Source organism: Paenibacillus sp. FSL R5-0766 (assembly GCF_037971845.1).
GTDB lineage: Bacteria > Bacillota > Bacilli > Paenibacillales > Paenibacillaceae > Paenibacillus.
The window spans coordinates 3286923-3344593 of record NZ_CP150227.1 but is presented as its reverse complement, the minus strand read 5'-3'; the positions used below and the strand labels follow the sequence as shown (position 1 = coordinate 3344593).

At 43.9% G+C, this 57671-nt stretch carries 51 protein-coding genes (2 of these 51 cut by a window edge); 16 read left to right on the top strand and 35 right to left on the bottom strand.

All coding sequences use genetic code 11. From position 1 onward, the window contains the following. Both MKY66_RS14595 and MKY66_RS14590 read right to left on the bottom strand, forming a co-directional pair. Positions 1-22 carry the 5' end (the start) of an amino acid ABC transporter substrate-binding protein/permease gene (locus MKY66_RS14595; protein ID WP_076212088.1) on the bottom strand. It extends 1427 nt beyond the left edge of the window, so 22 of the gene's 1449 nt are visible here — the first part of the coding sequence; the start codon lies at positions 20-22; its stop codon lies off the left edge, out of view. Between the two features lie 344 nt (positions 23-366). After that, on the bottom strand, positions 367-2472 hold the full coding sequence (locus MKY66_RS14590) for a serine hydrolase domain-containing protein (RefSeq protein WP_076212086.1): 2106 nt from the start codon (positions 2470-2472) through the stop codon (positions 367-369). 285 nt (positions 2473-2757) lie between these two features. Here MKY66_RS14590 and MKY66_RS14585 point away from each other — a divergent pair, with 285 nt between their 5' ends. Then, positions 2758-4188: a PLP-dependent aminotransferase family protein gene (locus MKY66_RS14585; protein WP_076212083.1), complete on the top strand. Its 1431-nt coding sequence runs from the start codon at positions 2758-2760 to the stop codon at positions 4186-4188. A gap of 45 nt (positions 4189-4233) precedes the next feature. Beyond that, positions 4234-4854 carry an SDR family oxidoreductase gene (locus MKY66_RS14580; protein ID WP_076212081.1) on the top strand — a complete coding sequence of 207 codons (621 nt, stop codon included), beginning with the start codon at positions 4234-4236 and terminating at the stop codon, positions 4852-4854. A gap of 138 nt (positions 4855-4992) precedes the next feature. Here the strand turns inward: MKY66_RS14580 and glyA are convergent, their stop codons facing one another. From glyA to MKY66_RS14535, 9 genes are all read right to left on the bottom strand, one after another. After that, positions 4993-6237, bottom strand: coding sequence for a serine hydroxymethyltransferase (gene glyA / locus MKY66_RS14575; protein ID WP_076212080.1), 1245 nt, complete (start codon positions 6235-6237; stop codon positions 4993-4995). A gap of 25 nt (positions 6238-6262) precedes the next feature. Further along, positions 6263-7468 (bottom strand): benzoate/H(+) symporter BenE family transporter, encoded by a 1206-nt coding sequence (locus MKY66_RS14570; RefSeq protein ID WP_076212078.1) that lies wholly within the window; start codon positions 7466-7468, stop codon positions 6263-6265. A gap of 19 nt (positions 7469-7487) precedes the next feature. Next, a complete protein-coding gene (locus tag MKY66_RS14565; RefSeq protein ID WP_076212076.1) occupies positions 7488-8231 on the bottom strand; it encodes a YggS family pyridoxal phosphate-dependent enzyme in 744 nt (247 codons plus the stop codon). A 320-nt stretch (positions 8232-8551) separates the two neighbouring features. Continuing rightward, positions 8552-9484, bottom strand: coding sequence for a ribose ABC transporter substrate-binding protein RbsB (gene rbsB, locus MKY66_RS14560; protein WP_036615972.1), 933 nt, complete (start codon positions 9482-9484; stop codon positions 8552-8554). 14 nt (positions 9485-9498) lie between these two features. Further along, complete coding sequence (gene rbsC, locus MKY66_RS14555; RefSeq protein WP_036615973.1) at positions 9499-10470, bottom strand: ribose ABC transporter permease; 972 nt, start codon at positions 10468-10470, stop codon at positions 9499-9501. Between the two features lies 1 nt (position 10471). Beyond that, on the bottom strand, positions 10472-11953 hold the full coding sequence (locus MKY66_RS14550) for a sugar ABC transporter ATP-binding protein (RefSeq protein ID WP_076212074.1): 1482 nt from the start codon (positions 11951-11953) through the stop codon (positions 10472-10474). Between the two features lie 14 nt (positions 11954-11967). Then, on the bottom strand, positions 11968-12369 hold the full coding sequence (gene rbsD, locus MKY66_RS14545) for a D-ribose pyranase (protein WP_017688515.1): 402 nt from the start codon (positions 12367-12369) through the stop codon (positions 11968-11970). Beyond that, entirely contained in the window at positions 12369-13247 is an 879-nt protein-coding gene (gene rbsK / locus MKY66_RS14540) for a ribokinase (RefSeq protein WP_076212072.1), read from the bottom strand. Before rbsK ends, rbsD begins: the two co-directional genes overlap by 1 nt. Beyond that, complete coding sequence (locus MKY66_RS14535) at positions 13240-14229, bottom strand: LacI family DNA-binding transcriptional regulator (RefSeq protein ID WP_076212070.1); 990 nt, start codon at positions 14227-14229, stop codon at positions 13240-13242. The genes rbsK and MKY66_RS14535 overlap by 8 nt, the downstream gene beginning before the upstream one ends. A gap of 605 nt (positions 14230-14834) precedes the next feature. Between MKY66_RS14535 and MKY66_RS14530 the strand changes: the two genes are divergently transcribed. Next, positions 14835-15803: a DMT family transporter gene (locus MKY66_RS14530; protein WP_143760328.1), complete on the top strand. Its 969-nt coding sequence runs from the start codon at positions 14835-14837 to the stop codon at positions 15801-15803. Positions 15804-15905: 102 nt separating this feature from the next. Here the strand turns inward: MKY66_RS14530 and MKY66_RS14525 are convergent, their stop codons facing one another. The 7 genes from MKY66_RS14525 to MKY66_RS14495 all read right to left on the bottom strand — a co-directional run bounded on the left by MKY66_RS14525 (position 15906) and on the right by MKY66_RS14495 (position 21252). Then, positions 15906-17048, bottom strand: a complete 1143-nt coding sequence (locus MKY66_RS14525; RefSeq protein WP_076212068.1) for a DUF4309 domain-containing protein — start codon at positions 17046-17048, stop codon at positions 15906-15908. 295 nt (positions 17049-17343) lie between these two features. Next, a complete protein-coding gene (locus MKY66_RS14520; protein WP_076212066.1) occupies positions 17344-18477 on the bottom strand; it encodes a serine hydrolase domain-containing protein in 1134 nt (377 codons plus the stop codon). A 216-nt stretch (positions 18478-18693) separates the two neighbouring features. Next, the gene (locus MKY66_RS14515; protein WP_237175415.1) at positions 18694-18888 is read right to left on the bottom strand and encodes a hypothetical protein; all 195 of its coding nucleotides are present in this window, start codon (positions 18886-18888) and stop codon (positions 18694-18696) included. Positions 18889-19021: 133 nt separating this feature from the next. Continuing rightward, the gene (locus MKY66_RS14510; protein ID WP_076212062.1) at positions 19022-19336 is read right to left on the bottom strand and encodes a multidrug efflux SMR transporter; all 315 of its coding nucleotides are present in this window, start codon (positions 19334-19336) and stop codon (positions 19022-19024) included. Between the two features lie 2 nt (positions 19337-19338). After that, positions 19339-19680 carry a multidrug efflux SMR transporter gene (locus tag MKY66_RS14505; RefSeq protein WP_076212060.1) on the bottom strand — a complete coding sequence of 114 codons (342 nt, stop codon included), beginning with the start codon at positions 19678-19680 and terminating at the stop codon, positions 19339-19341. A 252-nt stretch (positions 19681-19932) separates the two neighbouring features. Next, on the bottom strand, positions 19933-20805 hold the full coding sequence (locus MKY66_RS14500; RefSeq protein WP_076212058.1) for a YitT family protein: 873 nt from the start codon (positions 20803-20805) through the stop codon (positions 19933-19935). 90 nt (positions 20806-20895) lie between these two features. Continuing rightward, a complete protein-coding gene (locus MKY66_RS14495; RefSeq protein ID WP_076212055.1) occupies positions 20896-21252 on the bottom strand; it encodes a MerR family transcriptional regulator in 357 nt (118 codons plus the stop codon). Between the two features lie 111 nt (positions 21253-21363). Here MKY66_RS14495 and MKY66_RS14490 point away from each other — a divergent pair, with 111 nt between their 5' ends. Then, positions 21364-22137 carry an SDR family NAD(P)-dependent oxidoreductase gene (locus MKY66_RS14490; protein ID WP_076212053.1) on the top strand — a complete coding sequence of 258 codons (774 nt, stop codon included), beginning with the start codon at positions 21364-21366 and terminating at the stop codon, positions 22135-22137. 185 nt (positions 22138-22322) lie between these two features. Here the strand turns inward: MKY66_RS14490 and nspC are convergent, their stop codons facing one another. The 4 genes from nspC to MKY66_RS14470 form a co-directional block, all read right to left on the bottom strand. Next, positions 22323-23450, bottom strand: coding sequence for a carboxynorspermidine decarboxylase (gene nspC, locus MKY66_RS14485; protein WP_076212052.1), 1128 nt, complete (start codon positions 23448-23450; stop codon positions 22323-22325). A 1-nt stretch (position 23451) separates the two neighbouring features. Then, positions 23452-24690: a saccharopine dehydrogenase family protein gene (locus MKY66_RS14480; RefSeq protein WP_076212050.1), complete on the bottom strand. Its 1239-nt coding sequence runs from the start codon at positions 24688-24690 to the stop codon at positions 23452-23454. 899 nt (positions 24691-25589) lie between these two features. After that, entirely contained in the window at positions 25590-26849 is a 1260-nt protein-coding gene (locus MKY66_RS14475) for a cytochrome P450 (protein WP_076212047.1), read from the bottom strand. A 225-nt stretch (positions 26850-27074) separates the two neighbouring features. Then, entirely contained in the window at positions 27075-27959 is an 885-nt protein-coding gene (locus MKY66_RS14470; RefSeq protein WP_076212045.1) for a TetR/AcrR family transcriptional regulator, read from the bottom strand. Between the two features lie 261 nt (positions 27960-28220). Here MKY66_RS14470 and MKY66_RS14465 point away from each other — a divergent pair, with 261 nt between their 5' ends. Further along, entirely contained in the window at positions 28221-28844 is a 624-nt protein-coding gene (locus MKY66_RS14465) for a TetR/AcrR family transcriptional regulator (protein WP_339807168.1), read from the top strand. A 19-nt stretch (positions 28845-28863) separates the two neighbouring features. After that, entirely contained in the window at positions 28864-31188 is a 2325-nt protein-coding gene (locus MKY66_RS14460; protein WP_076212040.1) for an MMPL family transporter, read from the top strand. 107 nt (positions 31189-31295) lie between these two features. Here MKY66_RS14460 and MKY66_RS14455 read toward each other — a convergent pair whose 3' ends face one another. After that, complete coding sequence (locus tag MKY66_RS14455) at positions 31296-32051, bottom strand: gamma-glutamyl-gamma-aminobutyrate hydrolase family protein (protein ID WP_076212143.1); 756 nt, start codon at positions 32049-32051, stop codon at positions 31296-31298. 215 nt (positions 32052-32266) lie between these two features. Then, positions 32267-33466 (bottom strand): MFS transporter, encoded by a 1200-nt coding sequence (locus tag MKY66_RS14450; RefSeq protein ID WP_076212038.1) that lies wholly within the window; start codon positions 33464-33466, stop codon positions 32267-32269. Positions 33467-33711: 245 nt separating this feature from the next. Here MKY66_RS14450 and MKY66_RS14445 point away from each other — a divergent pair, with 245 nt between their 5' ends. After that, entirely contained in the window at positions 33712-34584 is an 873-nt protein-coding gene (locus MKY66_RS14445; RefSeq protein ID WP_076212036.1) for an AraC family transcriptional regulator, read from the top strand. A gap of 91 nt (positions 34585-34675) precedes the next feature. On the opposite strand, the gene MKY66_RS14440 is transcribed toward MKY66_RS14445, so the two are convergent. The 3 genes from MKY66_RS14440 to MKY66_RS14430 all read right to left on the bottom strand — a co-directional run bounded on the left by MKY66_RS14440 (position 34676) and on the right by MKY66_RS14430 (position 40210). After that, positions 34676-36661, bottom strand: a complete 1986-nt coding sequence (locus tag MKY66_RS14440; RefSeq protein ID WP_076212035.1) for a methyl-accepting chemotaxis protein — start codon at positions 36659-36661, stop codon at positions 34676-34678. Positions 36662-36903: 242 nt separating this feature from the next. Continuing rightward, positions 36904-38430 carry a response regulator gene (locus MKY66_RS14435; protein ID WP_076212033.1) on the bottom strand — a complete coding sequence of 509 codons (1527 nt, stop codon included), beginning with the start codon at positions 38428-38430 and terminating at the stop codon, positions 36904-36906. 16 nt (positions 38431-38446) lie between these two features. Next, positions 38447-40210, bottom strand: a complete 1764-nt coding sequence (locus tag MKY66_RS14430; RefSeq protein ID WP_076212031.1) for a sensor histidine kinase — start codon at positions 40208-40210, stop codon at positions 38447-38449. Between the two features lie 207 nt (positions 40211-40417). Here MKY66_RS14430 and MKY66_RS14425 point away from each other — a divergent pair, with 207 nt between their 5' ends. The 3 genes from MKY66_RS14425 to MKY66_RS14415 all read left to right on the top strand — a co-directional run bounded on the left by MKY66_RS14425 (position 40418) and on the right by MKY66_RS14415 (position 43504). Beyond that, positions 40418-41731 (top strand): ABC transporter substrate-binding protein, encoded by a 1314-nt coding sequence (locus MKY66_RS14425; RefSeq protein WP_076212029.1) that lies wholly within the window; start codon positions 40418-40420, stop codon positions 41729-41731. A gap of 68 nt (positions 41732-41799) precedes the next feature. Then, on the top strand, positions 41800-42672 hold the full coding sequence (locus tag MKY66_RS14420; RefSeq protein ID WP_036670879.1) for a sugar ABC transporter permease: 873 nt from the start codon (positions 41800-41802) through the stop codon (positions 42670-42672). A 1-nt stretch (position 42673) separates the two neighbouring features. Continuing rightward, positions 42674-43504, top strand: coding sequence for a carbohydrate ABC transporter permease (locus MKY66_RS14415; protein ID WP_017688542.1), 831 nt, complete (start codon positions 42674-42676; stop codon positions 43502-43504). A 107-nt stretch (positions 43505-43611) separates the two neighbouring features. Here the strand turns inward: MKY66_RS14415 and MKY66_RS14410 are convergent, their stop codons facing one another. Together MKY66_RS14410 and helD are read right to left on the bottom strand one after the other, a co-directional pair. Then, positions 43612-44241, bottom strand: a complete 630-nt coding sequence (locus tag MKY66_RS14410; protein WP_256704254.1) for an SDR family oxidoreductase — start codon at positions 44239-44241, stop codon at positions 43612-43614. 66 nt (positions 44242-44307) lie between these two features. Next, positions 44308-46722 (bottom strand): RNA polymerase recycling motor HelD, encoded by a 2415-nt coding sequence (gene helD / locus MKY66_RS14405; protein ID WP_076212025.1) that lies wholly within the window; start codon positions 46720-46722, stop codon positions 44308-44310. Between the two features lie 367 nt (positions 46723-47089). Here helD and MKY66_RS14400 point away from each other — a divergent pair, with 367 nt between their 5' ends. The 3 genes from MKY66_RS14400 to MKY66_RS14390 all read left to right on the top strand — a co-directional run bounded on the left by MKY66_RS14400 (position 47090) and on the right by MKY66_RS14390 (position 49645). Next, positions 47090-47407 carry a helix-turn-helix domain-containing protein gene (locus tag MKY66_RS14400; RefSeq protein ID WP_017688544.1) on the top strand — a complete coding sequence of 106 codons (318 nt, stop codon included), beginning with the start codon at positions 47090-47092 and terminating at the stop codon, positions 47405-47407. A 146-nt stretch (positions 47408-47553) separates the two neighbouring features. After that, a complete protein-coding gene (locus MKY66_RS14395) occupies positions 47554-48432 on the top strand; it encodes an NmrA family NAD(P)-binding protein (RefSeq protein WP_076212023.1) in 879 nt (292 codons plus the stop codon). 232 nt (positions 48433-48664) lie between these two features. Next, entirely contained in the window at positions 48665-49645 is a 981-nt protein-coding gene (locus MKY66_RS14390) for an aldo/keto reductase (protein ID WP_076212021.1), read from the top strand. A gap of 75 nt (positions 49646-49720) precedes the next feature. Here MKY66_RS14390 and MKY66_RS14385 read toward each other — a convergent pair whose 3' ends face one another. Together MKY66_RS14385 and MKY66_RS14380 are read right to left on the bottom strand one after the other, a co-directional pair. Further along, a complete protein-coding gene (locus tag MKY66_RS14385; protein WP_076212019.1) occupies positions 49721-50092 on the bottom strand; it encodes an iron chaperone in 372 nt (123 codons plus the stop codon). A gap of 325 nt (positions 50093-50417) precedes the next feature. After that, positions 50418-51458: an NAD(P)-dependent alcohol dehydrogenase gene (locus MKY66_RS14380; RefSeq protein WP_047842906.1), complete on the bottom strand. Its 1041-nt coding sequence runs from the start codon at positions 51456-51458 to the stop codon at positions 50418-50420. Positions 51459-51649: 191 nt separating this feature from the next. Between MKY66_RS14380 and MKY66_RS14375 the strand changes: the two genes are divergently transcribed. After that, the gene (locus MKY66_RS14375; protein WP_076212017.1) at positions 51650-52063 is read left to right on the top strand and encodes a MerR family transcriptional regulator; all 414 of its coding nucleotides are present in this window, start codon (positions 51650-51652) and stop codon (positions 52061-52063) included. 99 nt (positions 52064-52162) lie between these two features. Here MKY66_RS14375 and MKY66_RS14370 read toward each other — a convergent pair whose 3' ends face one another. Continuing rightward, positions 52163-52741, bottom strand: coding sequence for a TetR/AcrR family transcriptional regulator (locus tag MKY66_RS14370; RefSeq protein WP_076212015.1), 579 nt, complete (start codon positions 52739-52741; stop codon positions 52163-52165). 289 nt (positions 52742-53030) lie between these two features. Between MKY66_RS14370 and MKY66_RS14365 the strand changes: the two genes are divergently transcribed. Then, complete coding sequence (locus MKY66_RS14365) at positions 53031-53954, top strand: AraC family transcriptional regulator (protein ID WP_076212013.1); 924 nt, start codon at positions 53031-53033, stop codon at positions 53952-53954. 109 nt (positions 53955-54063) lie between these two features. Here MKY66_RS14365 and MKY66_RS14360 read toward each other — a convergent pair whose 3' ends face one another. Next, positions 54064-55092 (bottom strand): ABC transporter substrate-binding protein, encoded by a 1029-nt coding sequence (locus MKY66_RS14360; RefSeq protein WP_083657121.1) that lies wholly within the window; start codon positions 55090-55092, stop codon positions 54064-54066. A 208-nt stretch (positions 55093-55300) separates the two neighbouring features. Here MKY66_RS14360 and MKY66_RS14355 point away from each other — a divergent pair, with 208 nt between their 5' ends. Continuing rightward, positions 55301-56113 (top strand): undecaprenyl-diphosphate phosphatase, encoded by an 813-nt coding sequence (locus MKY66_RS14355; RefSeq protein ID WP_076212011.1) that lies wholly within the window; start codon positions 55301-55303, stop codon positions 56111-56113. Positions 56114-56199: 86 nt separating this feature from the next. Here MKY66_RS14355 and MKY66_RS14350 read toward each other — a convergent pair whose 3' ends face one another. After that, positions 56200-57378 carry an MFS transporter gene (locus MKY66_RS14350; protein WP_076212009.1) on the bottom strand — a complete coding sequence of 393 codons (1179 nt, stop codon included), beginning with the start codon at positions 57376-57378 and terminating at the stop codon, positions 56200-56202. Between the two features lie 144 nt (positions 57379-57522). Then, on the bottom strand, positions 57523-57671 hold the final stretch of the coding sequence (locus MKY66_RS14345) for an arginase family protein (RefSeq protein WP_076212007.1). 709 nt of this gene lie beyond the right edge of the window; the window shows 149 of its 858 coding nt (coding positions 710-858); its start codon lies off the right edge, out of view; the stop codon is at positions 57523-57525.

Sequence of the window (57671 nt, the reverse complement as noted above, 5' to 3'; positions counted from 1 at the left end):
ATGAGATCTTCGTTTTTTTCATGTGTCCTCCCCGTCTCGGTATTGTCCGAATAATCATTATTTTCTTTGGAATCGGTATTACGGTTATGCTTTTTGTCGATCTTCTGCCCATTTGATTGTTATTATTTACTGTATATTAACAATCAATGCTTTGCCTTTCCACTTGCAACATTTTCCTCCATCATTTTTTTCCAACCAGTAAAAGTCCTTTTAATACTTACCCTTTAGGTAAGCTTCGCGAAACCCAATATTACATTGTGAATCTGAAAAAAGGTACATTTACTTTAAAACGTATTATTTAAAATTTAAAACTCAAAAAAAGCCGCGATTTCCGCGACTTTTTATTGTACAGTTTTTTATAATCTATTAATTTGCTCTGGTTGTCAATACAATCTCGAACTTCGAACCAGCTTCACCCGCGAATACAATAGTTCCGTTCTCAGGCAACACAATTTCGTTTTGTCCACTGACCACTGTATGATTAATGCCTATGCCAGCTTGGTTATATACAGCAAATGCGCTGTTTGCAGACATCTTGACCGTCATTTCTTTACCTGCAGCTGATGCCGGAATCGAATACCATGTGGCATGACCATTCGATTGAATGGTTGTCTTCGATTGTTTTCCCGCATAGATCGGTTTGATGATGTCTTGAGCAGCATAAACGTTGCCTCCTGCTGTAACGTATTCCACGCCATTTTCCTCATAGAAATTAAACTCCATCGTGTCACGGCCTGCTAATCCAGGAATTTGCAATTGGTTCACAGCTTGGTTAGCTCCGATAATTTTGTTGGTGTAGATATAACCAGGCAGCTCATTAAAAGTATGAATGGGAATCATCGGCATCGCTGCGTTGTACAGTGTTGATGTGTATTTTTCATTAACCAACACGTAGGCTTTGCCTTCCCTTTTCTGCCATGCGGCCTTTACTTCTTCCGACAATTCATTGGTTTCAAGCTTTTCTGCCTTATATTCAGAGGAAGCAACTTGCCCAAGCCCAGGAACAGACTGATACGAGCGAGACCACAAATATGTGTTCCCATTGACTTCCTGAACGAACTTCAGCTTTTCCGTAGCCGCATCATTAACAAATGAGCCATCAGCGGTGTACGTATAGGTCTGATCAGGACTGTTAGGAGACGACAGATTAGATAGCATTAATTGCCCATCATCTGTTACGTCCATCTTCATTAACATGTTTGCCCCACCCGCGTACATGCCTGTGTGCTGTGTAAGTTCCTTCGGCATGGTTATTTTCACCGGTGCATCATGTGACTTCTCCGGTTTACGCTCTGGAATGATATTCTTCTCCTCAAGCGCACCAAGCAACAGCTCAGTTGCCAGCAATTGATCCGTTGAGCTATGACCACCCGAAGAGGTTACGGCAGCAGCCATATTATATTCCGGTAGCACAATCAAGGAGGAATGATAGGTGATTGTATTGCCACCTTTGCTTACTGCCTGGATGCCATAATCATTAAAAGGAAACAGGTTCACGCTATCCCAGCCCAGGCCATAGCCAATGGACGAATCGCCTTCTTCTGGCCACATGCCTCTCTTGTATTCTTCTTGCTCCATGGCCTCTACAGATTCCCGTGAGAGAACAGTTTCAACCTCACCTGTAAAGATTTTCGAGAACTGAACCAGATCCTCAGCGGTGGAATAGATGCCTCCCGAGGCAATCATATTTGTAGTCTCTAACGGGAGTTGTTCCTCATGCGAAGGGGCGTATGTTGCTGCCATCTGGCTAAAGTCCACAATATCTTGCGGTGTTTTGGTATGCTCCATACCAAGAGGTTCGGTTATGTACCGGTGCATGAAAGTTGTGAAGCTCATGCCGCTGACACGCTCAACCAGAATTTCAGCTAATGTAAAACCGTCATTACTATACACCGAGTATGTGCCAGGATCGGCCTTCAGATGTTGCGTCGCTAATTGTTCCAGTAACGTATCATGCGCATAGGTATCATTATCTCCAAACAGTATTGCACTGTTACTTGACGTTCCGAGAAGTCCGGATGAATGATTCAGTAGCATACGTGGTGTAATCTGTTGGTAACGCTTGTCTTTCATTTTAAAATCTGAAATATACTTCACGACAGGCTCATCAAGATCGATCTTGCCTTGGTCCACTAGCTTCATTACGGCGGTTGTGAGCATCATCTTGCTGGTTGAACCTATGCCATACATGGTGTCTGAAGAAAGGGAAATATTGTTTTTCAGATCATTTTTGCCTGCCTGACCGGAGATCACAATCTCACCCTCATCCATCAGTGCGTACTGCACACTTGTCGTAGCGTATGATTCAGTGAGTACCTTGGCCTTTGCACTTACTGCCTTTTTAGTCAGATCATACGTAGAGCTACTACCGTTACTGGTAGCGGGTGTGGCCATGGCCGACATTGGGGACATCATTGCAAACACCAAAGTTATGGCGGCGATAGACGTTCGTTTCTTTCGTGTCAATCTCATCTTCTCCTGTCTAGTCTATGGATTGGGAATCTCTGTGTTCGTACTCCCGTAGTGTAACCGAAGAAGATGAACTGTCTGTGGCTTGAATATGAATCGAGTATGAACCAAGCAGGACCAACCCAAATAGGTTGGACACACGGTAAAAATCGCTTTAGTTCAGCTTTGTTTTGTTTGCAAATTAAACTTTTGCTATAATGGTATATCAATCAATGGAGTGCCAATAACATGGCTAAGCACATAAATAAATGCAGTCCATAATTCAGCATGAGTAATGGAGTTGAAGCAATGCTAAAAGTTAATCGGAATGACCAACGCCCGATCTGGCAGCAACTTTTGGATCAAGCGATTCATAATATCACAACCGGGAAATGGCAACCAGGAGAATTGCTACTCCCCTCACGCGAACTTGCTCAATTAATTGGTGTTTCACGCTCAACCATACAGATTGTGTACGAGGAATTATTCAGTCGAGGGTATACGATAACCTCCCGACGAGCCGGGACAAGAGTTAGTGATTGGACATATGCACCTCGTTCATCAGAAGACGTCACGATGCAAGGGCCTATTCCGCCCGAATTGCCTACACTAAACGAATCGATTGGTCATCTGCATAGTTGGTTTGGCAATAGAGACAATCGCAAAATAGAAATTGATTTTAATCCCCACGAGCCTTATCTGGATGAAAGTTTCACAAAAGCCTGGAGGCAATCCTTTTTACAAGCTTCCACTGAACCCAATCTGGATATATGGGCTTATGGTGATGCCAGAGGGTTACTGGCGTTAAGAGAGCAGATTCAACGTTATTTGTCACTTGAACGAGGCATTCATATCGATGTTGATCAAATCTTGTTAACCTCAGGTGCACAACATAGCATTGATTTAATTGCCCAGGCACTTTTAAGTGAGGGAGACAGAGTTTCCGTAGAAGATCCCGGCTTCCCTGCTGCTTGGATGGCGATGAAATACCGCCGGATGCAAGTCGATCCCGTTCCGGTTGATGAGTATGGATTATGTGTAGATCATATTCACCCACAGACAAAACTTGTATTTGTCACACCTTCTCATCAATGCGCCGTTGGTGTTATTATGTCGGAGCCACGCAGGCAACAATTGATGCACTTGGCAGCTCATCATCGATATTGGATTGTTGAGGATGATTACGATAGCGAATTTAGGTACCGTGGAGATCCGCTTCCAACTATATTCAGTCAGCAACCTCAGAATACGCTTTATATGATGAGTTTTTCCAAAATGGTTGCACCTGGTATTCGTCTATCGGCTATCATCGGCCCCAAAATAGCCATCGAGCGCCTTACCCAAGTTCATGAATTAACCTATCGTCATCTGCCGATTATGGAACAATTAACGCTAACTCATTTTATTGAGCGTGGTCATTTTATGCGCCATATGAGAAGAGTTCGGAACATATATCGACGCAGACACGAAGTCATGACCAAAGCCATTGTTGCTTCTGGGCTAGGCTCACGATTTACATTAAGTGGTGTGGAAACGGGATTACATATGCTTCTAGAATCTGAAACGTCATTTGACGAAGAAGCGCTGACGAATGCTGCCCTTGATCAAGGTCTACGCGTGTATCCGCTTAGTAGATATTGCTTGGAGAGTCATCGAAAAGGATGGATATTAGGTTTTGCGAAAGTGGATGAGGAGCAGATTGAGGAAGGAATACATCGGCTTGCAAAGATTGTATTATGATGGAGAACATGCTCTCCAATCGGATTCGAAAGGATGTTTTTTGTAATGAAAATTTTAGTGTTAGGAGCCACCGGACGGGTTGGAAGTCATTTCGTCTCTAATGCCCTACGTTCCAATCATCATGTAACTGCACTGGTTAGAAGCCCGGAAAAGGTACAAATCAACGATGACAATTTCATTCTGCATCAAGGAAACGCTCTAGTCAAAGAGGATATTCATCACGCCATACAGGGTGTGGATCTCATTGTTAGTTCCTTAAGTACCGATGGAACGACTACATTATCGCAATCCATGGGACATATTGTTGAGGCTATGGCTCAGGAGCGTATCAAAAGAATCATTACCATTGGTACCGCAGGAATATTGGAAAGTCGAACGGATCCTGGCTTGCTTCGTTTTCAATCCCCTGAGTCCAAACGTAAGTCCACGCGAGCAGCTGAAGAGCATCTGGAGATGTACAACATTCTGAAGGCTTCAGAGTTAGAATGGACCATCGTGTGTCCTACCTACTTATTTGATGGAGAATCTCTCGGTAAGTACCGGGTTGAGCGCGACTATTTGCCTGACGGTGGAACTTCTATATCTGTAATCGATACTGCGGAGTTTGCTTATCAGCAATTAATGTCTGATGAGTATGTACAGTCTCGTGTAGGTATAGCCTACTAGCGCGTGTCTTAAATCTCATTTACGGTATATCTCTTCTGTTCAAAAAAGTGAGTTTCAATATAAGCATGGAAAATCAAAGAGCCTGCAATTGTTAGCCATCAGGAACAATTGCAGGCTCTATTTGTGTCTGCTGTTGAGCTATTTAAGCCCTTCATATAAAGGGAATTGCGAAGTAATTTCGCGGACACTACCTAATATTTGATTTTTTACATCCGAGTTCTTTGGATTTTTAAAAGCAAGCCCTATCAGCTGAGCAATTTCTTTCATTTCCCTGGCTCCCAGTCCTCTGGACGTCATAGCCGGCGTTCCAAAACGAATACCGCTCGTGATCAACGGGCTTGCTGTATCGTGAGGGATTGCATTTTTATTCGCCGTAATCCCTACTTCATCCAGTAAAGCTTCGGCTTCTTTGCCTGTAAGGCCCATAGTTCGTAAGTCAACCAACACGATATGATTATCTGTTCCCCCCGATACAAGGGTGAGCCCTTCATTCATTAAAGTTTCTGCCAATACGTTGGCGTTATCCAGAACACCTTCAATATATGTTGTGAAATCGGATTTCAATGCCTCGCCTAATGCCACCGCTTTCCCCGCGATAACGTGCATGAATGGCCCACCCTGGGTTCCCGGGAATACATCTTTGTCGATCGCCTTTGCCCAGGAGTCCCGGCACAAAATGGCTCCCCCTCGTGGTCCTCGTAAGGTCTTGTGTGTGGTAGTTGAAACAAAATGGGCATGTGGTACCGGGTTAGGATGCAAACCTGCCGCAACAATTCCTGCTATATGCGCCATATCTACAAAGAAAAGAGCTCCCACTTCGGCGGCAATCTGGGCGAATAATTCAAACTCAATGGTCCGTGGGTATGCACTTCCACCTGCAACGATCATGCGTGGACGATACTTATGAGCAAGTTTACGTACTTCGTCAAAGTCAATGCGGCCTGTTTGTGCATCGACACCATATGAAACGAAATTATAAAATCTCCCAGAAAAATTAACAAGGCTTCCGTGTGTTAGATGACCTCCTTGGGATAGATTCATGCCAAGTATTGTGTCACCAATCTCAACCGAGGCAAAATATACTGCCATGTTGGCCTGAGAGCCGGAGTGAGGCTGCACATTCGCATGTTCAGCGCCAAAAAGGGCTTTAAGGCGGCTATTTGCTATCTCTTCGACTGTATCGACATGCTCACACCCGCCATAATATCTTCTGCCCGGATACCCCTCCGCATATTTATTGGTCAATACCGAACCTGTTGCTTCCACCACAGCTTGACTTACAAAATTCTCTGATGCAATCAGTTCTATCGTATCCCGCTGCCTTCCAAGCTCTTGCTGGACAGCCATTCCTATTACTTTATCTTGCTTCTCCAAATGTTTCATGAACATCTTCCTCTCAATATTACGGTTATTTATTCGTTCCAAGTTGTTTTTTGGGAAATTTACTATTCATCAGTAGATGTGCCATCATTCCTGCAAACAGTCCCCAAAATGCACCACCCACACCAAGCAAAGTCACATTCGCTGCTGTCGCCAAAAACGTAATCAATGCAGTTTCACGTCCCTTAGGGTCCGTTAATGCATTGGCAAGACTGCCACCGATCGTTCCAAGTAAGGCTAATCCCGCTAATGTTGCAATAAAGGTAGCAGGAAGAATCAAAAACAGGGCAGCCAATGTTACGCCAAAAATGCCGACAAAAATATAAAAAACACCACAAGCAATACCTGCAATATAACGTTTGGTTGAATCCTCATGTGCATCCTTTCCTGTACAAATCGCTGCTGTAATAGCTGCCACATTAAAAGCATGTGATCCGAATGGGGCTGCAAGAAGCGAACCCAAACCTGTTACAGCTAAAATAGGATTGGCACTTGTCTTGAATCCATCATTACGCAGAACAAGCATTCCGGGCATATACTGCCCTGTCAAGGTAATAATGATCAGTGGTAGCGCTACGCCAAGTAAAGCATTTAACGAAAATGCTGGAACAACAAATACAGGCGATGCTACAGCCAATTGGATCGTACTGAAGTCTGTTTTCCCCATGCATATCAAATAAATCAAACCAATTGCCAATATGCCAACAATGGCGTAACGGGAAGTAAACCTTCTTAGCACGATATAGCCTGCAAACAGTACAATCACAAGCAAAGGATCTACCTTCGCCCCGCCAAAGGCCGAAATACCAAACTGTAGCAAAATACCGGCTAACAATCCGGAGGCGATGCCTGGGGGAATAAGTCGAACGAAACGTTCAAACATGCCTGACAAACCTAAAATAATAAATCCGACTGCTGAAATCATGTAAGCGCCAATAGCTTCTGGATAAGGGGTTACCGCTAATGCTGAAACGAGAAACGCCACACCCGGTGTAGACCAGGCTGTAATAATCGGTTCCTTATATCGATAACTGAGCCAAATTCCTGTTACTCCTACCCCAATCGAGATGGACCAAATCCAGGAAGCGGTCATTTCCGGGCTTAAACCAGCGACTTTTGCAGCTTGAAAAACAAGAATAAACGTACCCCCGTAATTAACAATTACGGATATTAAAGCGGCTATAAGCGGCGATATCAAATCGCGGCCACGTAACGAAGGGGATGCTGTCTTCATATTTAACACTACCTCTCACTTAATCATCGATGCGTGTGTTTTCATTCCAGTAATACTCATCCGGTAAGTAGCGTTGACCAAATACACTTGTCCCTACACGTATCATTGTAGCTCCTTCTTCAATGGCGACCTGGAAGTCACCAGACATACCCATCGATAAAATATCCATTTCTACGCGTGGAATATTTTTCTCTTTAATCTGTGTACGGATCTGGTTTAACAATCGAAAACAATGTCGTGTTTCTTCGTTTGTCGCATTCAGTTTTCCAATGGTCATTAAACCTTTCACATTTAATGTCTCGAATTGAGACAACTGTTCTACAAGCTCAACGGCTGTTTCTGGAGAGGCACCAAATTTACTTTCTTCGTAGGACGTATTAATTTGCACAAGAATATCTAAGGTCTTATTCTCTTTGAGAAGCTGGTTATGTAACGCTTGACCCAGTTTCAGACGATCTACGGAATGGATGAGAGTAACATATTTAACAACGTCCTTTACTTTATTTGTTTGCAGATGTCCGATAAAATGCCATTCCACCTGTTTGCTTTGTTCCATGAGTGGGAATTTGTCTCGGAGTTCTTGAGCTTTGTTTTCTCCAAACAGGACCTCACCTGCTTGAATAGCTATTTGTAATTTCTCAAGCGGTACCGTTTTGGTCGCGAGCAACAACTTGATGTCCTCGATGTTGCGACCTGAAGCCTGGCAGGCCAATGCCATTTGCTGTCTTACAGCTTGAAGATTTTCTTCTACTAGATGTTTCATGTCAGCCACCTTCTTTCTATTCCGAACAGGAATGAATCAATGAGATTAGCTCCTCCTTATGTTGTGAAGACTGTGTAGAACGTCATGCTAGTATAGCAACGCATGGATTGGATATACATATCCAAAAATGCTATTTTGAGCAGTCCAAAAAGACAAAGTGGACTTTAATTCAATTGGGGCACCTTTAATATGCTTTTAAAAGTCAATAATCTGATTGATGTGATGTCCACACGCTTCTTCCAAAATGAAAAAAGCCGCTAAATTAGCGGCTTGGTTTAGTTCTATGTTCATGTCCAAGAAGATACATGTTTTATGATGATTTACTCATTCACATTTTCCTTGGTTACCAGCTTCAATTCAGCGGGAATCGATGACTCCACCTGCTTGCCACTGAGCACATCCAGAGCTGCTTGCAGCGCCAGTTGGCCAATCAGTATAGGCTGCTGAGCGACTGTTGCCGTCAATTTCCCATCCTGAATGGATTTGATTGCATCATCATTACCATCGAATCCGATGACCGGAATGTCTTTACCTGAGCTTTGAATCGCTTCAATTGCACCAAGTGCCATCTCGTCATTATGGGCAAATACCGCTTGCACGTCAGGATTACCCTGTAGCAAGTTCTCCATGACATTTAATCCTTTGGACCGATCGAAATCAGCAGACTGTTTGGAAACCACATCAAGTTGCTTGTCAGCCACTTCGTGGAAACCTTTACCCCGTTCTCTTGTTGCGGAAGCGCCAGGCACACCCTCAAGTTCAATGACTTTTGCTCCCTCACCCAGTTGTTCAACAAAGTATTCAGCTGCCATGCGTCCACCTTTAACGTTATCCGATGCCACTAGTGCCGCCACTTCGCCTTTATCGGCGGAGCGATCCAGCGTAATTACAGGAATGCCCACACTATTAGCGGATTGAACCGCTGTGGAGATCGCTGCAGAGTCCGCAGGGTTAATTAGCAGTGCACTAACGCCTTGCTGAATGAGATCATCCACATCATTGGTTTGTTTGGCCGAATCGTTCTGTGCATCCACCACGATGACCTGTATTCCCTGTTTTTTGGCTTCAGCCATGACCCCGTCCTTTAGTGATACAAAGAATGGATTGTTCAGTGTAGATATCGACAAACCTATTTTCTTCTGTCCGTTACTTTTGTTAGGGTTTGGTTTAGCCCATTCTGGTGGCTCCAGAGAGCACCCGGCCAGAACGATGATCATCAGCATACTTATGAGTGTTACAGTCCACTTTTTCATATTCGCTTCTCTCCTTATGCTGTTTTCTTGCGGTCCAGCAGGACGGCAATGGCAATAACGATACCTTTTACAACCATTTGATAAAATGAGTTTACTTCAAGCAAGTTCAATCCGTTATTCAACACGCCGATAATCAGAACACCGATCAGTGTACCAACGATGCGTCCACGTCCTCCAGCCAGACTTGTACCACCCAATACAACTGCTGCGATTGCATCCAGCTCGTAGGATGTTCCTGCCGTTGGTTGCGCTGAATTCAAACGCGATGTCAGAATTGCACCTGCCAGAGCAGCGAGCATACCTGTCAGGGAGTAGATCATAATTTTCACGCGATTAACTTTGATACCCGAGATAATGGAAGCTTTCTCATTACCACCGATGGCGTACGTTTTGCGCCCAAAAGCCGTTTTATGCAAAACAATCCACAGAATCATGAAGGTAATCAGCATCGTGATTGCAGGTACTGGAATGCCCAGCAGGTAACCGCGGCCGAACAATTGGAACAACAAGTTATCCCCGAGTCCTGTAATTGGATTACCATTGGTGTACACCAACGTCAGTCCTCTGAATATCGTCATGGTAGCAAGTGTAGCGATAAACGGAGCCATTTTACCTTTGGTAATCATCAGTCCGTTCACCATACCCATGACACCACCGAGTGCTACACCAATAATGATGGACAAGATCGGATCCAGGCCGGACAACATCATGTTTGCTACAAAAGCACTGGATAAAGCCAAGATTGAGCCGACCGACAGATCAATTCCACCCGTCAGGATAACAAACGTCATACCAAAGGCAATCAGCGCATTAATCGAGACTTGACGCAATAAATTCAAGATATTAAGCGGTTCCAAGAAACTTGGATTCAACACCGATACGATGAGAATAAGAATGATTAAGCCAAGCAGCGGTCCCAATTTTTGTATCACGTTTGAGAAACGGAATCCGCTTTTAGCCGTTTTGTTTTCCTGCATTGTTGTCATATCACTGTCCCCCTGTGGCCAATGTCATAATGTGTTCTTGTGTTGCTACTTCCCTTGCAACCTCGCCACTGATGTGTCCCTCATGCACAACCGCGATCCGGTCGCTCATGCCAAGCACTTCAGGCAGCTCCGACGATACCATGATGATTGCAACGCCGCGGTCAGTCAGTTCATTCATCAATTCATAGATTTCGCGCTTCGCCCCGACATCCACTCCGCGGGTAGGTTCATCCAGGATAAGTACGCTTGGTCCGATACCAACCCATTTCGCGATAACCACCTTCTGCTGGTTCCCCCCGGATAGATTCCTTGCCGCCGTCTCGGAGGATTGCGTTTTGATCTGTAGACGTTTGATCAGTGTATCTACGAAGTCTTGTTCTTTTGAAGCTGAGATGAAACCTTTGCTTGAGAAACTGAACAGATTTGGCAACGCCATATTCTCGCGAATGGAGAAGTCTAATACCAGCCCTTCATCCTTGCGGTCTTCTGTAATGAACCCGATTCCATGTTTCACTGCATCTGCCGGTTTACGAATGTTCGCTTTTTTGCCGCGGATGAAGATTTCACCGCTATCCAACGTATCCAAACCAAAGATGGTTCTCATGATCTCTGTTCGTCCAGAACCCATAAGTCCTGAGAAACCAAGGATTTCTCCCGCTCTCACGGTGAAGTTAATATTCTCGAACAACCCTTTGCTGCTTGCATTCCTTACTTCCAGAACAACTTCACCATAAGAAGGATTCCGGACAGGATAACGCTCAGTCAGTTCACGACCTACCATTTTCCGAACCACTTCATCAAAACTTGTTTGTGGAATAGCCTGCGTGTCTACCGTTCTACCGTCACGCATGATGGTAATCCGGTCACAGATCGTAAATATCTCCTCCATTCGGTGAGAAATATACACGATGGATACGCCTTCCTTTTTCAGCGAGCTGATTACACCAAACAGCTTCTGAATCTCGCGTTCCGTAAGTGCTGCTGTTGGCTCGTCCATAATGATGACCTTGGCATCAGTCATTAGTGCTTTGGCAATCTCGATCATCTGTTGCTGCCCGACAGAGCACTCTCCCGCAGGACGTTCCATTGGTATGTCTACAGAAAGTTTAGCGAACTGTTCTTTGGCGAGCGCTTTCATTTGTCTTGTATTAAGCAACCCGATGGATGATGTCAGTTCCTTTCCAATAAAGAGATTATCCAGCACAGTCATTTCAGGCCATACGTTCAGCTCCTGATGTATGAAAGTGATACCCAGTTTCTCGGCTTCCTTTGGACTTGCAAAATAGTTTTCTTCTCCGTCTATGGTGATGGTTCCCTGATCACGCTGATGAAGACCAATCAGAATGTTCATCAGTGTGGATTTGCCGGCTCCATTCTCCCCCATTAGGGCATGAACTTCACCATCCTTTAGTTCAAAATCCACTCCGCTCAGCACCTGGTTCGTTCCAAACGCTTTATGAATGTCTTGCATCTGAATGTGCATTACGCAACCTCCTTTTAACCGAAATGGACTCCCGATTGTAAAATGCAATTGGCATAGGGTGTGGCTTCACCTGTGCGGATAACAGCTTTCACCTGCCGTGTTAATGCTTTGAATTGTTCGTGGCTGACGGAAGCATCAATTGCTTCTACCCCGAATTTCTCTGTGATGAATTGCATGGCTACGGGATTGCCTTCGCAAATCTCTTCAGCCACAATGACTTTCTCAATGACCATATCTTCAGCGATCGCTTCCACCACTTCGCGAAAACTTGGTGTTCCCAGTTTGAGGGCCAGATCGATTTTGAGTACCCCGTCCGGTACCGGCAGACCTGCATCCGCAATCGCAATCATGTCCGTATGGCCCAGATCAGACAAAATCTTGGAAATGTGACTATTCAACATGCCATTTCTTTTCATTACAAGTTCTCCTCTACTTCATCACGCGTCGGCATGCCGCCCTGCGCTCCAAACTTGGTGACGGACAACGATGCAGCCCGATTGGCGAAGCGTATACTCTCTTGCAACGCTTTTCCTTCAGCCAAAGCAACTGCAAATGCGGCGTTGAACGTATCCCCTGCCCCCGTAGTATCAACAGCCTCAACTTTATAAGTTGGGACTAGAATTTCGTCAGTGCCATCAAAGTACCGTACACCTTTACTGCCCTCCGTAATGAACAACTTGTTAGGATACTGACGTAATGCCTGTGCAGGACTCATGCCCTGAAACAAAATCTCGGCTTCATGCTCGTTCGGCGTGATATATGCGGCATTGTCGATCACTTCTTGCGGCAATGTTCTCGCCGGAGCGGGATTAAGCAGCAGCGGTGTTCCGAGTTCTGCACACAATGCACTCACATGCACAACCGTTTCCTCCGGAATTTCCTGCTGAATTAATACGATATCTGCATCGCGGATCACTTCAGCTGCTTCATCGACATATGCAGGAGTGACTTCCCGATTCGCCGCTTCAACCACTACGATACTATTATCACCTTCTGCCAAAATGATATGAGCCGTACCACTTTCTAAATGTGTAACCGGTTTCACATTTTGCGTATTTACAGCATTTGCTCTAAAGTTCTCTACAATATCTTTGCCAAAAGCATCGTCGCCTACCCGGCCGATCATCGCAACCTCGGCACCCAGTCGTGCAGCGGCAACAGCCTGATTGGCTCCTTTGCCACCAGGAACCGTTTTGAAGCTATCGCCAAGAACGGTTTCACCCGCCCCCGGCCGTCTTGATGAAGTAACAACCAGATCCATTGAACTGCTTCCAATTACACATATTTTAGCCATCTGATCTCACCTTTCTCGTAGTGCCCCGTTCGATGAAACTCACGGGCAACTGTATGTTTTTATTCTCTATTGCAGCTTGTTCCACAAGCTGGATAAGTAATCCCGCCGCTTCTCTTCCCATCTCGTATGCTGGCTGATGGATGGTGGACAATGCCGGCGATAACAGGCTGCTCATCGGAATATCATCGAAACCAATCACTTGTACGTCATCAGGAACCTTTCTTCCGATCCGTGATGCCTCATGCAGTACTGCCATGGCTGCGATATCATTGCTCGCAATGACCCCGTCTGTATCCGCATACTTCCTGAATAATTCTTCAGCCCACACACTTGCCTCATTAATTGAAAATGAGGTCGTCTGGATTACCCGGTAGTCTAACCCAGCATCACGGATGATTTCAATCGCCCCTTCAAAACGATCCTGAGCGGGTCTGATCTGTGACGGTCCCTGCATAACTGTGATCCGGCGACTGCCGCGTTTGATAATCTCCCTTGCAGCTAGTCTTCCACCTTCCCTGCCATCCGCATACACGGATGGACGATCCAGTGAAGTTCTGTCCAGAAACACAACGGGAATCTTCAGTTTTTCATATATCGAAGAATGAGGGTAGTTCGTTGAAGAGATCACACCGACCACGTTGTTCTGGATAAACGTCTGGATGTAATCCTGCTCCTTCCGTTCATCCTCATCACTATTTCCGAATATCAGTCTGTAATCCTGCTCCTGCATCCGGTCCTCTACGCCGCGGGCCAACTGCGGGAAGTAAGGGTTCGTAATATCCGGCAACAACAGGCCAATCAGTTTGGATTTACGCTTATATAATGAGCGTGCCACTTCATTTGGCGAAAAGTTAAGCGCCTTCACAGCATCTTCCACTTTCTTGCGTGTGTCCGCATGAACATAACCTCTATCATTAATGACCCTGGATACGGTGGCTACAGATACGCCAGCCAGTTGAGCTACGTCTTTAATTGTTGTCATAAGTTGCTCTCCTCTATGTGTAACCGGTTACAGTCATTAAATTATCATATTATTTTCAATTTGACAAGCGTTTTCATTCTGGAAATTTCTCCAAGTATACATAAAGTGCACTGTAATCCATCTATATCATGGTTTTCACCTGTAAGGGAGGTCTATAATTCATAGACGTTAAAGAGGCACCACTCGATTAAAACTCAGAGCGATGGCACCCAGATCAACATAAGAATCAGCAATCTCCTATGAAATATTGCGCAAATGCTTCATTTTTTTCTCCTACCGGGAATATCATTCCATCTTTAACCTTCATGTTTAGCCATTTTATTACCTCCAATGTTGACCTAAATATGGATTACACACATACGTGCGATATCGCACAACATATCAATGAACTAAGAAGATTGTGCAAGGAAGCATCCGATCTTGATTTTATAGAAAGGAATCTATAACAAAGCCCCTCATGAACCGTTCCTTCTTTATAATCTTACCAATTGAAGAGCGGTTCATTAATTTTCATTACAAACATTGGCGATATGTGATATGGTCAGGAAGGATATTAATAGATTCATACATACATATGTACATGAAATGTGAGGAGAAGATCGAAAGTGATAGAGAGAAATACCCTTGAGAAACCGAGTAAATTTAGTGATCCCATTTTTGTTATGCTCGTGGCAAGCCTGTGTTGCTTGTTATGGGGAAGCGCGTACCCATCCATCAAACTTGGATATATCGCATTTAACATTCTGCCGGAAGATATTGCTTCCAAGTATGTATTTGCCGGATACCGGTTTACACTGGCGGGCTTGCTGCTCTTGCTCCTGTCTCGTATCGTTAGAAAAGAGAAGCTCCAATTGTCCAAGCCGCAGTGGACTAGCCTCATCATGCTAGGTATATTGCAAACGGGTTTGCAATATATGTTTTTCTACGTCGGCGTAGCCAATACGACGGGTGTCAAAGGCTCCATTATGAACGCAACTACAACCTTTTTTAGTGTTGTTCTAGCCCATTTCATCTATAAAAACGACAAATTAAGCAGAAATAAGATCGTTGGTTGCTTGCTCGGATTCGTTGGTGTAATCATCGTAAACTTCCATACGGATCTGCTTGCTTTTTCCTTTTCATTCACAGGCGAAGGGTTCGTTATTATAGCAGCACTTGTTTTTTCTGTTACGGCCCTTTACGCAAAACGTCTCACCGCCACCATCGATGTTCTGATCATAACAGGTGTCAGCTTATTCGTCGGGGGACTGGTACTTACGCTGTTAGGTCTATCACTCGGCGGTCGGGTCACCCATTTCACCCTGGAATCCACCAGTAACTTAATCTACCTGGCTTTGCTGTCATCCGTTGCATTTTGTCTATGGAATATGCTTCTCAAGTACAACAAGGTCGGAAGAGTGTCTGTCTATAACTTCCTAATCCCTGTATTTGGAGCTTTATTATCAGCGTTATTCCTGGGGGAAACGATTCTGGAACTGAAAAATCTGGCCGCATTACTGTTCGTGTCGGTTGGCATTTATTTAGTCAATCGTGTACGTTCTGTGCAAAGCTCTAATAACACTCCAATGAAATAGACTACGCGTCCCACTTTCATGGATAACAAAAAAAGCCGCTAATTAGCGGCTTTTTTTGTAAATGTGATTAAGCTATGCTTCATTTCTTTACGATGTTATACCTTAATATATATTCGTAAAGTCAATTAAGTCTTCTTCTTCCAAATAATTAAAAACTATAGTGTGCTTACCCAGCTCATATTCCATCTCATAACCACCCACAACTTCATTATAATATTCCGAGGTGGGTTTTCCCATCCATCGTTTCACATTCCATGGTGAGAGGTACTGCTTTTCATTGTACAGCTGGATAACTGCAATACGTGATTTCTTGCTAAGCTCGTGCATGTATGAATCAAACCCGATGCCGAATTTAGAATAATAATAGTACGCTCCCCATTCCCCGTTTGAACGAGAATTGGGTTTCCCCAGCTTTTTTTGCGCATTTTGAAGCGTCATGCCAATCTTGATGTCCGTCCGGCCTGGCAACACACCCTTTATAGCAGCTTCCTTCAGGCTTTTCAGGTAAGCGCGATCGCCAACACCCGAGTTTGGCCAAGCTTCTGAACGGAGGTTACGTGTATCTTCCAACCGCAATTCCAATTTGTTCACATTCAGCTTAAACGTATCAACCCCATAGACAAATTGAAGGTTGTTGTAATTTTTGAACTGCACTCGGGCACCTGAAAGAGTACGGATTCCATCATCTCTGCTTGCAGAGTAGGAATCGTCGATTTTTTTCCCCTTATTATCGACATATGTTACACGGCGCAATTCCCCGGAACGAACAATATACGTTTTCACCTCATTGAAATTAGAAGTTCCCCAATCGGTGATCATCAGCATGTCTGGTGTACTAGCCTCTTTGCTTTTCACAACAAAGTTCCAGGTTTGAGGCAAAATAATCGTATTCAGATCCAGTTTTGCTGCTTGGACTGTTCCGTATGCTGCGCCTTTTTTCAGCAAGGCTGCACGATACGTTCCTGAATAACTCTTGTCGCCTTTTTTATTGTTGGTCCAACCATTTTCTTCGGTTAGTGTACTCTTCTGTTCATCATAAGCAAAAATATAAACGGTGTAAGCCGTTTGTTTGGCATCACGAAGCGTAAATGAAAGCCGACTCATACTTTCGAGCTGTTTGGCGGAGATTTGCTCTCCTTTGGCAGCAGCATTGGGTGGTAGCAGGAGCAATCCGCTCAGAACGTAGACGAATAAGGTAAGTAAGGCCAGAGAAGCCCATTTTGATTGGTGCTTAGGGTGTATCATCGATGACTCTCCTTTGAGTAAAAAAATAAAATCTAACAGCTCTTTTCTAATTATGAATCGTGCACAATTTCAACATTCAAACAGATACTTGCTAGCGTGTAATCTTGATTAAACTATGTAATGAATTTAAGTTCATGTTCAATAAGCATACCCCCCTACTAGTACTATTTTCCTAAGAATGATAACATACCCTTTCTAATAAAGAAATAACAATCTAATGAATAGATTTCGACTCATATAACATAAAAAAGCCGCTATTTAGCGGCTCTTCAAGTAACTTCGAATACGATATGATTTACAGGCAGGAGTATACCACATTTCGTAAGCGTCGTTGAACGTACGGCTCCTGACTGTTCAGCAGGTGCTGTGCATACATGACTGTAAGCTGTGAATCCGGATCAATAATAGCCATACAACCAGCAGCGCCGCTCCATCCAAATTCGCCAATTGGACTCAGTGAGCCGCTTCCTGCTTTGGAGATATGTGTGCGAACACCCAGTCCATAGCCGTATCCATACATATGATCCCAGGAATAATCAGCACGAGTCATCTCATTCAGGTGGTCCGTTCGCATCAGTTCCACTGAAGCTTGTGACAGAATGCGCACGCCTTCGGGACTAGTACCATGCCCAGTAAGCGCGTTCAGAAAACGTGCATAATCGCTAACGGTTGATAGTAACCCTGCACCGCCGCTTTCCAGCTCAGTACCCACACGGAATCCATTGCCGTCCAAACGTACAGCCTTTTCAAGCTCATCATTGTAAGCATACTGTGGAATCAGACGTGTCTGCTGCTCATCGTTCAGATTAAATGCTGTATCGTTCATGCCAAGGGGTCCGGTGATTTCGTCCCGCAGATACGTACCAAAGCGTTTGCCACTTACCACTTCCACCAAGGCTCCCAGCACATCATGGCACATGCTGTAATTCCAGTGTGTCCCTGGTTCAAACAGCAACGGTTCTTTCGCAAGCGCTCTCGCGAAATCACGTGTTGGCAATGTTCCATCGGTGCTTTTTACAGCTTCTTGAATGCTTGGACAACCAACGTCATACGAGAACCCGGCAGTCATGGTGAACAAATCACGTACTGTAATGGCTCTTGTCGCCTTTTCCAGTCGGATCTCCTCGTTCGGCATCGTTTTCTTTACCGTCATCTCAGCATACTCTGGCAGATAATCAGACAAGGGATCACTTAACAGGATTGCCCCTTTCTCCATCAGTTGCAGTCCTGCCACGCAGGTCATAATTTTGGTCATGGAATATAGATTGAAGATCGCTCCATCACCGATAGGTGTTTTCTCTTCCAGATTGGCGTATCCATTACGATAATGGAAAACGGTATCATTTCGATGCATCACCAGCACCTCTGCCCACGGTATACGCCAGGATGTAATGCGGTCGATAAATGAAGCAAGCGGTTTAAAATCCATTTTTTCCCGTCCTTCTATGTAAGATCGTTTATCATTTTGCGATGTGGTCCATATTCAATTCCACAATCGACATATTATTAATATACGACCTTTTCCAACGATTGACCACCATATATATACTCTCCTATGCGCAATTACAATACATATTCTTTGTTTATCAAACTGCTACGCACGAATAAGCCGATCCAGGAAAGGATCGGCTTATGTTGTAACGTTTTAGGCTTCGCCACGTCTGTTCTCAACCGATTTCATACGGTTTTGATCATCTGGTACCCGGTCAACACTGAACTCTTGACCAGCTTCAACCTCACCATGACCTGAAATATTCCGCGAAAAATTAGTGAACTGTCTTTTTTGCTCATCCAGCTCGTGTTTTTGCTTCAATAGCTCTTGCGGGTCTTGTTTTGTCACTATGCTAACCTCCCATACATGAAATCATGCATTGTATTCGCACTATAGAAGTTTTCCATAAGAGAGCTGTACTTATGCATGAATATAGATGAGATGGATATCGTTCCGTTGTTAGTGTAGCTAATTTATACAGTTAAGAGACTAGTTTCAATCCCACAATACTGACGATGATCCCACTAACGATAGCCAATTTCTTAGCATTTTTGGGCTCTTTGAATACATACATTCCTAATAGTACACTGCCCGATGCCCCAATACCTGTCCAGATTCCATAACCAATGCTGATTGGTATCTCTCTCAAAGACAGGGAAAGAAAAATAAAACTTAATCCCAAAAACAGAGCGAACGTAAATGTATGTTTCAATTTGGTAAATCCATCTGAAAGTTTCAGAAATATTACACCGCCAACTTCAAATAAACCAGCCAAGATTAAGAAAAACCAACTCATATCTATACACCTGCCTTTTGTTTAGGTTCATTGGATACAAATTTCAGACCGATGATGCAACTGATTAATATCATGACCAGCACGATTTTAATTGCACTTACGGAGTCCCCCAAAAAAATCATTCCCACAATTGCGGTTCCAAATGAACCAAGTCCGGTAAACACCGCATAAGCGGTGGATACAGGAAGTATTTTAGTGGATTTTGCAAAGAAGTAGAAGCTGCCAATCATTAAAATAACCGTGGGGATTACGATCTCGATTTTCGAAAAACCATCGGAGAATGACAAACCTAATGCCCAACCTATCTCTAAGATTCCTCCAAGAATAAGAAATAACCATGCCATAAAACATTCTCCTCTTCTGCATTCATGTTGTTGTTTTGTGATCAACACTTAATTTGAAATAATGATAGTTATTTGTATCATTTGATATAATAATAAACCATCTTCATTTCATTTGCAAATTTAAATATTCGTATTAAATTAACAAGGAAATGCGCCTTTTAAAACTCAAAGTTAAGCTGTGAACAAACAAAAAAAGCCAACCAGAAGTTCCTGGTTGACCAACTACGTATAAGTTAATTTTGTTTTTCGGAATCAGTGAATATCTTTCTTTTTGAAATTGCCGCCTCTTACTTCAGCTACATCGTATACAACTACAAAGGCAGTTGGGTCAATTTCATGAATGATATCTTTAATTTTACTCTCTTCCATCCGGTTAATAACACAAGTGATTTCCTTGAATTGCTCATTAGAGTAGCCACCGTATGCATCGGTATACGTTGCTCCACGACCTAATCGGTCACGAATGGTTTCAACCATGATTTCTGGTTGATTCGTAATAATTTTAAATGTTTTGGAGCCGCTCAAGCCCTCTTCAACAATATGTATTACTTTGGAAGCAATAAAATACGCAAGTCCTGACAAGATCGCGCCTTGCAGACCAAACACGGTAGAAACGACAATAAAGACAAACATGTTGAGGAACAGAATTAGATCACTGGTTCCAAAAGGTACTTTTCGGGAAAGGAGTACAGCCAGCATATCTATGCCATCCAATGCCCCGCCATTACGTAATGCAAGTCCCATACCAAAACCGATGATAATCCCGCCGACAACCGTAACAAGCAAGGTATCACCTTCAATGATGGTTGGTACATGGTGCATCAGACTGGTGCTGATTGCGAGTGAAGCAATACCGATGATCGAATATAACGCAAAGCTTTTTCCGATTTGCTTGTACCCGAGCCACACAAATGGAATGTTAATAATCCCGATGAGCATCCCCAGTGGTAATCCGAACAGCTGTGATCCTACGATACTCAGACCTGTGACACCACCATCAGAGACATTATTCGGGATCAATATGGCTTCCAGACCATATGCCGTTATAAATCCCCCAATGATAATTAATAATACTTTGGAGAGGATTTTTAACTTATTTGACTTTTGTTTTCTGATTTGATGCATTGCTTTTCCCCCTTGATAAACAACCGATAAAAAATAGTCTATAATAAAAATCACTGTTTTGGCAATAGAACGTCATTGGTGTCTGTTACACTATTGTCCGATGAACTTTCGATACGACGAAATTTTATGCTCAAGCATCTCATCTGCTGTGTTAAGTATGTGCATCTGTTTTTGAATCGCCGCTTTATGCTCCTCCAGCAGCTTCAAACGATCCGCCGCCGTATGCTCCCCTTCCTGAAACAAGGATGCATACTTCTTAATGGTAGCAATGGGCATCTGAGTCTCTTTTAATTTAATTACAAATTGCAGCCATTTCAGGTGTGACTCGTTGTATCGCCTGTCTCCACTCGCATCTCGGAGAGGAGTTACAATCTGTTCCTTCTCATAATAACGTAATGTATGTGCACTGATATGGAGTAATTCTGCCACTTCACCAATGGTATGCATGGTTAACCTCCCCTCCATTTTCACGCTTGACTTAGAGTAAGCTCTAATCAGTATAATCAACTCGTGGTCATATCACAATAAAAAATGAAATCAGATCCAGGAGGAATTCCCATGAAATACACAGTGATTACCGGTGCCAGTTCGGGCATTGGATATGAAGCTGCTTTAGCTTTTGCAGCCCGTGGCAAAAATATGATCCTGGCAGCACGCAGAACCGATGAATTGGACAAATTAAAAGCAAAGGTAGCTGAAATCAATCCTGATCTGGATGTTGTCATTCGTACAGTGGATCTGTCCATTGCCGCTAATGTACATGAATTCTATGAAAGTCTCCAGGCTTACGCCATTGAGACGTGGATTAACAACGCAGGATTCGGGAATTTCGCATCCGTTGGCGAACAACACCTGCCCAAGATTGAGCAGATGCTTCATCTTAACATAGAAGCTCTTACGATTCTTTCTTCCCTGTATGTACGTGATTATGCAGATATCGATGGCACACAGATCATTAATATCTCCTCTGGTGGTGGATATACGATTGTAGCCGATGCAGTAACCTACTGTGCAACCAAGTTCTATGTAAGTGCCTTTACGGAAGGACTTGCGCAAGAGTTGAAAGGCAAGAACGCAGCAATGCAAGCCAAAGTTCTCGCCCCGGCTGCAACGGAGACGGAATTTGCGAAACATTCCTTTAATGTAGACGAGTTTGAATATGAAGGCAGAGTTCCAAAATTCCATACGGCGGAACAAATGGCTGGATTTTTGCTGGAGTTGTATGACAGTGAGAGTGTAGTCGGCATTGTGGATGGGTTGACGTATGACTTTGAACTAAGAGAACCGATCTTTCCATACGCTGCGAGAGCATCCTCGAAACCACAAAATTAACCCGAAAACTGAAGTCGCAGCTAAGTCGGCTTAATACCGGTAAACATTCACCTAACCTCACTGATAAACATCATTAAATCTAATCGTTAAACTTCATTGGACGTTAAAAAGGGAACCTGTCTCCAGGTTCCCTTCTTTGTATTTATTTTCAATTCTATATTAATACTTACTATATAATGAAGTAATTATGCCAGCCTCATTTTGAAATCCTGATATCCGAATTCGCGAACAACTTCGCAATCGCCGTCTTTTCTTTTGATTGCAATCGCTGGAAGCGGCATGCCGTTGAACGTATTGGTTTTCACCATGGAGTAAATCGCCATGTCCTCGAATACCAGACGGTCGCCTTCTTGCAAAGGCTGATCGAATGAATAGTCCCCAATTACGTCACCAGACAGACAGGTTTGTCCACCAAGACGATACAGATGGGCTTTCTCGCCTACTTCTCCCGAACCGATCAGCGGCGGACGATATGGCATTTCCAGCACATCCGGCATATGACACGTAGCTGAAGTATCCAGAATAGCGATGTCCATACCGTTTTTATGGAAGTCCAGCACAGAGGTCACCAGATAACCCGCGTTCAGCGCAACAGCTTCTCCCGGCTCCAGATATACTTCCAGGCCATAATCGTTCTGCATACGTTTGATGCATGCTTCCAGTCTTGGAATATCATAATCTTCACGTGTGATATGGTGCCCACCGCCGAAGTTGATCCATTCCATTTGTGGCAACCATTGTCCGAATTTATCGACCACTGCATTCAGCGTAGTCTCCAGATCGTCGGAGTTTTGCTGACACAGTGTGTGGAAGTGCAGTCCGGAGACGCCTTCCAACAGGTCTGCATCGAAATCCTCCAGTTTCGCGCCAAAACGCGAACCCGGAGAACACGGATCGTAGATCTCATGTCCTTCTTGGGTAGAACATTCAGGGTTGACGCGCAAGCCGACCTTACGGCCAGCTTGAAGCGCCTTATCCTTGAATTTTGCAAGCTGTGAAAATGAGTTGAAAATAATGTGGTCGCAGATGGAGAGAATCTCGTCGATCTCTTCTGCGCGGTATGCTGGAGCAAAGACATGATTCTCTTTGCCCATTTCCTCATGGCCCAGACGCGCTTCATACAAACCACTCGCCGTTGCACCGCTCATGTATTCTCCAATCAGCGGATACATCGCAGTCATGGAGAATGCTTTTTGAGCAAGCACGATTTTGGCACCTGTACGCTGCATAACACCGTTCAGGATTTTCAGGTTTCTCTCGATAAGCGCCTCGTCAACAACAAAACATGGTGTCGGTAATTGCTCGAACCGCATTTTAACGAACAAGCTCCGATTCTTTAACTTCTTCTGGCAGCTCATCAACGAGTACCGGGTTGAAGTCTTCTACCCATGGGAGGCCCCATTTGTTCAACTCTTCCATGAATGGATCCGGGTTGAACTCTTCTACATTATAAACGCCTGGTTTGTTCCATTTGCCTGTCATGACCATTGCTGCACCAATCATAGCTGGAACACCTGTTGTGTAAGAGATCGCTTGGGAACCCACTTCTTTGTAACACTCTTGGTGATCACAGATATTGTATACATAATATGTTTTGTCTTGACCATCTTTTTTGCCTTTGAAAATACAACCGATGTTTGTTTTACCTACAGTACGTGGTCCAAGGGATGCTGGATCCGGCAGTACTGCTTTCAGGAATTGCAGTGGAATAATTTGTTTACCTTCATATTCAATAGGCTCGATTGAAGTCATGCCTACATTTTCAAGAGCTTTCAAGTGAGTCAGGTAGCTTTGACCAAATGTCATGAAGAAACGGATACGTTTCAGACCTGGCATATTTTTTGCCAAAGATTCCAGTTCCTCATGGTACAACAGGTACATGTCTTTCTCGCCAACTTCTTTGAAGTCGTAGACACGTTTGATTTCCATTGGCTTCGTCTCGATCCATTCACCATTTTCCCAATATTTTCCGTTCGCAGATACTTCGCGAATGTTGATCTCAGGGTTGAAGTTGGTTGCAAACGGATAGCCATGGTCGCCGCCATTGCAGTCCAGAATATCAATGTACTCAATTTCGTCAAAGTAGTGCTTCAGGGCATAAGCGGAGAATACGCCAGTTACGCCTGGGTCAAATCCACTACCGAGCAATGCAGTGATGCCTGCTTGTTCAAAACGCTCTTTGTAATCCCATTGCCAGCTGTATTCAAACTTCGCTGTATCATGTGGCTCATAGTTAGCTGTGTCCATGTAATTTGTTTTAGTTGCAAGGCAAGCATCCATGATAGTCAGATCTTGATACGGCAAAGCAAGGTTCATAACGATATCAGGTTTAACTTCGTTGATCAAAGCGATCAGTTCTTCAACATTGTCAGCATCAACTTGTGCCGTTGTAATTTTTGTTTTTCCGCCGTCCAGCTTGGCTTTGAGTTCATCACATTTGGATTTTGTACGACTCGCGATGCAGATTTCCTCAAAAACTTCGCTGTTTTGAACGCATTTGTGTACTGCCACGGAAGCAACGCCGCCGGCGCCGATGATTAGTGCTTTTCCCATTTTACATTCTCCTATCCCAATATGTATTTTTTTTAAATTGGTTTGATACGATGACAACAAGACAACAAGACAACAAAAAAAGCAAGGTGAAAAATGCCCGCAATCGCGCATCATCACACTTGCTTATCGATATACATCATAAAAAAGACGTGAAGTCTCCATGACCAAAAAAGTTCACAAGAACTCCTTTGGCGGAAAGCTCCTTCATGTATATCAATATTGGATCAGAGTCTATATAGCAAATAATTCGCCTTTACCACTCTTATTGACCGTTTCACAAGTTGATGTGCAATTGCACTGGTTGTAAAGTAACCAACTTATAAAATTTGAGCTTTGAACTCAATCAATAAAGCAACATAAGTTGCCAATCGGCGTTTGACCCGGCTGTCCGTATGGCCTTAACTTCCTGGTGAAGTGGTCAAAAATTATCTGCTGGAAAGCTCTAATTCATATTGATAAATAAACTTCCCAAAATCACAGGTCTTACACTATCAGACGTTGAAAAAAAAATCAAGCAATAATTAAAAATTAATTTTTTGTCCGAACAAGGACCATGAATGAAATGGATATCCTTCGAATACTTTCAAGCCTTCTGCGCCCAGTAATTCCTCCACTATCTCAGGCTTTTGAGGACTTTTCTTAAATACTTCTTCACAGCGATCATAATGTTGCTTCCAGCAATTTCCGCTAATTGATCATGTGCCGCTTATGCATTAAAAATTCATCTTTATTCATAATGTTTACCTCCACAACAAAATTTATGTACTCAATTTTATGTTTAACATTAAGTATGTTCACGCCATTGGAGTGCTTCTTGTTCATACCGTTCTATCCTCATTATAAATAAAGAGTATGACGACAATTCGTCATACTCCAGTGAGTCACATTTATAAAAACGATTAGAATTTTACGGGCAACGATGCCAATCCTTGTGATGACAAAGCAGAGTGCCACTGAATCTCTTCCTGAGGAACACGGAGCTGTAGATCGGGTAGCCGACGCAAAAGCGTAGTAAACGCCACGTCCCCTTCCACCCGAGCAAGTGGAGCGCCAAGACACATATGGATCCCGTGTCCAAAGGCCAAATGCCGTTTTATTTTGCGTTCGATATCCAACTCTTCGGGGTCAGTGAACTGCTGCTCGTCCCGATTTGCTGATTTCAGAAGGGGAATCACAACATCTCCCTTTTGAATCAATTGTCCATCCAACTCCGTGTCACGTGTTGCATAACGAGGACCTGAGGAAGTGGCGGGTCCGTTATATCGTAGCAACTCCTCCACCGCAGAAGGAACCAGATTCAGATCTTGTTTCAGTTGTTCCAGTTGTTCGGGATGGGTCAGAAGAAGATAAGAACCAGTTGCAATCAGATTGGAAGTAGTCTCATGTCCGGCAAATATCAATAACGTGATCATGGATATTAATTCATCTTCATTCAGTCGATCACCCTCCTCCTCAATCGCAATCAATTGACTGATGAGGTCATCAGAAGGTTCTACTCGTTTGTTCGCCACAAGCTGTGAGGTGTACTCTGCAAATGATCGCAAGTGCTGCGCTACGGCAGGGTCCTGTTTACCAAAACCAAGACCTTTTGCAATGGCTTCAGACCATACATGAATCTGAGGTCGGTCTTCCTGAGGTATACCCAACATTTCGGAAATAACGTTGATTGGGAAAGGATAGGCATAATCTTTTACAAGATCCATCTCTCCTTTTCCTTCGAATTGGTCAATCAACTCATCGGCAATTTCCTGGACGCGTGGACGCAGGCTTTCCATATATCTTGGAGTGAACGCTTTGGAAACCAGGCTACGGAGTCTACGATGATCCGGTTCATCAACAAAGAGCATCGACTTTCCGGTAAAAAAGGTCTGGGGTTCCGTTGAACCAAGCTCGTCTGAGAGATTCTTTCGAATATCATTGCCACGATCAATAGAGTTCATATCTACCGTAAATCGAGAGTGATCTTTCAGCACTTCCATGGCAACGCCCATCCGAGTTACAATCCAGGTTTGCCCTGCTCCACCCATTGGGTTAGGAATAGGGACAACAGAACCTTTGGCACGCATCTGTGCAAACATGGCAAATGGATCTTTACTATTTTCTTCGCTAAACAAATTAAATTCTACTTTTTCCGATGTCTGGTTATTCGAATTATTCATATAAATCTTCCTTTCGAAGTGAAATGATTCAAATCTATGGAAATATATGTTCATTCCGATTATATACTACTAGTATATTTAATTTCAAATATCATAGGTAAAACAGCATAAAACAACTGTTATAATAACAATTAATTAATATACTATTAGTATATTAATTAAAACTACGGGCATAAAAAAACAAAAAAAGAGGTCGGCTACGAGCCAACCCCCATATTAATTACGTTACTTCACCAGTTCCAAGTACCACCAACAGGCTTCGGTCAGTCTATTGGCTTCAGATTGAAACGCACTGGATTTATACTCTTTGTGAAACGCTTGCAGCACCACTTCGATTACAGGAATATTTAAATCCCCTTGATCCTGTAATAGCGCTAAGAGCCCTTTCGAAAGTTGCTTCAACGATACAGATTCACTGGATTTTTGAACACGCTTGTTGAACTCATCCAATTCGATCAATACATTATCAATATCCAGTCCCATATCATGGTTACGCTCATCGGCATTCAGGAAATAGAGAGACTGAACGTCAAAAATATGTTCATTTCTTTGATGCATTGTTCTTAATATCACTTCAATGTACGTTAATACTTTTGGAACAACTTCGCTCCAAACCGGTTTTTTCGTATTTAGACTTCTCGAGGTGTTGGCAATCTGATGCAGTATGCCATAGCACAATATTGCACCTTCGTTGGCATATAAGCTGATGTCTTTTCCGTACACCTGAATCAAGCGTGTAGACAGCCAGTTTAGATGCACTTTAGCCAGTTTCGCTGAGTTGATCTCTCCGGCGTAAAAACCAGTCCAATACAATTCCCACACTCGCTCTTTGTCAGGTCCAGACATGGGAATGGCAATCTGATCAACGAGCAGGTCATAATCCGATGTATAGTGATTTTGTTCAAGCTCTTTACGAATGAAAACATCCTCTTGCATACGCTGATCAATAATCGAATATAAACAGTCTTCTTTGGAACTGAAAAATTTGTAGAATGTGCCTTTGGATACACCCGATTGATCCAGGATCATCTGAATTGTTGTATTTGCATAACTATGCTCTAAAAATAGTGCAAGTGCTGTTTCCAATAAACTTTGTTTACGACTACTCATATCTCGTTATCGCCCCAAGTTTTTCTATTGATTTTAACATTCATTTCTCAGGAGTTGAAGCATTGATTCGTAGTATAGCTGTCATATAAAATAATTGCACAATGAGTAAATTTGCACAATGAGCAACTTGTTTGTTATGATAAACCTCACAAAGTGCATATTAAGTAAGTGTGCTCTTCTTAAAAAGTATTAAACCATATTCATTGATATTGGAGGTGAACGCATAAGCGGAGAATAATGATTAAACGAAACTTGCGACATTTGAAAAAAGAAGCGACTGAAAAAGCACTTGCTGGTGCTGCATTTGAACTGACTCTTGAACACGGACTCGATGGTTTTACGGTCGAAGATATCGTGCTTCAGGTGGGTTGTTCACGTAGAACATTTGCAAACTATTTCACATGTAAAGAAGAAGCCGTAGCAAGAGGCGCAATATCCGTTCAGAATACAACCGAACTCGAAGAGTTACTTACCAAAATGTCCGATAATGCCTCTTTGCTTGACGTACTGTATAACCTGATCAAGATGCAGCTTACAACAGAACTCTTAGGAAGGCTTCATCAACTAGTATCACTATCCCAGACTTATCCTGTGCTAGAACCGCATTACCTTGGAGCCATGCACCGGATGCAGACGCAGGCACAAGATACCTTATTAGACTTATCTAACGGAAAGTATGACGAGATCTATACTTATCTTTTGATCAACGCACTATATGGAACAATACTGCCATTAATTGATGGAAGACTCAAAGTGTTACTGCCCGGACAAGTCATTACTGAAGATACCAAGCCCGATGTTTTAACATTCGATCAATTTTTGGAAACCACGTTTAATCATTTACGGGCAGGATTTGAACATGCCAACCATCCACATTCATCATAGAGGAGTGTAAAATAGAGAAATGTCTACATTATTATACAGAGTGGGGAAAACCGCTTTTAGCAAACCTGCCTATTTCATCATTGGCTGGGTTTTAATTCTGGGAATTGTCATCTCCATGATCAGCATCAATGGTATTCACATCAGTTCTGAAATGAAGATTGAAGGCACAGAGTCACAGAAGGTTCTGGATCAATTGGCAAAAGAACTGCCAGCCGCCTCCGGCGGTCAAGGAAGTGTTGTCTTCAAAGCACCAGACAACGAGCGTTTGGATACGCCTGAACGTTTGGCGGCCATGATGAAAGGTGTCAATGAAGTTTACGGATTAGACAAAGTCCTTAACCCTGCGGACTATGCAGCTGAAGCGGGTAATTCGGGTGCTCAGGCGGAAATGGCTCAGAATGCTCAGGCTACTGATATGGCGCAATCCGCAACAACCACGCCTCCTCCCTATGGACCTTTGATGGTGGATGGTGTTCCTGTACCTGGAATGCTGATCTCTTCGGACGGCAGCATTGCACTTTTCCAGTTCCAATTTACAATCGAGCAGTCTGCCATAACACAGGATGTATTTGATTCTGTTATTCAATCGGTTATGACGGTAGAGCAAGGAACCAACATTACAGTCTTGCCAGGCGAAACGCTCAAAACGGTATCGATTGGAGTCGGCTCGGCAGAGATTGTTGGACTGGTCATTGCTGTCATTGTATTGCTGATCACCCTTGGCTCCGTTGTTGCAGCAGGTCTACCTCTGATCACTGCACTCCTCGGTGTTGCCATTGGAGTTGGTGGTGCGTTCTCCATCTCCAAATTCATCGAAATGCCTAGTGTTACCTCCGTCCTGGCTCTCATGGTTGGATTGGCTGTTGGAATCGATTATGCTCTCTTCATTGTTAATCGCCAGCGTCGAATGATCATTGATCAAGGCTTGAGCGCAAAAGAAGCAACGGCCAGAGCCATTGGTACATCGGGCAGCGCAGTATTTTTTGCCGGATTAACCGTCATTATTGCACTGTGCGGTATGCTTGTCATCGGTCTCACATTCTTGTCTACGATGGCTTTGGTCGCAGCTGCCACCGTACTCATCAACGTATTTGTTGCTTTAACCCTGTTGCCAGCTTTACTCGGATTGGTAGGAGAACGCATCTGTTCCGCCAAAGCTCGTGAAAAAAGCGCGAAACAGCCTAAAGCCACTAGCCGCGGAGTTGCGGACAGATGGGTAAAATTCGTTATCAAAAATCGTTGGGCTACCATCATCGCCATCATCGTCATTCTTGGTTTTGCCGCGACGCCGATCACCAAAATGGAAATGGGTATCCCCGGCGCTTCCTCAGCGAATCTGGATACAACTGCAAGACAAAGTTATGATGCCATCTCCGAAGGCTTCGGAGAAGGATTCAACGGACCACTTATTCTGGTCGCAGAGCCTAATCAGTCTTCCGCAAAAGTTACACCAGAACTCTTGGGTGGTCTGGTGATGGAACTCCAAGGTCAGAATAACGTTGCACAAGTCACACCGCTTGGTATGACAGAAGATTTAGCTATTTTCAGTCTCATTCCAAAAACGGGTCCTAACGATAATCTCACGAAAACACTGGTCACTGATCTACGTGCGGCTGATTCCAGCATCGCACAGACCTATGATGTGAAACTCGGAGTTACTGGACTCACAGCTGTTAACATCGATATGTCAGCCAAACTGGCGCAGGTGTTCCCTATTTATGTAGGCATCATCATCCTGCTCTCGCTGATCATCCTGTTACTCGTATTCCGTTCGATTATCGTTCCAATTAAAGCCACCATCGGTTTCCTGCTTAGTATCCTGGCTACATTCGGGATCACCACTGCTGTATTCCAATGGGGCTGGCTGCATTCGCTCTTTGGTTTCGATACAGGCGGCCCGCTGCTGAGCTTTATGCCGATCATCGTGACAGGTATCCTGTATGGCCTGGCGATGGACTATCAAGTCTTCCTTGTGAGCTCCATGCGGGAATCCTACGTGCATGGTCATCGCGGGACCGAATCCGTCGTTCATGGGTACAATCAGGTAAGTCGCGTGGTTGTTGCCGCAGCAGTGATTATGGTCTCTGTATTTGCAGGATTTATATTCACTGACGATGTCATGATCAAGCAGATTGGTTTCACTTTGGCGGTAGGCATTCTGATTGATGCTTTTATCATCCGTATGGGCTTGGTCCCTGCCATCATGGCTATTTTCGGAGACAAAGCTTGGGCACTTCCAAAATGGCTGGATCGCATTCTGCCAAACCTGGATGTTGAAGGCGAGAAGCTGATTGCTTCCCTGAATGCTGAAGAGCATGCCAACACGAAGTCTGGATCAAAATAATCCTGCCAATAGAATGGTAATACCATGATTACTATTACAACTATATTCACCAATACTAAGACCTTCTCTGTTTTTATAAACAGGAGGTCTTTTTTCTTTTTCACATTTTATGCGGTGATGTCTTCTATATGGTTAGTATAGCGCGGGGATTTAGCAGCATTAACAAACGCCGCAAATAACTTCTGACTGTAGTCATCTACTTTATAGCTGTACTCTGGATGCCACTGCACAGCCAAAACAAACGAGCGGTTCGGCATTACCGCGGATTCGATAAGTCCATCTTCAGCGACGGCCACGGCCGTTAACTTATCCGATAACATTTTGATTCCCTGATGGTGATAACTGTTCACTTTTATCGTATCTGTTTGCAAAATATCGTATAGGATATTATTTTCCTCAATATGTACATCATGTACAAGATTCGTATACGGCGGACTTTGCTTATGATTAACGATCTTGTTCCCATGAAGTTGAAGGCTAGTCGGAATGTCTTGATATAACGTTCCACCCAACATAACGTTAAATAGCTGCAGTCCACGGCATATGCCAAAGGCAGGTTTATCAAGCTCTATTACCTTTTGTAATAATATCGACTCCATCATATCGCGTTCAATACATAACTCTCCACAGGTAACCTCTGCACGCTCATAATACAGCTCAGGATTGAGATCATGTCCTCCGGTGAACAAGAACCCATCAAACTCATTAGCCAACCTTGTTATGATCTCGGTATCTGTTGTCAAAGGCAGCATAATCGGAATTCCACCTGCTCCTTCTATGGCGTTCATATAATCAGGAAGCATCCAGTAACTTTTTTTGTCCGTATCATACAAAGGCAGTACACCGATCATGGGCTTTTTCATGGCTTTACCTCCCAGCTTTTCATTCATTTTATCAGATCTCTTCATATATAAATTCACTGAATTATTGCATTATCCTACCTCTATCATCTACGAACCCGTTACATCCGGAATGCTGGAAAACTAAAAAAACAAACAAAGCCGCATAACAGCGACTTTGTTTGTAGTTCATATACCATATATATGCATTCATCCGTTTAGTCTAGAAAGCATCTCATCTAAGCTGCTTTTACGGTGGTTGCTTCGTCTGAATTCACTTGGATGGAACGCTGGCATATCAGGGTAACGACAAAAGCCAGCAAGGCAAGCATCACAGCAACTGGAGGCACCCACTGGACACCACCCATATTGACGGCAATTCCCCCGACGCAGGACCCTAACGCTATACCCACATTGGCTGCCACAGGCAGGAGTGTAGATGCAAATGCTTTGGACCCCGGCGCGATCGCTCCAGACACATCAAACAAATATAACTGGGATGCCGCGCTCATGGAGGATGACACACATCCAATCAGAAACAGGAATGCCAAGCCGATCCACAGATTGGAAACGGTAAAACTCATGCCCAGGAAGAGGATCGCTTGGATAACGAAAAGCCCCTTGAGCTTGGGTAGGAAATCACCCTTGGCTATTTTGGCACCAATCCAGTTACTCAGGATGCTGCAGGCGCCATAGATCAGGAGTATTGCACTAATCCATTGTACTGGCACACCCATCGTCTCACTCAGGAGTGGCGTAATGTACGTAAAAACGACGAAAATACAGCTGTTTCCCAGTACAGGGATCAGACAGGCCAGCAATATCCGTGGCTTCACAAAGAGAGACATCTGATCACTGAACGAACCTGCAATCGTTGTTGTTTGGCGTGGCAGAATACGAAACATGAATACCTGCGGCACAAAACCTATGCATGCTGTAACAACAAACGTCATGGACCAGCTTAGATGTTGTCCGATAAATGTACCGAGCGGAACACCTAGCACATTTGCGATTGAAAATCCGCCCAAAATCCAGGCGATAGCTTCCCCTCTTCGCTCCCGGTTCACTGCGTCGCTTACGATCGAGATCGAAAGTGATATCGTAAGTCCACAAGCAACGGCCGACACGATGCGAATGGCCATCAGAGAAGAGAACGTTGTTGAGAACACGGTCAATAGATTTAAAGCTAACACGATTGCAAATCCAATCAATATGGAACTTCTTCTGGATATTTTGGCCAAGAAAGCCACAGCAAATGGTGTACCCACTGCGTATGCAATCGCAAAACCGGAGACAAGCATACCCGCGGCAGCAATTGATACTTTCATGTAACTTTCAATTTCCTTCAATACACCCACGATGACATACTCGGTTGTTCCCAGAACAAAACTAACGAGCGTAAGCGTTAAAATAAGTAGGTTCTCTCTATTTCTAGTCATAAATCAATACTCACTAATCCTTTCTATTGTTGCAAGCGCTTCAATTCTTTTGACGATCCGTAATCATGTATTTTCTGCTTTCCCATCCCTTCACTTTCGATATATAGTTACATTTTGGATAGTGAAATTGTACTGTCAGATACGCTATGGCGACAATCAAGGTTGTTGTGGTTTTATTGCAAAACATTATATATGTTGTTATTTCAACACAGACTTTCATTACTAATTCTGAAGGGAAGACATAGATGAATACACACCACGAATTCGGCCAACGGCATCCAAATCGAGATTGCACCATTATTTATGTAGGAAAACTGGCCGACAATCCCCATTGGAGTTTTCCGACGCATAAACATGACGATCTGCATGAGATTATCTACGTAACTGAAGGCAAAGGATTGTTCACCATTGACGGTACCAAACACTGGGCTCAAAAAGGGGACATGCTCATATATAACAAGGGTACTCTTCACGAGGAGAAGTCCAATCCTGAATACCCGTTATCCACTTTTTATTGTGGCTTTCGTTTTGCAGAAGGCACCCGGACCCTTGAGGATTGGGTCATTCCTCCCTCTAACAATCCGATCATTCGAGCCAACCGATATTCCGATGAGCTCCATTCGTTAATGCAGACTCTCTTCAATGAATTTTCAATCCGGGAACATGGATACGAGTCAATCTCCGGGCATGTCCTGAAAGCAATACTTCTGATCATCGATCGGCAGTCCCGTCAACAGCTTCCTAGTGGGGAGATCGTTGGGAGTAATACCCTTGCTGAGAGCATTAAAGACTATTTGGATACCAACTATCGGCAAAATATTAAACTCAAAGAATTGGCAGATCAATTTCATATCGATTTTTATTACTTAATTCATATGTACAAAAATCACTATGGTACTTCTCCTTATCATTACCTGATCCAACGAAGAATGGGTGAAGCCACCCGATTATTAGTCTCAACCAACAAAAAAATATGGGAAATTGCCAAACTGGTCGGGTACGATAACCCCAATTACTTTACGATTCTATTTACCAAAACGGTTGGTGAATCACCTCGAAGTTTCCGGAAAAAGAATCAAAAGGATATGTTCGGGGATGAGGTGTCACATTCTTACTAATTTCACCAATCTCTCTAAACCCAAAAAAGCGCTCCAATTTGGGGAGCGCCTTGGCTATTTACGTTTCCTTATACACTTACATACATCTACTCTAGAGTTTAAACCGGCGAACCAGTTCTTGCATATTCTCAGCTGTTTTGGATAGCTGTGCAGATGATGCCGATATCTCCTGCATCGCCGCCATTTGCTGTTGGGCTGCTGCTGAAGTTGTCTGAGCACTATCAGCCGACACTTTAGAGATGTGACTCATCGCGGCAACGGTAGCCGAGACTTCTTCCGTACTGGCTGACAACTGTTCTGAGACAGCGGAAATATCCTGAATTTGATCCACGATATGCGTTGTATATTGTTCGATGTTCGATATGGTTGCTGAAGCTTCTTGGCTGATCCGCATTCCTTCACCAACTTGATTACGAACTTTATCATTCATAAGAGATGTGGATTTCGCAATCAGATCGAGCATTTTGCCAATAGTAGCGCCAATCTCGTCCGCACTTTGTTTGGATTGCATCGATAATGTGCGAACCTCACCAGCAACGACCGCAAAACCTTTTCCGTGTTCTCCTGCTCTTGATGCTTCAATAGAAGCATTCAGTGATAGTAGGTTGGTTTGCCGAGAGATATCCGCAATCGCTTCATTCATTCGATTGGCTTCAGCGGATAGACCGGATAGCTCGTTAATCAGTGCCGAGGTTTCTTCAACAGCTCCGAGAATGTGTTCCATTTGTTCTCCGACCTGATTTATCGTTTTTCCACCGTTAGCAACAGCACGCTCCGTCTCTTCAGCCGAATCCACAATCGCACTCGCAGATTCTGCAATTGTACTGATGCCTCTCGCCATCTCTTCTACGGCATTCGCGGTTTGTTCCGAATTTTCCGCCCCAACGATAGCTGATTCAGCAGTCTGGTGCATCGTTTCCGCCACATGTTGAACCGATTGGGTGGTTTGTTCAGTACTTTCCTGAATCATTTGGGAAGAGTGGCTTAACAACGATGACGCCTGATGAAGTTCAGCAACCACCGATTGAAGGGAGATGGTCATTTGGTCAAAATCATTTGCCAATATACCAAATTCGTTTTCGGTTTTCAGATTCACCCGTTCGGACAGATTCCCTTCGCTTACGCTGCGGGTTGCCTTTCTCAGTTTTTGCATAGGTACAATAAAAGATCTCAGAATGAAGAATATAATTACACCAGCAATCAATACAGATATAATAATGACCGTTAGACTCGATACCATAATGGGTTTCGCTGCGGCGATAAAATCTTCATGACCCATCAAAGCAATGACATTCCAACCCGTCAAAGCATTAACACCGTTATATACCTCCAGATCATACGCCAGATCCGTTCGGACAAATTGAGAAAATGCCATCGGTTCATCGGAACTTGAAGCCGTATTTGGATGGACTGGAATTCCCTCGATGAGTGCTCCGCCAAGCTCTCCTCCCCCACCCTTTACAATGGCACCAGACCAAGCCACAATGGTTCGATTGGAGTCCACCACAATCAGACTCCCATTACCTCCGACATCCACAATCGATATTTCATTTGCTAATCGCTCCAGATTAAGTTTAATACTTGCTACACCGTGATCATTTGAAAGAGCCTTTGAAATTTCTACATAAATCTTCCCGGATACCTGATCTTTCATAATACTCGAAAAATAGAATGATCCATTGTTACTTATACCATTGGTGTACCATTCTGTACTGCGTGGATCGTATGTTGCATCCTCTATTGCTGAAGAAGATATAACACTGCCTTGGTCGTTGCCCACGGTTATGGAAAGAATATCAGGATATGTATCAGCTAACTGGTCGATTCCTACTTGTAGTGCTTCGTTGTTGGCCTGACTGGGGTCGGAGCCATACATGCTGTCTATGTAACTCAATAATGCTGCTTTTTCCCCTACCAGATTGTTAATATGCTGTCCGGTCATCGTTAATATGGTATTGATGGGCTCTGTCATTTTTTGTTGTACTTGATCTTTGGCACTATGATATGAGAAATATCCGATAAGTGCAGTAGGGATAAGAAGTACCGCAAGGAAAGCTGCAATGAGTCGAGTGCTCATTAATCGTAAACCGGCTCCTCCTTTCCTATAAAATGACCCTTTTTTCTTTTTCTTTTCCAAAGTGAATCTTCCTCTCTTTATCCATTTTTGGTAGAATCAATCGGCCAGTAAACGCAAAAAAACCCATATATACACACACCCAAAGAAACTTTGAGCATGTATATACATAGGTATTGCCTGAATGAATTCAGTAACAAGCCGTATTTGTTAGTATTATAGCATAAATAAAAAGGGTTTGTTAACTATGGTTGGGTCTTTATACCAGACATCTGTTGTTTATAATCCGTAGGACTCAGCCCCGTATACTCTTTGAACACCTTCGAGAAATAGTGTTGGTCGCTAAATGACAGTAAATCGGATACTTCCTTAAACTTCATGTCGGGTTGACTTTCCATCAGTCTGCAGGCCTCCTGAATGCGAAGCCGGGTGTAATACTGAACAAATGTAATTTGTGTTGCATTTTTGATCACTCTGCTGACGTACGACGGGCTAACGTGAAACTTCATGGCAATGTCGTTGATAGATAATTGAGAGTATTTATTTAGTTTTACGTAATCGTCAATCTGTTCGAACAAGATCGCCTTGCTTTTTCGAACGTGGGATTGCAGCATATCGAAGCACTGTCCCGTCCATTCCGTCAGTTCCCGGCAAAAATCGGCATAGGCCTGTGCCTGGGCGAATTGTCTTGACCGGAGCTCCAGGCCCAATCTCATGCCCGACCCCTGTTCCTCGTACAGATGAGCAAACGTGTCTACAATCAATCCAATAAACCGATCCACCTCGGTCATATGTACATTTTCCTCTGCCCATCGATCCAGCAATTCGGATAACTTAAGAGCAAACCGTTCTTTCTGCCGAGCCTGTATCATCTGTACAAAAACAGATTCCTGCACCGGATCCAGACAGCCTGTCTCGGATCTGGCCATAGACACCGGATTCCCGGTATCCAACACTATTCCTTGTTTCAACCGTTGCTGCTCAGACAAAATGGACGACATGCGGTGATAGAGCTCCGGCAGATTACCAGACTCAGCGAATAGAAGTTGTCCTCCAATGATCGCATCGATGTCATGCGCAACCAAATGCCGTCGCAACGATTCAAGACATTCATGTACGGAAGAGTACACCTCAAGTGCACTTTTATTGACAAAAGCGACAAATTGATATGGGGTTTGACTAGTGTACACACGACAAGGATGGAATGCAAAAAAATCCTGCACTATGCCATCAAGTTCCACCTGCACCCATCGTTCATGCCCTGCGGTAAAAGGCTGTTTGCTCATAATGATCATCATCTGGCTGAATAAAGGCGGAAACTCCTCCCCTTGTTTGGGCGTAGTCTCACATTGGGGATGAATGATTTCCTGCAAATCCAGCAGTTCCTTGGACATCTGTTGATCAAGTTGGTCAATTACCCGACCCATGACTTCTTCAAGCGCCTCTCGCTCGACAGGTTTTAACAAATAGTCAAACACTTGCAGGTTTAATGCTTTTCTCGTGTATTCAAAATCGCTATAACCACTAATCAAGATGACCTTCAGATCCGGGTTGGCAAGCTTGGCTTGCTCAATCAGGGATAGCCCATCCATTTTTGGCATTCGTATATCTGTCAACAGCAAATCAATCGGTGACTGCTTGATGGCTGCCAAGGCTTCCTCTCCATTGGTTGCCGTAGCCGTTACACGAATCGGGAGGTTGAGCGTTTCCAAGAGCATTTTAATATTACGTAATATCGGTTTGCTATCCTCAACGATCATAACGTCATACATCGTCTGTACCTCCTTGCTAGTAAAAATCCTTCGTCAGTGAGCCGATGATTTGAATCGTTGCTCCATGTTGCTCATCCGCATGATTGTTAAATATATTAATAAAGAGCCGATTGTTATACATTAGTTTGAGTCGATTGACGCTATTGATAATCCCCATGTTACCAAGGGCTGTGGCACGATCGGCAGTCTGGTTCATTCCGGAACCCGATGCCTGAATATTGGCTAAAATGTCCTGGATCTTATCCGGTGGAAAGCCTTCTCCATTATCTTTGATCCCCAAAGCCCATAATCCGTTATATTGCTTCACGGTAATCTGGATACGCCAAGGCGGCGCGGTGTTGGCAAAGGCATGTTCAATGCAGTTTTCCACAAATGGCTGAATGACCAACCGCGGCAACCGGATTTCGTTCGCCAGCTCGTCTGCACGGATGTCCCACTCCAGATCCTCTTCGTACTTTTGATGTACAAGGGACAGATAATGTCTCGTATGTTGAAGCTCCTCACCCAAAGTCACATGCGCGTATGGTGAAGAGACAATATAACGTAGACTGTCCGAAAGATGTTTGCACATATCCGATACAACTTTGGTCTTCCCCTCTTGGGCGGCAATACTGATCAGGTATAAGACATTATGAATAAAATGAGGTGCAATCTGGGCTTGCAGCGCAGAATTACGCGCCTTTACTTCTTCATGAAGCGCCGATTTTTCCCGGTCAATGGATTGCTGCAGCCTCTCCATCAGATCCTGAAAGGCTTCATTCAGCAATAAGAGATCGTTATTCTTCGGCGATTCATCCACTTTCAAATTCATATTGCTGTAGTTCATGCGCCAGATTTGACTGCGTAGCTTGCGGATAGGCAACAGCAGATTACGTGTCGACAGGAAGATATACACAAATGAAACCAGCATCAGTGCTGTAATCAGCAGAATGGACATCGTCTGAACCGAATGGATCGAACCTAGAACAGATTTTTTGGGAGTAATGATATACGTGATCCAGCCTGTACTGGGTGAAGTGGAATGCGTGACATAATTGTCGTCTTTGTCCACATCGAGTCCCTCATTTGATGAAGGTTTCGTCCAGTTGGCAAATGTCACACCGTCTTCCTTGCCTGTCATCTGCTCCCCATGTTCATTCAGAATATAGACATCCCCTGCTGTGATACCTTCCGTAAGGTTCTGTATATATGCCTGTTCCATCTGAATGCTAAGATAACCGTACACCTTGCCGTTCTGATCATTAATCGTGCGCACAAAGGAGATGGTATCGTCTTGGCGCAGCAGAACAAAACCACTTTCCGTCCAATCTCGTCCGACCTGACTACTCTCCATCATGGTGTTCAGGATTGCGGGCGGATTGCCCGAACCCAGATATGTTGTCAGGAGAACACCGTGATTGTCGTAGATGGACATGTCTTTGATATTCATACTCGGCCCGATCGCCTGAAACATGATGTCTTTGATGATCCGAATCTGTTTCAGCCTTTCATAATTACTATGCGCTGAGGAGCTCTTGTCCATGGCTGCAAATATATTTTTGCTGGATAATATTCGCTGCGACATCTGGTTCTGTTGTTCTACGTAGAGATCAACTTGCTCTCTTACCTTTGTAGCAGTCACGAGCGTATCCTGCTCCGTTTTCAGTTTGAGCGGGCGAATAACAATCACATTCACATAAACGATAAAACAGCCCAGCACGAACAAAAGCAGAGCCAGAAATGTCAAAAACACCTTTGTCTGCAAACTGAATTGAGTTGCTTTATGTATGAGCTTTGCCATTCTCAGAGTTACCCTCCTGTTCTGACATGATGTGAAATCCCTTAGATTTATGTCCTACTGTATCACGGTACTCCATGAAATGATAGCGATTTCAAGTTCAGGATTTTACACATCAACGTTCAAGCACAGACATGTACCGGGGCGATAAAAGAAACTATAATCGGATTTGTAAACGGATTCACTAAACGTTTTAGAGGGGGATTTGCATTGAAAACAATAAAAAGAAAAAAGGCGCTTTCTATTATTCTGGCCAGTTTATTATCGGTCTCGTTAACGGCTTGTGGATCAGGAGGTACCGATTCCGGCACAGCTGCTGGCGGGGATAGCAAGAGTGGCAAAGTCACATTGGAGCTGGCCATCTCTAAAAGTTCTCAGGACTCTGCTTTCATCCAGCAGGACATTCTCGATGCATTCGAGAAACAAACGAACATTCGTGTTAATTTGCAGCTGATTCCAGCGGAACAAACAACGACTGTACTGCAAACCAAACTGGCTGTAGATGAAACGCCTGACATTATTCAGTACAATCTCGCAAGCGCAGTCACGGACCTGAACCTTGAACGTAACTTCGAGATTCTGGATAACGAGCCATGGGCGAGCAGAATTGTGAACAAAGACGTCCTCTCTTCTGGTGGTCATCTCTACAGCTTCCATGTCAGCCAAGATACAGGGATGCAAGGAGTCGTTTATAACAAACAAATCTTTGAAGAACTCGGGTTGTCGATTCCAACCAACTACGAAGAATTCCTGGCGATCTGTGAAAAAATCAAAGCAAGTGGCATTACTCCTGTATTCATGCCTTACAAAGATGCTTGGGCTGCCAACATCTGGCCTGCCGCAGCTTTTGCCGATTTTGTAGCCAAAAATGAACCGACTTTTTTTGATGAGCTGAACAGCAATAAGAAAAAATGGTCTGATATCCCGGAATTCAAAACATTCCTGGAACAACAATATGAAATTTACACCAAAGGTTACACCAACACGGATGTGCTTAGCGACAGCTATGACATGGCCGTAGGTAAATTCCTGAACAAGGAAGTAGCCATGATGTTTATGGGAGATTGGTTAATTGAAGGCGTTGCCGAGCAAGATCCAAATATGGAACTGGGCGTATTCCCGATTCCATCGTCAGACAATGCCAGTCTGGGTGCAAGTCCACTGGGCGGACAACTGTTCATTCCGAAGAAATCCAAACATCTGGATGAAGCCAAACAGTTCCTGGACTATATCGCTTCCAAGGATGTCGCACAACAGATCGTCGATTCCAAAGGATACGTATCCAATTTCAGTGACGTTACTACACCGGAACTGCCAGCATACAAACAGGATATTGTAGACAACTATATTACGCCGAAGAAAACCGTGCTGACAACGGATGCATACATGCTGGTTGATCGCAGCGAACTGTACCGATTGTTGCAGGATCAATTTGCAGGTGGTTTGTCACCGGAAGAAGTACTGAAATCCTGGGATGAGAAGTTCAGTCAGCTGATGCAGGATAAAGGTGTAGAAGGTTTCTAAAGAGTGAAATACAAGGCAGCATAACATGGACGATCGTTATGCTGCCTAGTTATAACGGAGTGTGAGACATGAAAAGGACTAAAAATCTGTACTCGTATTACATGATATTTCCCGCACTGATTATCTACTCCATCTTTTTCGTTGTGCCTGCTCTCGCTGCTTTCTATTATTCATTCACAGATTGGCGGCTGGATCGGCTGGAGCTGAAGTTCATCGGGTGGGATAATTTCCAGAAAATTTTCTCGGACAAAACGCTTATTCTGGCGCTGAAAAACACGGCGATATTTGCAATCGTCACCGTCGTTGGCAAAAATGTCATCGGTCTGTTGCTGGCCGTAGGACTTAACATGCGATTAAGAACCAAGAACCTGCTGCGTGCCATCTTCTACTCCCCTTCCATACTAAGCATTCTTGTGATCAGCATTCTGTTCACTCCCATGTTGCGTACCGAAGGTACTATCAACAATTTGTTGGAATCTGTAGGGCTACATTCGTTAAGCCAAGCTTGGCTGACCAACCCATCCATTGTGATCTGGACGATTGCCATCGTCTCGATCTGGCAGAGTGCCGGGTTCCAGATGGCCATCTATCTGGCGGGCCTGCAGTCCATTTCTCAAGAGTATTACGAGGCAGCCAAGATTGATGGCGCAAGCTCGTGGAGAAGTTTTTTCAAAATCACACTGCCGCTCTTGCTGCCAGCCATTAACATTAACCTGATGCTGACATTAATCGGTGGACTCAAAGTATTCTCCGAAGTATATGTCATGACAGGTGGTGGCCCGGGTAACGCTTCACAGGTCGTGGGTACGATCATTCTGCGATCTTTCGGTGAAGGCAACTGGGGACTTGGAACCGCGGTCAACACTCTTCTGTTCGTCGTCGTTACCATTATTGCTATACCGCTATTGATCTTCATGCGGCGTAAGGAGGTTACGGAATAACATGGGCTATACACGCAAACTCGCCATCCGCAACTATATCGTGGAAGGTTTCCTGATTCTAGCCTCTCTTATCGTTCTGTTGCCGCTTGTCATTCTGATCTTTGGTTCATTCAAAACCAGTGCCGAAGTGCTTAGCTTCTCCCTGAGTTTTCCGGAAACATGGCAGTTCTCGAACTATGTTCGTGTCTTCCAGGAAGGCGGTCTGTCGCGAGCGTTCTTCAACAGCATTTTGATTACTGGTGTATCTTCCATTATTAATATCGTTGCCTCTTCGGCAGCGGCATTCATTCTGGCACGTCGGGAAACCAAACTATCCGGCACGATCTACATGTATTTCTTCATGGGACTGATTGCGCCAATGTCGATTATTACGACCATACGTGTTGTACAGGGATTGGGATTCTACGGCAGCATCACAAGTGTCATCCTGATCTACGCCGCGTTAAATACAGCCTTCAGTGTATTCTTGTATAGTGGATTCATCAAAACCATTCCACGAGCACTGGACGAAGTGGCATTTCTGGAAGGAGCAAGTGTGTTCGGGGTGTTCTTCCGCATCGTCACACCGCTCATCCTGCCCGTTAACGCAACGGTAGCGATCATGGTGTTCATGTCCGTTTGGAATGACATCACAATTCCGGTATACTTCCTGACAGACAGCTCCACCTGGACGATGCCACTATCGATCTACAATTTCTACGGCAAATATAGCCGGGACTGGAACCTGATCTTCGCCAATCTCGTGCTTACTTCCCTGCCTGTATTCATCCTTTATCTATTTGGGCAAAAATATATCGTCAGCGGCCTTACTGCCGGTGCAGTTAAAGGTTAAACCTTATATTCTCACGGTTCTCAAGGAATAGAATTGGAGTATTCATGACGTACTCAACCCCCACCAGATCTGGTGGGGGTTGTTCTAGAAAATGTATCTACACCTCTCTATTTTTGAAACAATTGCGGGTAAAGGGCAGCAACACCACCAGCAAGACCCTGTTGTACATTCCGACTAGTATCATCAGCAATAATTTCGTAGAGATCCGCTTCGATGGAATCTATTGCAATTTTGGCAATATCCGTTGGGCTCGTTTTTGGTGCATCGATGCCTGCCGTCATATCCGTATCCATGAACGCTACGTGCAATCCGGCAACGTTAACGTTCTTAGGGGCTAATTCCAGACGTAATGCATTCGTAATTCCCCACTGAGCGGATTTTGCAGCTGAATATGCACCTGAGTTACCAAGCCTGAGCCAAGATAGAGCGGACAGGATATTCAGTATCGAACCGCCCCCATTTTTCTCTATCATCGGTGCAAACGCACGAATCATTGAAAGCGTACCGAATACATGTGTATTGAACTCCAAGTGAATATCGTTCAGCTCACCTGTGAGCAGAGAAGCACCCGTAGCGGAACCAGCATTATTAATTAGAAGGGTTACATCACTAGCTATCTCAGCTGCAGCCATGACAGATTGTGGATCCGTAATATCGAGTTGCAGTGGAATAGCCCCGGGCAGATCAATGGATTCAGGGTTTCGCTCGCCAGTCTTTAATAAAAGAAGATGCCCGATAACCTTTGAAAAAAGGCTCCGAGCATCTTTCTTTGGTCCTTCATTGAGAACGGATTTACATATGGATTATGATTTTATGTCATATAGATTCGCAGGTAACGCCTGCACAAATGGTGACCAGTCATTCACTGTATATAGATGAAGTCGGTGCATGGCCCGTGTGCATGCCGTATACAGAAGCTTGCGATCATATTCCTGGCTGTAAGCAACGGGTGAAGCATCATAGACCAGGACAGCATCGAACTCAACGCCTTTGGCGAGATACACAGGAATAACCATGATTCCTTTTTCAAAAATCTGTGTGTCCTTTGTTATGAGCTGTAACCCTTCGCCGCCTTGACTTTGCAACCTTTCATAGGCATCACGACTTTCAGCCGCGGTTTTCGTAATCACAGCAATGGAATCAACCCCCTCCGCCTTAAGCGCGGCGATGTCTGCGAGAATCTGTGTACCACGCAGATTTTTGTCCTTCAATTTTGTTAAAAGAGGCTTCTGATCTCCCCTTTCAAACGGTCTTATCTCTTCTCCCCCTGGTAACATCTGTCTCGTGAATTCAACAATCTCTTTGGTTGAACGATAACTGCGTACAAGGCGTATCAATGTAGTTTCGCCTTCTCCGTAAAGATGAACCAGTGGCGAGTTGGATGCTGCCAAATCCGTAGCCTGCATAAAAATCGCTTGCCCGAAATCCCCCAGCACCGTCATGCGGGCACGAGGAAACAGTTTCTTGAGATACTCGTATTGAAACGCCGAATAATCCTGACCTTCATCAACAAAGACATAACGAATCTCTGTGTTCGTCCGGACGCCTTCGATCATCTCTTTTACATATAAATACGGAGTAGCATCCTCATGGAACAGCTTGTTCTGAAGGATCATTGCGTTGGTCTGTTTACAAATCTCAGGCCAGTGCTGTGGGGGGATTGCCCCATTCGTTTGTTCCCGATAAGCGGCTTCATCTACAAATAGTTGTTCGTATAACCCTTTCACATCCACGAACTGAAATTTCCGCACACTCTTTCTTAACGGTTTAAACATGTCTTTCACCAGTTTCTGACGAAGCAACTCCTCTTCTCGCACTGCAAAGTTAAAGGCACCCTCATCTTGCACTGCGCTGTCATTACCATTATCTCGTGCTGCGTATTTTTCCGCTACATCGAACACAGGCTTTTCTTTGTGCAACATGCGGAAAGCTTCCACATACTCATCCGTGTCCAGATAATTCAACTCCTCCTGAACCCAGTCTGCTTCCCGTTCCAGACGTTCCAGCGAAACAAGTTCTCTCAGCAACCATTCCTGCAAAAGAAGAATACGGTTGGACAAGGTAAGATTTTGATCCAAACTGTAAAATTGAGTCTTAATTTGGTCCGCAGTGATGAATTGACGTCCCCGAAATTGAATACCGTTGAACCGCATGCCCTCCCGCCCCAGCCACTTACCGTAGTTTTGGAGCACTTGCAGGAATGTCTCGGAAGCTTTGTACTTAATCGCCTCCAGACGAGCTTCATAACCCGGATCTTCTTGGGCTGTCAGCACATATTCAATCTGATCAAAGGCATCCTCTGGTCGTAAGGAGGAATCCAGCCAATAATTCAGATATTCCTGGAAAGTTGTCTGCTGCATGTTCTCTTCGCCAAGTTCCGGGAGTACAGTCGAGATATAACTGGTAAACATCGGATTCGGCGAGAAAAGTACAATCTGATCTGCTTTGACGGTCTGGCGGTGCTTGTATAGTAAGTAGGCCACTCGCTGTAACGCAGCGGACGTCTTGCCACTGCCAGCTGCTCCCTGAACGATAAGCATTCGGCTTCGGTCATCACGGATAATGGCGTTTTGTTCCTTCTGGATAGTTGCTACAATGCTCTTCATTTGTGAGTCTGCACCCTTGGCGAGCACTTGCTGCAACAATTCGTCACCAATCGTCTCAGTTGAATCAAACATGCTATGAAGCTGCCCATGTTGAATCTGGAACTGACGCTTGAGCTCCATCTTTCCGTCGATTCGTCCTGAAGGTGTGTCATAACTTGCTGGCCCGGGAGAGTGATCATAGTACAGACTCGCAATTGGCGTACGCCAGTCATAGATTAGAAAGTTCAATCCATCTTCATCCATGAAGGATGATACGCCGATGTAGATCTGTTCAGTCAATGTCATGCCTTTTTCCTTATAGTCGAAACGGCCAAAATACGGCGTTGGAAGCAGTCTCTTTGTATTTCTCCATTGTTGTGTTAACAGCTTGTGTCCGCGCTCCCTCTCGGCCAACACTCTGGACTGCTGATTAATGGTATAGAATGCATCTTCAAAATCCGTGTACGAACCCGTATTAATCGTCACTTCTTCCCAGAACCGTTTACGAATTTCGGCAGCCTGTTCATGCAGTCCTGCAACCTTCGGTTCTAACTCTTCGAGTCGTGCCTGAAGTTTGTTCCTCACCTGCACCAGTCTTTCCTCTTCCAACTTCCATTCGTTTGTTTTATCCATGAATAAGTCCACTCCCTTTTCCATTTATTAGGACCAAAAAAAGAGCATTGACAAATCGGAATGTCGGATGTAAAATTAAATTAGGAGAAATAATGATTCACCCTTTATATTCAATAGAAGTTTCAATTGCGCTATAGATTATATCATGGCTTCTTTTTACGTTCAATGCTTTTTTTATTCTGTCTGAATTGAACAATAATTTATATTAACTAGATGTCTCTTGAGCTACACTGGGGGGCATCTTTTTTTGTGTCCTGGGCATGGTTCATACCCTGAATGCGCTGTAAGCTATACACCCCTTTATATATTCGATAAAATGAACGAAACATGAAACATGAGTTGATGCTTTTGGGAGGGATACATAAATATGAATATAGAACCTGTGGAGGACCGGTGTCCTGTTGAGTTTGCAGTCAATATGATTGGTGGGAAATGGAAGTTGTTAATTATAAATCGTCTCATCCGCCATTCAACAATTCGATTCAATGAATTACAGAAAATGCTGGACCCCATTACGCATCGCACGTTAACCAGACAATTACGAGAACTTGAAGAAGCTGGTTTGATAAACCGTGTTACCCACCCTGTAGTTCCGCCTAAAGTCGAATATTCCCTTACAGAAAAAGGACAAAGCCTGACTTCGATCTTATTTCAGCTAGGTGATTGGGGATCGAAACATATGTAAAACGCCTTCTCATAGTATCCCAAGGGATACTTTATATCATTAATGTGCGTACTTACGCTCCTATTCTAAATCCGTTATGCTGAGGTCATTGCTGAGTGTTAACTCATTCATTCCAATCACATATTGAAAGGAAGTTATTGACCACTATGACACAGAATGATCGATTTTTAGTATATGGAGCATCGGGCTCCCAAGGCGGAGCTGTCGCTCAATTACTCGTTCAACACGGTTGTGAGGTTCGCACGATTACTCGAAATGAGGCTACAGCCAACACACTGAAGGAACAAAACATTGAAGCTTTCATCGGGGATCTATCAGATGTGGAACAGCTTCATACGGCGCATGAAGGTGTAAGTAAAGTCTTCCTGAACCTGCCGGTGGAGTTCAATTCGGATAAGATCAGACAATATACCAAAAATGCAATTGATGCTGCTATACAGGCAAACGTTAAATTGATTGTAGTTAACACGGGCACCTATGTTCCTGACCCTATCACCCATTCCAAAGGAATTGAATTGAAACGTGAAGTTATCCATGAATTGCAGCAAAGTGGTCTTCCATATATCATTGTGGAACCCATTGTATACTTGGAAAACTTCCTGATTCCCGGAATACTGAACAATGGCGTTTTGGCCTACCCGGTACCAGCAGACAAGCCGATCTCCTGGATTAGCTTAAACGATGCAGCTCAATTCCACTATTATGCCTTGACTCATTCGGAATTGGCAGGAAGCATTATCCCAGCACCCGGATTAGAAGCCCTGACAGGTGCACAATTAGCGGAACAATTCAGTGCTGTATTAGGTGAAAAGATCAGCTTCATGTCTCTACCTTTTGATCATTTTGAAGCAGCGATTCAGCCTTTGTTGGGAAGTGAGACAGCAGCAGGTCTTAAAGGATTGTACCAATGGATTGATGGGCATACTGATCTTCTTCCACGGTATGAAGAGATGGATGATAACATCAAAACCAATCTTAAATTAACCAAAATAAGCGATTGGATTCATCAAACAATGATTAAATAATATTTTATGAACAAGCCCTTTGAATCTCCAACCAGAGAAACGAATGGCTTGTTCTTTTTATATGAGAACTTTAATGGACTCAACTGATTCAGATTCAGAGATTGTGATAGGAATAGGCAAAACTTTGATAGAAATGTGGTACAGATTGGTTCATTCGATATGACATAATAATGTGTATATAGATCACCATACAGGTGGCAATAATAACAATTAGAAAGGATTTGAACATGATATGGAATATACCAAACTTGGTAACACAGGCTTGGACGTATCTCGCTTTTGCCTGGGTTGTATGGGATTTGGGGACGCCAGTAAATGGGTTCATGAATGGGTACTGAATGAAGAAGACTCTCGCCCCGTGATCAAAAAAGCGTTGGATCTAGGCATTAATTTCTTCGATACAGCGAATATATATTCTCTGGGTACGAGCGAGGAGTATCTTGGTCGGGCGTTAAAAGATTACGCAAATCGGGATGAAGTTGTCATTGCTACCAAAGTACACGGACAAATGCATCAAGGACCCAACGGTTCTGGTCTTTCCAGAAAAGCCATCCTGAGTGAGATTGATAAAAGCCTGAAACGATTGGAAACCGATTATGTGGATCTGTATATCATCCATCGTTGGGACTACAATACGCCTATTGAAGAAACCATGGAAGCCTTACATGATGTGGTGAAGTCCGGTAAAGTGAGATATATTGGCGCTTCGGCCATGTTTGCATGGCAGTTCCAAAAAGCATTACATGTAGCAGAGAAAAATGGTTGGACCAAGTTTGTCTCCATGCAAAACCACCTGAATCTCATCTACCGTGAAGAGGAACGAGAAATGCTGCCTCTATGCAAGGAAGAAAAGATTGGTGTGACTCCCTACAGTCCTCTTGCTTCAGGCAGGTTAACCCGTGACTGGTCCGTATCAACACTTCGATCCGAGACAGACCAAATTCAGAAATCCAAGTACAATGCGACAAGTGATGCGGATCGGCTTGTTGTTGAACGAGTTGCATCCATTGCAGAAAAATACGGTGTCCCTCGCACACACATTGCACTTGCGTGGTTGCTACAAAAAGACACTGTAGCGGCTCCAATTATCGGTGCCACCAAAATATCGCATCTGGAAGATGCTGTAGGTGCCCTTTCTGTTGAGTTGACCTTAGAAGACGTCTCATTCCTTGAAGAGCCCTATGTACCTCACCCTGTAGTAGGTGCTCAATAATCGCTTTTGCTTAAAATATAGAAGACCTCCTCTTTCCGTATCCGGAAGTTGGGGGTCTTCTTTTTATATCACGATTTATTTGCGCCAAAATGTTGAACATTCTGCCTTATCCGCTATATTGAACTCAATCATTCTCTCAAGTAACGAAAAATCAATCTCCTGTTTCCACTTCATCCGCACCAACTCTTTGGTGTGATCATACCCCGCCTGTGTGATCTCTTCCGAAAAACGATTAATTCCTGCCTGCTCGGGAGCAACAGCCAAGTGTTGCTTGGATACACTAAAGCCAATAATAAAGGTCTCATGGTCGGTAAACATCGGTTGATTCCAGGCTATTTTTTGCTTTAAATTCGGGAATTTTTCAGTGACCCAGTTCAAAACTTCTTCCGTTCGTGCCTGGTGTTCCGGGTTATCGATGCGTGCTATAAATTCTGCAAAGGTCTCCATTGGTTTCCCCCAAATCATGAAATATACTATTTAATTTGCCCTATTCAAACTCATTCTATCATGAATATCAAATTCAATACCCCTTATCGGTTGTTTTAATGCAAAAAGAATTTGTAACAACAAAGTTCTCTTTAATAGGCCGATATCTATGATCATAGAGTAGTCCTTACCCGCAAAGACCTTAGATATTTTCCTTTATCCAAGATCGCAACTGATCCGTATAGACTGCACGTTCAACCCTTCAATTAACAAAACAGAAAAGCAGCTGACCTTGGCGGCAGCTGCTTTCTTCTATCTTTAACTATCACTATTGCAGAGTTCACACTTACATAGTGCTGATATCAATAACAAATCGATATTTCACGTCGGAAGCTAATACACGTTTGTAAGCTTCGTCAATCTGGTCGGCGGAGATGACCTCAATGTTAGGTGCAATATCATGTTCTGCACAGAAATCAAGCATTTCCTGCGTCTCACGAATGCCACCAATCATGGAACCTGCAAATGAACGACGATGACCGATAAGAGAAAATACGTTTACGGCTAAAGGCTCTGCAGGAGCACCCACGTTCACGAGTGTACCATCCAGCGTGAGCAGTGAGAAATAAGCATTAATATCGATATTCGCACTTACCGTGTTAATCATCAGATCAAATGTGCCTGCAAGTTTCTCGAATGTTTCCGGTTCGCTTGTGGCAAAGTAGTGATCTGCACCAAATTGCAGTCCATCTTCTTTTTTACTCAGGGATTGGGAAAGAACCGTTACTTCGGCACCCATCGCATGTGCAATTTTGACAGCCATATGACCAAGACCACCCATACCTACAACGGCAACTTTCTTACCTGGGCCAGCTCCCCAGTGATGCAGTGGTGAATATGTCGTAATACCGGCACACAGCAAAGGTGCAGCAGCATCAAGTGCAATGTTATCAGGGATGCGAACGATGAAATCCTCTACAACAACAATGTGAGTTGAATATCCACCCTGCGTAGGCTCACCGTATTTGTCTACCCCAGCATAAGTGGGGATATTTCCTTTGAGACAGTATTGCTCTTCACCTTTGCGGCAGTTATCACATTCACCACAAGAGTCAACCATACATCCGACCCCTACTCGGTCACCGACCTTGTATTTGGAGACCCCAGTTCCTACATCAGTCACTATTCCGGCAATTTCGTGTCCAGGAACGAGTGGATAATTCACAGGCCCCCATTCACCGTGGGCAGTATGGATGTCAGAATGGCAGATACCGGCATATTTAATCTCGATTAATACATCATTGGTATCCAGATCACGTCGTTTAATTTCAGCACTTCTGAATTGTTGGTCTGGTCCGTCAACGGCTCTGGCTTTAGCTATAATCAATGGGATAACCTCCTAGTAATTTAAAGTTCAAAATAATCTTACCCCCTCTAGTTAACTCTAGGTCAAATGTTTATCTTTTTTTTTATCTCGAACTTACTTTGACATCCAGTAATCCAACATGTTAGAATTCACTCGGATCAATCCTAGAGTTAACTCGAAGTCTACCCCTAGTAGAAAGGAAATCATTCTATATGACCTATTCAATCGGTGAAGTTGCCAAAAAATTAGACCTTACGGTATATACATTGCGTTACTACGACAAGGAAGGACTCATGCCTTTTGTAGAACGAACCACAAGCGGAACACGCTTGTTCAAAGACTCCGACATTGACTTTCTAAAGATCATCCAATGTCTGAAGCTGACCGGCATGCCTATTAAAGACATTAAGGACTTTATTGAATGGTGCTCTGAAGGGGACTCCACGCTGAAGCAAAGATATGACATGTTTACGGAGCGAAAAGCTATTGTGGAAGCACAAATGGAGCAACTAAGAAGAACCATGGAAGTCATTGAGCACAAATGCTCATATTACGAAACTGCTTTGGAAGCAGGAACCGAAGAGATTCACAAAATTAAACCGATGGAAAATGCCATCACCAATTGATGGTTCATACTTTCTATTTTCTAAAATTAGCGCACAAAAAAAGTAGCTTGAAGTCCTCTAACGGATTTCAAGCTGCTTTTTTGGGTATGTCTCTACTCATCATTTTTCCAAAAGTTTCATCGTTACATGGATAATCCGGTTTAATTTTTCCTTATCCGTCGAGGTTCTTGCCATGGCTCTGATGCCGACAGAAATATTGTGCAGGTACTCTGCCATTTCCTCCGCATCATGATCAGAAGAGAATTCTCCCTCCCGCTGCCCCCATTGAATAATCTGCTCGAACATCCGCTCAGCTTCGTTAAACGATTCAAGAGATCGGTTGTCCACTTCCTGATCACGTGCTCCTAGCTCCACAGCCGAGTTCACAATCAAACAACCTGATGGTGTCTCCTCTGCTTCACTGATCATAACATCGAAAATTTTATCCAGTGCTTCCACTGCCGTCTTGGATGCCTTGATTTCTGCAAGTAATGTGGTGCTGACCTTACCTCTGTAACGATCCATTGCCTGTAAAAACAGCGAATGTTTGTCATCAAATGTATCATATATACTTCTGCGATGAATTCCCATATGCTCAACCAAGTCACTCATCGACGTTTTCTCGTAACCTTGTTCCCAGAAGATCTTCATTGCTTTATCCAATACTTCATTCACTTCAAACTCTTTACTTCTAGCCATTCGACTTCCCTCCCAAAATCAATCTAACACATCGGGAACGATCAGTAAATAAAAGATGCAGATCCCCTTTTCATTCTCATCTTATCATGTATTAGCTGAACCGTAAGTGTATATCTTCTGTACTTGTTGTATATCATGACCTGTGTACTTGTGAATATGCAACCAGCAATCAGAATGTCTTATCCATTCACATCAAATGTTTGCCTATTCCTATCCGTTTCTTACCGCCTTCGGTCAATATACGATAGAATGTGATTATTATGTTGTGAGGAAAAAAGGAGAACTTTGCATGTCTGATCAAATACACGAACAACAAAACGAATTAGCCACACTCATTGACCGTTTTTCTGACAAGGACGGGGTACACCTGACGGCGATCCCTTCATTATTTCTAATCCGTGAATCGGTCGTTACTGAACCTATATTTAGAGTGAATGAACCATCCTTCTGCATTATCGTTCAGGGTGAGAAAGAGGTCCTGCTGGGACAGGATCGTTTCCGGTATGGTCCAGGAAGTTATATCGTGGCAACCGTTGACTTGCCGGTTAGTGGACAAGTGATTCAAGCCTCGTCTGAGGCCCCCTATCTGGCCCTGAAACTTGAATTCACATCCAGTGAGATTCTGGAGGTATTGAACCATTCCGATTTCCCAGCAAGACCGCGAAAAACGACGAGACGTGCGATGTTTGTCAGCCAAGCTGAGCCGTCTCTGCTGGATGCGGTTGTCAGGTTAGCCCGTTTGTTGGAAGATCATTCGGAAGATATCCCTCTGCTCGCTCCTTTGTTCAAAAAGGAAATTCTCTATAAAGTTCTGAAAGGTCCACATGGGATTGCTCTGGAACAAACTACCATGGAGGGCAGCCATACTTATCGAATCAGAGACGTTATTGAATATATTATGAATCATTCTGATCAGAATTTTCGGGTTGAGGAATTGGCGGATTTAGCAAATATGAGCACTGCCTCACTGCACAGACACTTTAAAGAAGTGACTGCCATGAGCCCGATTCAGTTTCAAAAACAACTGAGGCTGCAAGAAGCTCGCCGCTTGTTATTATCCAAGTCCACCGATGCAGCAGATGTAGCATTTCAGGTAGGTTATGAGAGCCCTTCCCAATTCAGCCGTGAATATTCTCGCATGTTCGGATTTCCGCCCAGAGAAGATATTAAACGCTTGAGAGGCAGAGCCGATGAAACGACTACCATCTCTTGACTGGTTACTGTCTAGTATCGTTCCTTTATAACTAAAAAGAGCATCTCCCCGTCATGTAACGACGTTTGGAAATGCTCCTGTACTACTCTACCATTTATGCAGTCTAATCTTACTTCGCGGTAAGCAGGCTATCGGAAATAAATTGCAGCTGACCTTCCAACGTTAACGGATCATTGTACGAGTCTGAGGTCGGATCAAGCTGGAACACATGATTTGCCTTCACCGCAGGCAAGTTTTTCCACAATGTATTATCATATACGATCTTTGGATCGGTTGTATCTCCCGACCACGGGCTGGTGAAGATGATATCACCCGCATACTCCGGTAATAGTTCCATGGAGATTGAAGCCCATCCAGTCCCGCTGTCAATCGCTTCAGCTTGGGCCTTGGCTGGTGCCTTGAGATCAAACTCCCCGTAAATAATTTCACCGCCTCGACCATAGTTATGACCAAATACAAATAATCCTTTGGCGTACGGATTCAGTATGGAAACAGTGCGATCGCCTACAGCTTCATGAACCTTGGGCTTTAGTTCGTTGATCTTCGCTTCCCATTTAGCATTCCAAGCTTTAGCTGCTTCTTCTCTATTGGTGAGCTTACCCATTTCAAGCATTAAATCCTTGAAATTGCGCTTACCATATGCAATCTGTACGACAGGCGCAATCTGCTCCAGCTTGTCGATGCCCTCTGTGCCAGTGTACACGATCAATAAGTCAGGTTTTAAGCTGATTAGCTTCTCTGGCGTAGGCTCTTCACCCAGATCGCTGGTGCCCGCTGCTGCAAGTTGATCCTTGATATATTTGTTGTTCATCGCTCCTGATAAAGCGCCGACTACCGGTGCATCCAGGGCAACAAAGTAGCCTGTCGAAAATGATGTCAAATCAATAATGCGCTTAGGATTCTTGGGTACCTGTACTTCGCCTGCATCCGATTGATATGTAACAAGTTCCTCTTCGGCAGTTGCCGCTTTATCAGCGGAAGAAGCTGAATCCGAGTTCGTCTTGGTTTCTGTCTCCGCAGCTGCATTCGTGCTGTCCCCGGTTGTACTATTGGTCGTGGCAGACTGACCACATGCACTAAGTACAATCAGTAAGATAAGTGCCATCATGATCCATATTGATTTTATCTGTTTACGCAAAATAAACCCACCTTTTCGTTGATATTGATAATCGTTATCAACGATATCATGCTATGCAGGATTTGACAAGCTATGTTTATTTCACCCCTCTACGAACTCTAACTTGCAAGTCACCAAGTTAAACAGCTATCATCAATAGAGTAAACCATTCACTTTTTTATAAGAGAGAGTTTTGAAAAGCCAAAAAAACGTATTCAAGGAGGACAACATGGAAGAGATTATATTGTGGTTAAAGTATTTGTTTTTAGGTATTGTTCAAGGTGCAACGGAGCCAATTCCCGTCTCCTCAAGTGGTCATCTGATCATCGCTCAGAGACTTATGGGCATGAAGCAGAACGGATTGTCATTTGAGATTTTAACGAACACGGCATCACTTATCGCTATTATTTTTATATACCGGGAAGATATCAAAAAGTTGATTATTGGTGCACTAGGTTACCTGCGTACTCGTAAAGAAGAATATCGAGCAGACTTCATGTTTTGCTTATACATAATTATTGGTACGATCCCTGCTGCTGTCGTTGCAGTCCTGTTCAAGGACCGGATTGAAGAAATCTTCTCGTCCGCATATACCGTTTCCATCGCGCTATTGATCACCGGGGTTGCCTTATGGCTGATTCGTAATCTTCGTGGTCGCAAGCAAGACGGTGATCTGTCTACGAAAGATGCATTGTTGGTAGGTCTGGCTCAGGCGGTCGCTCTTATTCCGGGCATTAGCCGCTCAGGGGCAACCGTAATTGCGTCCATCGCTGTTGGCATGAAACAGGAAACAGCTTTGAAGTTCTCCTTTATGCTGTACATTCCCATAAGTATTGGTGGACTCATTATGGGGGTATCCGACATTTCCAATGATCCGAATCGGTCACAACTGGCTATCCCTTATCTGATCGCATTCATCACGACACTTTTCGTCACGTATTTCTCCATGAGATGGTTTATGGGCATTATGGCCAAAGGCAACCTGAAATACTTTTCGTATTATTGTTTTGCCGCAGGTACTTTGTTACTGATCTTCTTATAAAAAAAGTCCACACACCAAAAGGAACAACCAGCGATGGTTGTTCCTTTGTTGTATAGTGGCAGAACCATAATGACATATAGCAGGAGCTAGACAGTCAGGCGTGTAGCCTTGTTGCTTCTGTTAACCAGCTCTGTAGCAGCGAACATGACACTAAACAGAATCAGCAGGATCAGGGGTACCATTGACATTCCCCATTGGCCGGCTATAAGCCCCATACCTAACGGGATGAGTGTTGAACCTGTATAGGCACTGGCCATTTCAAGTCCAATTACACTTGGGGATGCCCTCTCACCGAAGCGTTCCGGTGTCGCATGAACAATGCTCGGATAGATCGGTGCTCCGCCCAATCCCACGATAAATAAAGCCCCTGCCGCAATCCAGTAAGGAATCGGCATAACCAGGATAACCAGTCCGACGCATCCAACAATTCCACCATACCTGATGAGATTTTTGCTGGATACATGAGTCGAAAGAAAACCAGAGATTATACGTCCTACGATGATTCCGATAAAGAACAAGGAAGATAACGCTGCCGCAGTACCTGGAGATACGCCTTTACTACCTATGAAGAAAGAAGCCATCCACAGACCGGCAGCAGTTTCGGAACCATTATAACAGAGCATCGCAAGCATCGACATTTTCACGCCGGGGATACGTATGGCCTCACGGTTGCTTACGCGTTTCTTCTCATCACCTAAACCCTCTACTCTTCCCTTCTCAAAAATCTTCCATAGAGACAAAGTTGATAATAAGATCACCGCGATCCCAAGCAAAATCAACCCCACAGTAACGTATCCTGCACGCCAGTTGTTTGCTTGATTCAGCCAATATGCCATAACGAGTGGGCCTGTCACTGCGCCAATTCCCCAGAAACAATGCAACCAGTTCATATGCTTGGCCTTGAAATGTAATGCTACATAATTACTTAGTGCCGCATCCACCGAACCTGCACCGAGACCGAGAGGGATCGCCAGAATCAGTAAAAACACAAAATTCTCAGAGAATGAGAATCCTAACAGCGCGATCGTTGTTGAGAGGATACTGAATACTGTGACTTTACCCGTTCCGAACCGGTGTAACAATCGGCTAGCGGACAGACTGGACACTACTGTACTAAATGAAATGATTAGCGATATGTAACCAGCCATTTCTGTTGTCGCATGTATATCGTTTTTCATAACGGACCAGGCACTGCCAAGTAAAGCATCCGGTAATCCCAGCCCTATAAATGCGAGATAAATAATGATTAACAATAACGTGACCATCTGGGTGTCTCTCCTCAGTTTGTTTAATTTCTGATTCTCGTCGAACCACCCATATAATAATATTGATATTTCTATCTGTAATCTTCCTATATTTTGACTCCTTATATCAGTATTCTGATATATTCTGGCGACTCATAACCTATATCACTGGTTCAGGATAGGTATTTCTCCAAGCAAATTCTTCAAGTTAATGGTATCCCACGGCATATGCTCAGTTATCCCTAATCCAACTACATCTGTTTCTTCAGACAGTTCTTTAATCAGATGAAGCAAGTGAGGTATTTGCATGGTTC

Excerpts from the sequence above, each read along its gene's own strand:
- MKY66_RS14435 (WP_076212033.1), bottom strand. The coding sequence starts at position 38,430 with ATGTATGACGTTATGATCGTTGAGGATAGCAAACCGATATTACGTAAT.
- MKY66_RS14480 (WP_076212050.1), bottom strand. The coding sequence starts at position 24,690 with ATGGGAAAAGCACTAATCATCGGCGCCGGCGGCGTTGCTTCCGTGGCA.
- MKY66_RS14415 (WP_017688542.1), top strand. The coding sequence starts at position 42,674 with ATGGGCTATACACGCAAACTCGCCATCCGCAACTATATCGTGGAAGGT.
- rbsK (WP_076212072.1), bottom strand. The coding sequence starts at position 13,247 with ATGGCTAAAATATGTGTAATTGGAAGCAGTTCAATGGATCTGGTTGTT.
- MKY66_RS14400 (WP_017688544.1), top strand. The coding sequence starts at position 47,090 with ATGAATATAGAACCTGTGGAGGACCGGTGTCCTGTTGAGTTTGCAGTC.
- nspC (WP_076212052.1), bottom strand. The coding sequence starts at position 23,450 with ATGCGGTTCGAGCAATTACCGACACCATGTTTTGTTGTTGACGAGGCG.
- MKY66_RS14525 (WP_076212068.1), bottom strand. The coding sequence starts at position 17,048 with ATGATACACCCTAAGCACCAATCAAAATGGGCTTCTCTGGCCTTACTT.
- MKY66_RS14570 (WP_076212078.1), bottom strand. The coding sequence starts at position 7,468 with ATGAAGACAGCATCCCCTTCGTTACGTGGCCGCGATTTGATATCGCCG.
- MKY66_RS14375 (WP_076212017.1), top strand. The coding sequence starts at position 51,650 with ATGACCTATTCAATCGGTGAAGTTGCCAAAAAATTAGACCTTACGGTA.
- MKY66_RS14585 (WP_076212083.1), top strand. The coding sequence starts at position 2,758 with ATGCTAAAAGTTAATCGGAATGACCAACGCCCGATCTGGCAGCAACTT.
- MKY66_RS14590 (WP_076212086.1), bottom strand. The coding sequence starts at position 2,472 with ATGAGATTGACACGAAAGAAACGAACGTCTATCGCCGCCATAACTTTG.
- MKY66_RS14355 (WP_076212011.1), top strand. The coding sequence starts at position 55,301 with ATGGAAGAGATTATATTGTGGTTAAAGTATTTGTTTTTAGGTATTGTT.
- rbsB (WP_036615972.1), bottom strand. The coding sequence starts at position 9,484 with ATGAAAAAGTGGACTGTAACACTCATAAGTATGCTGATGATCATCGTT.
- MKY66_RS14390 (WP_076212021.1), top strand. The coding sequence starts at position 48,665 with ATGGAATATACCAAACTTGGTAACACAGGCTTGGACGTATCTCGCTTT.
- MKY66_RS14470 (WP_076212045.1), bottom strand. The coding sequence starts at position 27,959 with ATGAGTAGTCGTAAACAAAGTTTATTGGAAACAGCACTTGCACTATTT.
- MKY66_RS14550 (WP_076212074.1), bottom strand. The coding sequence starts at position 11,953 with ATGCACATTCAGATGCAAGACATTCATAAAGCGTTTGGAACGAACCAG.
- rbsD (WP_017688515.1), bottom strand. The coding sequence starts at position 12,369 with ATGAAAAGAAATGGCATGTTGAATAGTCACATTTCCAAGATTTTGTCT.
- MKY66_RS14370 (WP_076212015.1), bottom strand. The coding sequence starts at position 52,741 with ATGGCTAGAAGTAAAGAGTTTGAAGTGAATGAAGTATTGGATAAAGCA.
- MKY66_RS14430 (WP_076212031.1), bottom strand. The coding sequence starts at position 40,210 with ATGGCAAAGCTCATACATAAAGCAACTCAATTCAGTTTGCAGACAAAG.
- MKY66_RS14520 (WP_076212066.1), bottom strand. The coding sequence starts at position 18,477 with ATGGATTTTAAACCGCTTGCTTCATTTATCGACCGCATTACATCCTGG.
- MKY66_RS14475 (WP_076212047.1), bottom strand. The coding sequence starts at position 26,849 with ATGAATAATTCGAATAACCAGACATCGGAAAAAGTAGAATTTAATTTG.
- MKY66_RS14495 (WP_076212055.1), bottom strand. The coding sequence starts at position 21,252 with ATGCATACCATTGGTGAAGTGGCAGAATTACTCCATATCAGTGCACAT.
- MKY66_RS14580 (WP_076212081.1), top strand. The coding sequence starts at position 4,234 with ATGAAAATTTTAGTGTTAGGAGCCACCGGACGGGTTGGAAGTCATTTC.
- MKY66_RS14420 (WP_036670879.1), top strand. The coding sequence starts at position 41,800 with ATGAAAAGGACTAAAAATCTGTACTCGTATTACATGATATTTCCCGCA.
- MKY66_RS14500 (WP_076212058.1), bottom strand. The coding sequence starts at position 20,805 with ATGCATCAAATCAGAAAACAAAAGTCAAATAAGTTAAAAATCCTCTCC.
- MKY66_RS14445 (WP_076212036.1), top strand. The coding sequence starts at position 33,712 with ATGAATACACACCACGAATTCGGCCAACGGCATCCAAATCGAGATTGC.
- glyA (WP_076212080.1), bottom strand. The coding sequence starts at position 6,237 with ATGAAACATTTGGAGAAGCAAGATAAAGTAATAGGAATGGCTGTCCAG.
- rbsC (WP_036615973.1), bottom strand. The coding sequence starts at position 10,470 with ATGACAACAATGCAGGAAAACAAAACGGCTAAAAGCGGATTCCGTTTC.
- MKY66_RS14490 (WP_076212053.1), top strand. The coding sequence starts at position 21,364 with ATGAAATACACAGTGATTACCGGTGCCAGTTCGGGCATTGGATATGAA.
- MKY66_RS14565 (WP_076212076.1), bottom strand. The coding sequence starts at position 8,231 with ATGAAACATCTAGTAGAAGAAAATCTTCAAGCTGTAAGACAGCAAATG.
- MKY66_RS14455 (WP_076212143.1), bottom strand. The coding sequence starts at position 32,051 with ATGAAAAAGCCCATGATCGGTGTACTGCCTTTGTATGATACGGACAAA.
- helD (WP_076212025.1), bottom strand. The coding sequence starts at position 46,722 with ATGGATAAAACAAACGAATGGAAGTTGGAAGAGGAAAGACTGGTGCAG.
- MKY66_RS14365 (WP_076212013.1), top strand. The coding sequence starts at position 53,031 with ATGTCTGATCAAATACACGAACAACAAAACGAATTAGCCACACTCATT.
- MKY66_RS14350 (WP_076212009.1), bottom strand. The coding sequence starts at position 57,378 with ATGGTCACGTTATTGTTAATCATTATTTATCTCGCATTTATAGGGCTG.
- MKY66_RS14505 (WP_076212060.1), bottom strand. The coding sequence starts at position 19,680 with ATGGCATGGTTATTTCTTATTCTTGGAGGAATCTTAGAGATAGGTTGG.
- MKY66_RS14535 (WP_076212070.1), bottom strand. The coding sequence starts at position 14,229 with ATGACAACAATTAAAGACGTAGCTCAACTGGCTGGCGTATCTGTAGCC.
- MKY66_RS14510 (WP_076212062.1), bottom strand. The coding sequence starts at position 19,336 with ATGAGTTGGTTTTTCTTAATCTTGGCTGGTTTATTTGAAGTTGGCGGT.
- MKY66_RS14450 (WP_076212038.1), bottom strand. The coding sequence starts at position 33,466 with ATGACTAGAAATAGAGAGAACCTACTTATTTTAACGCTTACGCTCGTT.
- MKY66_RS14395 (WP_076212023.1), top strand. The coding sequence starts at position 47,554 with ATGACACAGAATGATCGATTTTTAGTATATGGAGCATCGGGCTCCCAA.
- MKY66_RS14385 (WP_076212019.1), bottom strand. The coding sequence starts at position 50,092 with ATGGAGACCTTTGCAGAATTTATAGCACGCATCGATAACCCGGAACAC.
- MKY66_RS14440 (WP_076212035.1), bottom strand. The coding sequence starts at position 36,661 with ATGAGCACTCGACTCATTGCAGCTTTCCTTGCGGTACTTCTTATCCCT.
- MKY66_RS14460 (WP_076212040.1), top strand. The coding sequence starts at position 28,864 with ATGTCTACATTATTATACAGAGTGGGGAAAACCGCTTTTAGCAAACCT.